Source organism: Agromyces arachidis (assembly GCF_052805135.1).
Genome location: NZ_JBRBDK010000001.1, coordinates 393,314 through 450,215, shown reverse-complemented (window position 1 = coordinate 450,215; position 56,902 = coordinate 393,314). Strand labels below are relative to the sequence as shown.

The window sequence follows — 56,902 nt, the reverse complement described above, 5'->3', positions numbered from 1 at the left end:
GCCACCTGGTGACGGGCGAGGTTCTCGCGCGCGATCACGTCGATGCCGACGCCGCCGAGCTTCGAGGTGGTGCCGGTGAAGTACTCGGCGACGAACTCCTCCGAGAGCCCGACCGCCTCGAACGCCTGCGCGCCCGCGTACGACGAGATGGTCGAGATGCCCATCTTGGACATGATCTTCAGCACGCCCTTGCCGAGCGCGGTGATCACGTTCTTCACCGCCTGCTCGGGGGTCACCCCGGAGAGCACGCCGGACCGCACGAGGTCCTCGCAGGACTCCATCGCGAGGTACGGGTTCACGGCCGACGCGCCGTAGCCCACGAGGAGCGCCACGTGGTGCACCTCGCGGACGTCGCCGGCCTCGACCACGAGGCCCACCTTCATGCGCGTCTCGGAGCGGATCAGGTGGTGGTGCACCGCCGAGAGCATGAGCAGCGACGGGATCGGCGCGAGGTCGGCCGTCGAGTCGCGGTCGCTCAGGACGATGAACGACGCGCCCTCGTCGATCGCCTCGTCGACCTCCCGGTAGAGCTCGTCGAGCCGGGCGCGCAGCCCGTCGGGTCCTTCGTCGACGCGGTAGAGCCCGCGGAGCGTCCGCGTCGCCCGCGCGCCGGACGGCGCGGTCATGTGGACGATCTTGGCGAGCTGGTCGTTGTCGATCACCGGGAAGTCGAGCGAGACCTGCCGCGCGTGCTCGGCGCCGGCGGCGAGGAGGTTCCGCTCCGGTCCGAGGGAGGTCGCGAGCGAGGTGACGACCTGCTCGCGGATCGAGTCGAGCGGCGGGTTCGTGACCTGCGCGAACTGCTGCGTGAAGTAGTCGAAGAGCAGGCGCGGGCGCTCGGACAGGACCGCGATCGGGGTGTCCGACCCCATGGCGCCGAGCGGCTCCTGGCCGGTCCGCGCCATCGGGGCGAGCAGGATCTTCACCTCCTCCTCGGTGTACCCGAAGGTGCGCTGGCGACGGTTGACGGAGGCGGGCGGGTGCACGATGTGCTCGCGCTCGGGCAGGTCGGCCAGGCGGATCCGGCCCTCGTCGAGCCACTCGCCCCACGGTGCGGATGCCGCGAGCTCGGACTTGATCTCGTCGTCCTCGATCAGGCGCCCGGCCTCGGTGTCGACGAGGAACATGCGGCCGGGCTGCAGGCGGCCCTTGCGCACGACCCGCTTCTGCGGGAGGTCGAGCACGCCGATCTCGCTCGCCAGGACGACCAGGCCGTCGTCGGTCACGAGGTACCGACCCGGGCGGAGGCCGTTGCGGTCGAGGGTGGCGCCCACGAGGGTGCCGTCGGTGAACACGATCGCGGCGGGTCCGTCCCACGGCTCCATGAGCATCGAGTGGTACTCGTAGAACGCGCGTCGGGCCGGGTCGATCTCGGCCTGCTTCTCCCACGCCTCGGGCACCATCATCATCACGGCGTGCGGCAGGCTCCGGCCGGCGAGCGTGAGCAGCTCGACGACCTCGTCGAAGGAGGCGGAGTCGCTCGCCCCGGGGGTGACGATCGGCAGCAGCGGGTCGAGCTCGCCGAGCGCCTCCGACTCGAGCTGCGACTGCCGCGCCCGCATCCAGTTGCGGTTGCCCTGGATGGTGTTGATCTCGCCGTTGTGGGCGATCATGCGGAACGGCTGCGCGAGCGGCCACGACGGGAACGTGTTCGTCGAGTACCGGGAGTGCACGAGCGCCAGCTTCGAGGCGAACCGCTCGTCGGACAGGTCGGGGTAGAACGGCTCGAGCTGGAGCGTCGTGACCATGCCCTTGTAGACGAGGGTGCGGCTCGACAGCGAGGCGAAGTACAGCTCGAGCTCGCGCTCGGCGCGCTTGCGCAGGCGGAACGTGAGCCGGTCGAGCGCGATGCCGCCCAGGTGCTCGCCGTCGGACGTGTTCGCCGCGCTGCGCACGTAGAGCTGCTGCACGACGGGCATCGCGGCGCGTGCCAGCGTGCCGAGCTCGTCGGGCCGCACGGGCACCTCGCGCCATCCGAGCACCTCGAGGCCCTCGGATGCCGCGATGCGCTGGAGGCGCTGCTTCACGCTCGAGCGCGCGGTCGGGTCCACGGGCAGGAACGCGTTGCCGACCGCGTAGGCGCCGGCGGGCGGAAGCGGGAACTCGACGACCTCGCGCAGGAACGCGTCGGGCACCTGCGTGATGATGCCCGCCCCGTCGCCGGTGCCGGCGTCGGATCCGACCGCGCCCCGGTGCTCGAGGTTGCGGAGGCTGTCGAGCGCCGCCTGGATGATGTCGTGCCCGGCGGTGCCGCGGAGGGTCGCGACCATGGCGAGCCCGCAGGCGTCCTTCTCGTCGGCGGGGTCGTACATCCCCTGGGCGGGGGGCGTCAGGCCGAACCGTGAGTGGGGAGGGGGAAGCGACACGTTGGACCGTCCTCGGTATCTCGTCGGGCAGCGGGACGTCGTCGGCCCACGGGAGGGAGGTTCACGGCGCGAGGTGCGGCGCCGAGTCGGAGAACGCGTCGGGCGGCGTGGCCTACGCGGAGGCTGAGCGGCTGGAGCTTGTGGCTGCCGGCTCGCCGGGTGCGTTCTCACCCTCGACACCAGCGTCGAGAGAGTCGGAGTCGGACTCGGTGTCGTCCGAGTCTACCTCAGCATCCGCGGGCGCCCATTCACGGCCGGGCCGGTAGACGCTCGGCTCGTTGCCGGGGTGGCGGCGGCGCTGCACGAGGATGATGACCAGGCCGATCAGGATGGCGGCGAACGACGCCCAGACGTTGGAGCGGATGCCGAGGAACATCTCGCTCGGGTCGACGCGGATGGTCTCGAAGACCGCCCGGCCCGCCCCGTACCAGATCAGGTACGCGCCGAACATCATGCCCCAGCGGAGGCGGAAGAACCGCTCGAGGCCGAGGAGGACGACGACGCCCGTCAGGTTCCAGACGATCTCGTACAGGAAGGTCGGGTGGAACAGGGTGCCCTCGGCGAGGCCGGCCGGCCAGGCGGCGTTGTCGAACGGGATCTCGAGGCCCCACGGCAGGTCGGTCGGCCAACCGTACAGCTCGGCGTTGAACCAGTTGCCGAGGCGCCCGACGGCCTGCGCGACGAGGAGGCCCGGTGCGAGCGCGTCGGCGAACGACCAGAACCGGAGCCCGGTCAGGCGGCAGGCGATGATGACGCCGATCGCGCCGCCGATGAGCGAGCCGTAGATGGCGTTGCCGCCCTCCCAGATCGCGAAGACCTTCCACCACTCCTGCCCGGCGAAGTAGTCGTCGGGGTGGGTGAGCACGTGGTAGATGCGCGCGCCGATGATGCCGAGCGGCACCGCCCAGAGCACGACGTCGAGCACGATGCCCGGCTCGGCCCCGCGCTTGGTGAGGCGGCGCGACGTCATGATGGTCGCGATGACGATGCCCGTCAGGATGAACAGGGCGTACATCTGGATGGTCAGCGTTCCCCACGGGACCGGGATCTCGAGGGCTCGCCACTCCGGGTCGGGAGTCGGGATGCTGAGCGGTGCGAACACGCCGGCGTCTGCCTTTCGTCGATGGTGCGGGACCGTCGCGAGCGGCGGCCCCGTCGAGACTACTTCACTTGCGGACGGTGCCGCGCGCGAGGTCGGCCGCGAGGGCGCCGGCCGCGCCGACGCCGCCGTCGGCCAGGGCCTTCACGAGTGCGGAGCCCACGATCGCGCCCTCGGCGTACTCGAGCACCTCGGCCACCTGCTCGGGCGTCGAGATGCCGAGGCCGACGCAGCTCGCCTCGGCGCCGGCGTCGCGCAGCCGGCCGACGAGCGCGCGCGCCGCCTGGTCGACGTCGCTCCGGGCACCGGTGATGCCCATCGTGGAGACCGCGTAGACGAACCCGCGGCTCGAATCGACGGCCTGCCGGATCCGCGCGTCGGTAGACGACGGCGCGGCGAGGAACACCCGGTCGAGCCCGGTCCGCTCGGATGCGGCGAGCCAGTCGGCGGCCTCGTCGGGGATCAGGTCGGGGGTGATGAGGCCCGCGCCCCCGGCCGCGGCCAGGTCGTCGGCGAACCGGTCGACCCCGTACTGCACGACCGGGTTCCAGTAGGTCATCACGAGCACGGGCGCGTCGACCCGCTCGGTGACGCGGCGGACGGCCTCGAAGCCGTCGGCGAGGCGGAACCCGTTCGCGAGCGCCTGCACGGTCGCCGCCTGGATCACCGCACCGTCCATGACCGGATCGGAGTAGGGCAGTCCGAGCTCGAGCACGTCGACGCCGTTCTCGACCAGCGCGACCGCGGCCTCGACGCTCTCGTCGAGCGTGGGGAATCCGACGGGGAGGTAGCCGATGAGCGCGCCCGCGGCCTCCTCGTTGCGTCGGCGGATGACGGCGCCGACGTTCCTCATTCGCCGCTCCCGCCGTCGAGCAACTCGAAGTACCGCGCCGCGGTCTCCATGTCCTTGTCGCCGCGGCCGGAGAGGTTCACGAGGATGGTCGCGGTGGGGCCGAGCTCCCGGCCGAGGTCGAGCGCGCCGGCGAGCGCGTGCGCCGACTCGATCGCCGGGATGATGCCCTCGGTGCGCGACAGCAGTCGCAGCGCCTGCATGGCAGCGTCGTCGGTGATCGGCAGGTAGGTGGCGCGCCCGAGCGCGGCGAGCCACGAGTGCTCCGGACCGACGCCCGGGTAGTCGAGCCCTGCGGAGATCGAGTGCGACTCGATCGTCTGGCCGTCGTCGTCCTGCAGGAGGAAGCTGCGCGCTCCGTGCAGCACGCCCGGGCGTCCCTTCGAGATCGTGGCCGCGTGGCGCGGCGTCTCGACCCCCTCGCCGCCGGCCTCGTAGCCGTAGAGCGCCACGTCGGCGTCGTCGAGGAACGCGTGGAAGATGCCGATCGCGTTCGATCCGCCGCCGACGCACGCCGCGACCGCGGTGGGCAGCCCGCCGGTCAGGTCGATGACCTGCTGGCGCGCCTCCTCGCCGACGATCTTCTGGAAGTCGCGCACCATCTCGGGGAAAGGGTGCGGGCCCGCGACCGTGCCGAAGATGTAGTTGGTGGTCTCGACGTTCGTGACCCAGTCGCGCATCGCGTCGTTGATCGCGTCCTTCAGGGTGCGCGACCCGGTCTTGACCGCGATCACCTCCGCGCCGAGCAGGCGCATGCGCGCGACGTTGAGCGCCTGGCGCTCGGTGTCGACCTCGCCCATGTAGATGGTGCAGTCGAGGCCGAACAGCGCGGCCGCGGTCGCCGTCGCGACGCCGTGCTGGCCGGCGCCCGTCTCGGCGATGACGCGCTTCTTGCCGATCCGGCGCGTCAGCAGCGCCTGGCCGAGCACGTTGTTGATCTTGTGCGACCCGGTGTGGTTCAGGTCCTCCCGCTTCAGGATGATGCGGGCGCCGCCGGCGTGCTCGGCGAAGCGGGGCACCTCGGTGATGATCGAGGGCCGCCCGGTGTAGCTGCGGCCGAGCTCGGCGAGCTCCTCGCCGAACGCGGGGTCGAGCTTGGCGAGCGTGTACGCCTCGGAGAGCTCGTCGAGCGCCGCGATCAGCGATTCGGGGACGAAGCGTCCGCCGAACTCGCCGAAGTAGGGACCGGTCTGGGCACGAAGGGCCATGTCACACCGCCAGGAATGCAGAGAGGTTCGAGAGTGGGTCGCCCGTCACGAGCGCCTCGCCGACGAGCACCGCGTCGGCGCCCGCCGCGCGGTAGTGCGCGACGTCGTCCGCCGACAGGACGGCGGACTCCGCCACGCGGATGGCCCCCTCGGGGAACCGGTCGGCGATCCTGCCGAACAGGTCGCGATCGAGTTCGAAGGTGGTCAGGTCGCGTGCGTTGACGCCGATCAGCCGGGCGCCGAGCTCGGCCGCCCGGTCGAGCTCGTCGGCGGAGTGCGTCTCGACCAGGGCCGTCATGCCGAGCTGGCCGACGAGGTCGTAGAGCTCCGCCAGGGTGTCGTCGTCGAGGGCCGCGACGATGAGCAGCACGAGGTCGGCGCCCGCCGCGCGGGCCTCGAACACCTGGTAGGGCGTCGCGATGAAGTCCTTCCGGAGCACCGGGAGCGAGACGGCCTGTCGCACGGATTCGAGGTCCTCGAGCGATCCGCCGAACTTCCGGCCCTCGGTCAGCACGCTGATGGCGCTCGCACCGCCCAGCTCGTAGGTGCGGGCCAGGGCGGCCGGGTCGTCGATCGCCGCGAGCGAGCCGCGCGAGGGGCTCGACCGCTTGATCTCGGCGATGACCTTGACGCGCTCGGAGGGACGGAGCGCGGAGATCGCGTCGAGCGCCGCCGGCCGGGCGAGGGCTGCGGCCTCGACCTCGGAGAGGGGTCGCTCGGCGCGACGTGCCTCGGCGTCGGCGACGGCGTTGGCGGTGAGCTCGGCGAGCACGCGTCAGTGCGCCTTGGGCGCGACCTTGGCGCCGTCGACGCCGTACCCGGCCTTCGCCAGGGCCCAGCCGACGAGCGCACCGACGACCAGCAGGACGGCCGACGCCCACACGAGCCACTGCACGTCGAGGAAGAAGGCGACCGTGCCGATCGCGAACGCGATGAGCATGATGGTCACGGCGGTCCACGCCGCGGGCGAGTGTCCGTGGCCGGGATCAGCGTGCTCAGTGCTCATGGTGCTCCTTCTGTGCGTGGGGGTCGTGGAGAGTCTACCGGGTGCGGCGGGGCTGTCTTGCGGCCGTCGCCGTCGGCCTCGCCGGACGCCCGTTCGGTCGGATCGTCGCCGCGGCTGAGGCCGTCCCAGTCGTCGACGGCGCGGTCGGATGCCGCGGTCGGCACGCTCGCCTCGTCGTCGGCGAACCGGGCTCCCGCGCCGTACCTGCGCGAGGTGGCCCACGCTCGCCCGGTGACGACGACGACGACCCCCGCGGCCGCCACGAGCACGCCGCCGGCGATCGCCGCGACCGCCCAGCCCGTCGGCGTCGCCGCGGCGACGAGCTCCGCCGTCGGCTGGGCTCCCGCCACCCCGGTCGCCTCCGCGATCGCGGCCGACGACGCAGCGGCCGGGTCCGCGAGCGACATCCCGGCGGCGAGCACGACGCTCCCGCCGAGGACGAACGCGAGCGCGCCGAGCACGATGCGGATGACCGGTCCGGCGATCGCGAGTGCGCCGGCGAGCGCCAGGCCCGCGAGCGCGAGCGCCGCCAGGGCCGGCGACGCGACCGCTCCCCCGACCTCGAGCGACGTGGCGCCGCCGGCGGCGGCCTGCCCGTCGACGAGCCGCACGGTGAACCACGTCCGGCTCCACGCCAGCAGCGCGAGGCCCGACCCCGCCAGCAGGGCGAGGATCGCGGGGAGCTTCATCCGGTCGGGGCGCATCCGATCAGCCCACCTGCCGCATCGCATTGGCCACCGCGACCGCGCGCAGCGGCGCGGCCGCCTTGTTGACCGACTCCTGGTACTCGGACTCGGGGTCGGAGTCGGCGACGAGACCGCCTCCGGCCTGCACTCGCGCGATGCCGCCGGAGATCGTCGCGGTGCGGATGGCGATCGCGAGGTCGGCGTCGCCGCCGAACCCGAAGTAGCCGACGACCCCGCCGTAGAGGCCGCGCTGGGCGGGCTCGAGCTCGTCGATGATCTCGAGGGCGCGCGGCTTGGGCGCACCCGACAGCGTGCCGGCCGGGAAGGTGGCGCGGAACACGTCGATCGCGTTGGCGTCGCCGCGGAGGTCGCCCTCGACGGAGGAGACGAGGTGCATGATGTGGCTGAACCGCTCCACGCGCATGAACTCGGTCACCTCCACGCTCCCTGCGTGGCACACCTTCGCGAGGTCGTTCCTGGCGAGGTCGACGAGCATGAGGTGCTCGGCCTGCTCCTTCGGGTCGGCGATGAGCTCGGCCTCGAGGTCGGCGTCGTCCTCCGGCGTGGCGCCGCGCGGCTTCGACCCGGCGATGGGGTGCGTGAAGACGCGGCCGTCCTCGACCTTCACGAGCGCCTCGGGCGACGAGCCGACGATCCAGTACGGAGCGCCCGCCGGGTCCTCGAGGTGCAGGAGGTACATGTAGGGGCTCGGGTTGAGGCTTCGCAGCACGCGGTACACGTCGATGGGGTGCGCCGTGGCCTCCTGCTCGAACCGCTGCGAGATCACGACCTGGAAGATGTCGCCCTCGTGGATGTAGTGCTTCGAGCGCTCGACGGCGGCGAGGAAGTCCGCCTTCTCGGTCCGGTACCGCGGTTCGGGCGCCCGCTCGAGGTCGATCTGCGAGAGGTGCGCCTCGGACGGCTCGGCCAGCGCGGCCTGCATGCGATCCAGTCGCGCCTGGGCGTCGGACCAGAGCGCGTCGGCCGGCTCGTCGCGGTCGTTGAGCACGGATGCCACGAGCTGGACGGTTCCCGTGCGGTGGTCGATGACGACGAGCTCGGAGACGAACGCGAACGCCTGGCCGGGCATGGCGTAGTCGGCGGGCGGGCGGTTCGGCAGGTGCTCGATCTGCCGGATCGCCTCCCAGCCGATGAAGCCCACGAGGCCGCCGGTGAGCGGCGGCGCCCCCGGCACGTCGTCGGTGGCCCAGCGCGCGTAGACCGCCTCGAGCGCGGCGAGCGGAGCGAGGTCGTCGGATGAGGCGCCCAGCGCACGCTCGCGCGGCAGTCCGTAGTCGAGCCACGCGACGGCACCGTCGCGCTCGGTGAGCACGCCGTACGATCCGGCGCCGACGAACGAGTACCGGGACCAGATGCCGCCCTGCTCGGCCGACTCCAGCAGGAACGTGCCGGGGCGTCCGCCGGCGAGCTTGCGGTAGATGCCGACCGGCGTCTCGCCGTCGGCGAAGAGCTCGCGCACCACGGGGACGACCCGCCGGCCGGGCAGCAGGTCGGCGAAGTCCTCGCGGCGGGTGGTGGCGGTGCGGGCGGCCGTCATGGGGTTCCTCCGTCGGGAGCGGTCTCGTCCGGGCTCCCGACGGCGACGGCGACGGGATCGCCGTCCCAGCAGGTCCGGGTGCCGGTGTGGCAGGCGACGCCGACCTGGTCGACGCGGACGAGCAGCACGTCGGCGTCGCAGTCGAGCGCGGCGGACTTCACGTACTGGGCGTGGCCCGACGTGTCGCCCTTGCGCCAGTACTCCTGCCTGGAGCGGGACCAGAACGTCACGCGGCCCTCGGTGATCGTGCGACGCATCGCCTCGCGGTCCATCCAGCCGAGCATGAGCACCTCGCCGGTGTCCCATTGCTGGATCACCGCGGGGATGAGCCCGTCCGCGTCGAACGACGCGCGGTCGACGGCCGTGGCATCCGGCGCCCAGCGCTCGGTGTCGGACTCGAGCTCCTCGTCTCCTGCGTGGGTCATCGCACGGTCCTCCCGTCGGCCTCGAGGGCGCGCTTGACCTCCGAGACGGTCAGCTCGCCGTTGTGGAACACGGATGCCGCGAGCACCGCGTCGGCGCCCGCGGCGACCGCCGGCGCGAAGTGCTCGAGGGCGCCGGCGCCGCCGGACGCGATCACGGGGACCGACGACAGCCCGTGCATGAGCGACACGAGCTCCAGGTCGAAGCCCGCCTTGGTGCCGTCGGCGTCGATCGAGTTGACGAGCAGTTCGCCCGCGCCGAGCTCGATCGCACGGCGCGCCCAGTCGACGGCGTCGAGGTCGGTCTCGGTGCGGCCGCCGTGCGTGGTCACGACGAAGCCGCTCGGGGTGCGGTCCGAGCGCTTGACGTCGAGGGAGAGCACGCACACCTGCGCCCCGAACCGGTCGGCGATCTCGGCGACGAGCCCGGGTCGGGCGATGGCGGCGCTGTTGACGCCGATCTTGTCGGCGCCGTGGCCGAGCAGCCGCGCCACGTCATCGGTCGACCGGACGCCGCCGCCGACGGTCAGCGGGATGAAAACCTGCTCGGCGACGCGCTGCACCATGTCGTACGTCGTCGACCGGTCGTCGACGGTCGCGGTCACGTCGAGGAACGTGAGCTCGTCGGCACCCTGGGCGGCGTACTCCGCGGCGAGTTCGACGGGGTCGCCCGCATCGCGCAGGTCGAGGAAGTTGACGCCCTTGACGACGCGACCGGCGGCGACGTCGAGGCACGGGATCACCCGGACGGCCAGCGACATCCGCTCACCTCACAACCGCGCCGCGTGGATCGCGCTGACGAGGATCGCGCGCGCGCCGAGGGCGTAGAGCTCGTCCATCACGTGGTTCACGTCGGTGCGCGGGATCATCACCCGGACCGCGACCCACTCGGGGTCGTGCAGCGGTGACACCGTCGGCGACTCGAAGCCCGGCGCGACGGCGGTCGCCGCCTCGAGGTGGGTGACCGGCACGTCGTAGTCGAGGAGCACGTACTGCCGCGCCACGAGGACGCCCTGCAGCCGGCGGACGAGGGTCTGCGTGCCGGCGCGCTCGACGCCGGAGCCGATCAGCACCGCCTCGGACTCGAGGATCACCGGGCCGAAGATGTCGAGGCCCGCCTTGCGCAGCGTGGACCCGGTCGAGACGACGTCGGCGACCGCGTCGGCGACGCCCAACCGCACGGCCGACTCGACGGCGCCGTCGAGCTTCACGAGCTTCGCCGTCACCCCGTGGCGGGCGAGGAAGTCGCCGACCAGGCCCGGGTAGCTCGTGGCGACGCGCACGCCCTCAAGGTCGGCCAGGGTGTCGAACGCCCCGGGCGGACCGGCGAACCGGAAGGTCGAGTCGCCGAAGCCGAGCGAGGCGATCTCCCCCGCCTCCGATCCGGAGTCGAGGAGCAGGTCGCGCCCGGTGATGCCGACGTCGAGGGCGCCGGAACCCACGTAGGTGGCGATGTCGCGGGGGCGGAGGTAGAAGAACTCGACCCCGTTGCGGGGGTCGGCGACGATGAGCTCGCGCGAGTCGCGTCGGCCGGTGTACCCGGCCTCGTAGAGCATCTGCGCGGCGGTTTCGGAGAGCGAGCCCTTGTTGGGCACGGCGATTCGGAGCATTCCCTGGCTTTCGTGTCGACGGAACCGATCTGCGGTCATGGCGTGATCAGAGATGTCGGTACACGTCGGCGGGCGTGAGCCCCTTCGCCAGCATCAGCACCTGCAGGTGGTAGAGCAACTGCGAGATCTCCTCGGCCGTCTCGGCGTCGGACTGGTACTCGGCGGCCATCCACACCTCGGCCGCCTCCTCCACGATCTTCTTGCCGATGGCGTGCACGCCGGCGTCGAGCTGGCGCACGGTGCCGGAACCCTCGGGGCGGGTGCGGGCCTTGTCGCTGAGCTCGACGAAGAGGTCGTCGAAGGTCTTCACCCGTCTAGGCTACCCGTGACGATGGGGGTGCGCCGACGCCGCCGCCCGCAGCGCCGCGATCCGCTCGGCGGGCACGTCGCCGTTGAAGACGTGCGACCCGGCGACGAAGGTGTCCGCCCCCGCCTCGGCGGCGATGCCGATCGTCTCCTCGGTGATCCCGCCGTCGACCTGCAGCCACACGTCCAGGCCGGCGTCGCGCACGGCGTCGGCGACGCGCGCGAGCTTCGGCATCGTCTCGGGGATGAACGACTGGCCGCCGAACCCGGGCTCGACCGTCATCACCAGCACCTGGTCGAACTCGGGCAGCAGGTCGAGGTAGGCGGCCTCGTCGGTGCCGGGCTTCAGGGCGATGCCGGCCCGCGCGCCGATCGCGCGCAGCCGTCGCGCGAGGGCGACCGGCTCGCCCGCCGCCTCGGCGTGGAACGTGACCGAGAAGGCCCCCGCCTCGGCGTAGGCCGGCGCCCAGCGATCCGGATCCTCGATCATGAGGTGCACGTCGAGCGGGATGGGCGAGACCTGCTGGAGGCGGGTCACCATCTGCAGGCCGAACGTGAGGTTCGGGACGAAGTGGTTGTCCATGACGTCGACGTGCACGAGGTCGGCCGCGGCGATGCGCCCGAGCTCGTGCTCGAGGTTCGCGAAATCGGCCGCGAGGATGCTCGGATTGATCCGCGTCGTCATGCCTGCAGCCTATCGAGGAGCGGCGTCCGCCGTCCCGTCGGCCGGAGCGGCGCGGCGGATGAGCGCGATGAACATCGCGTCCGTCCCGTGCCGGTGGGGCCACAGCTGCACGGAACGTCCGTCGCCGGCGAGGTCGAGCGGATGCCGCGAGACCGACCGGAGCACCTCCGCGGCGTCGAGCAGCTGCGCGTCGGCGCCCCACCGCGCGAGCGCCCGCCCCAGGCTCCCGTGCGTCTCGGAGGTGTGCGGCGAGCACGTGACGTAGGCGAGCACGCCGCCGGGCGCGAGCGCTCGGAAGGCCGCGTCGGCGAGCTCGCCCTGCAGCGCCGTGAGCTCCGCGACATCCGTCGGGGACTTGCGCCAGCGCGCCTCGGGACGGCGTCGCAGCGCGCCAAGGCCCGTGCACGGGGCGTCGAGCAGGATCCGGTCGAACCCGCCGGGCGCGCCGGACGCGGCCGGGTCGAGTTCCCGGCCGTCGGCCACGCGCACGGGGACCTCCGCGGGCACCGCGGCGACCGCTCGACGGACCAGTTCGGCGCGGGCGGGCACGACCTCGTTCGCGGCGAGTGAGGCGCCGCCGGCGAGCGCTTCCGCGGCGAGCAGGGCCGTCTTGCCCCCGGGACCGGCGCACAGGTCGAGCCAGCGCTCACCCGGCCGGACCGGGGCGACGCGGCTGAGCGCCAGCGCGGCGAGCTGGGAGCCCTCGTCCTGGACCCGGACCCGGCCGTCGTGGGCCTCCACGACGCCGAGCGGGTCCGCTGCCGTGAACCCGACCGGCGAGAACCGGTCGGGCTCGCCGAGCTCGCCCGGCGCCCCGTCGAGTCCGGGCAGCGAGACCAGGTTCACGCGGGGCGCGGCGTTGTCGGCCTCGAGCAGCGCCTCGAGCTCGTCCGCGCGACCCTCGCGCTCGAGCGCCGTGCGCAGCGCGCGGACGACCCACAGCGGATGCGAGTGCACGGCGGCCAGTCGCTCCTCCGGCGAGGCGGCCTCCTCCGCGACGAGGCCGCGCCAGTCGTCGGCCTCGCGCCGCGACACGGTGCGCAGCACGGCGTTCACGAAGCCGGCCGCGGCCGGGGCCACGCGGCGGGCGAGGGCGACGGATTCGTTCACGGCGGCGTGGGTGGCCACGCGGGTCGCCAGCAGCTGGTGCACGCCGAGCCGCAGGATGTCGAGCACCGGCGGATCGACCCGGTCCACCGGCCGCCCCGCCGCGAGGGCGATGACCGCGTCGTAGTAGCCCTGCATGCGCAGGGTGCCGTAGGTCAGCTCGGTGGCGAAGGCGGCGTCCGCCTCGTCGAGGCCGGCACGCGAGATCCGCGTGGGCAGCAGCAGGTTCGCATACGCGTCGGAGTCGCGCACCGCCTCGAGCACCTCGTACGCGACCACGCGGGACCGCGCGACGCGATCGGCTCGCGATCTGCGAGGCTGCGGCCGCCCGCCGGCGCCCCCGCGCCGTGCGCCCCCTCCCCCGCCGGCGCCGCTCATCGCGCGACCGCCTGCTCGGCGCCGAGCCCGCGCCACCAGTCGGCGGCGGCCATCGCGGTCCGCCCCGCGGGCTGCACGCGTCGCAGCTCCAGCGCGCCGTCGGCCGTACCGACGAGCACGCGTCGGCGATCGCCGCGCACCTCCCCCGGTCGGAGCGGCGCCGCGTCGGACGGGGCCGGCCCGGCGTCCAGCACCTTCACCCTCACCCCGTCGACCTCGGTGTGCGCACCGGGCTCCGGCGTCACGCCCCGGAAGCGCGCGTCGACCTCGGCGGTGGGACGGGTCCAGTCCAGGCGCCCGTCGTCGATGGTGAGCTTCGGGGCGAAAGTCGGCTCGCCCGCCTGCGGCGTCGCGACCGCCGAGCCGTCGGCGATCGCGTCCACGACCTCCGCGACCACGCCGGCACCGGATGCCGCGAGCGAATCGAGCGCCGCACCGGCCGTCTCCCCCGGCTCGACCGCGCGCTTCCGCACCGCGTAGAGCTCGCCCGCGTCGAGTTCGGGCACGAGCCGGAACACCGAGACGCCCAGTTCGGCGTCGCCGGCCATGAGGGCGCGCTGCACCGGCGCCGCACCGCGCCATGCCGGCAGCGCGGAGAAGTGGAGGTTGATCCAGCCGTGCGTCGGCGCCGACAGGAGCGGCTCGCGCACCAGTCCGCCGTACGCCACGATCACGCCGAGGTCCGGGCGCAGCGCGGAGATCCGCGCGTCGGCGTCGTCATCGAGCCGGCGGGCCTCGATGACGGGGATCCCGAGGCGCTCCGCCGCTGCGGCCACGGGCGACGGCGTCAGCACGCGCTTGCGTCCGAGCGGCGCCGGGGGCCGGGTCACGACCGCCATGACCTCGTGCGGCGACGCCGCGAGGGTTTCGAGGGCGGGCACGGCGGCGGCGGGCGTTCCCGCGAAGACGATCCGGAGGTGGGGCACACTCCATCATCCCAGCCCCGCCGCGCCGCGCGGCCCGGAACTCGGCGGGGCGGCGCGAGGTCAGGGGAGGTCGGGGTCGTCCATCCGCACGCGCAGGATCGGAGGCCGTCCGGGTCGGCGGCCGGTGACGGGCCGGCGACGCTCGGTGGCGGCGCGGATCGCCTCGGCCTTGAGCGCCGACGCCACCTCCGTACCGGCCGCGTAGCCGAACCTCACGATCGCGCGCTCCAGCCCGTCATCGACCGGGACGGGTCCGAGGACGTCGACGCCGGCGATGGCGCGGACCCGTTCGAGCGCCGTCGCGAGCCGCTCCGGCGAGGAGGTCATCGACGCCATCCGGACCGCGGGCGGGAAGCGCAGCACCCGGCGGGCCTCCAGCTCGCCGGCAGCCCAGTGCGCCTGGCTCCACGAGGCGAGTGCCGTGCCGAGCGCCCCGCCGACGCCCACGAGGTGGACCGGCGCACCGGGTGCGGCGAGGGCCGCGGCGTCGGACCACCAGCGCAGGCAGTCCTCCGCGACCCGCAGCGACTCCCGGAGCAGCATCCGCTCGCCGTCGAGCAGCAGCACCGCGCGGTAGCCGCCGTCGGCGACGGGCTCGGCGCCGCGCGTGGCGACGACGAGCTGGGGCTCCGACCCGACGCGGACGAGCGGCCGCTCGCCGTCGGAGACGATCACGCGCGAACGGGGGAAGGCGCGCCCGAGCTCGTCGGCCGTCCGGCTCGCGCCGACCACGGCGGCGCGCAGGCCGGTCGACTCGCAGACGGGGCAGCTCCATCCCCGGGCCGTCGTGCCGCAGAGCGTGCACGCCGGCGCACCGCCCGAACGCGGCACGCCGATCGCGCCGCTGCAGGTCGTGCACCGAGCCGGCTCACGGCACCGGTCGCAGACGAGCATCGGCGCATGACCGGGGCGGGCGACCTGCACGAGCACCGGGCCGACGGCGACCGCCTCCTGCGCATCGCGCCAGGCCGTGGACGGGATGCGGGCTCCGCCGCCCTGCGCCTGCTGCTCGGTGAGGACCACCCTGGGACGCGTGCCGCGGCGCAGCGGCACCTCGTCGACCCAGCCGAGCGCGACAAGCCGCTGGAGTTCGACGCTCCGGCTGTGGGCGAGGAACAGCAGGGCCGCCCCCGACTGCTCCTGCCGGATCAGCGCGGCGTCGCGGGCGTGCACCCCCGGCGCGAGCGGCTCGGCCTGCAGCGGATCGCCGTCGTCGTGGACCGCGATCAGCCCGAGCCGGGCGGCGGGGGCGTAGACGGTCGACCGGTTGCCGATCACGATGCGCGCCGCGTCGCCGGTCGACTCCAGGAACGCGCGGTAGCGGTCCGGCCCGGACTGGCGTGCGTCGGTGCGGAGGACCCGGCGCGGATCGACCTCGTCGGCGAGGGCCGCCGCGAGCTGGTCCTGGTCGCGATAGTCCGGCACCGCGATCACGGTGGAGCGATCCTCGGCGAGGGCGTGCGCCGCCGCGCGCGCGAGGGTCTGCGCCCACGCGCCCACCCAGACGCCCGACGCCAGCCGCACCGGCCGTGCGTCGGCGGCGAGCGCCATCCGCTCGCCCGCTCGGATGCCGCGTTCCACGCGCTCGGGCTCGTACCCCTCGAGCGCGGCCGGCGTCGACGCCAGCGGCCCCGGATCGCCCGGGTCGGCACGCCACGCCTTCTCGGCGCGGACGTAGCGCTGCGGGATCGCCAGGCGCAGCACGTCGCTCGCATTGCCGGCGGCTCGGTCCGCTGCGGCCCGGGCGAGGTTCCAGACCTCCCGGGTCAGCAGCGGCACGCCGCCCACGACCTCGTCGACGTCGCTGAGCTCACCCCGGTACTCGCTCCGGTCGGCGAGCTCGACGACCCAGGCCTGCGCGACGCGCCCGCCGGAGCGGAGCGGCACCCGAACCCGGACGCCGGGGACGACCGCGTCGCGCAGCCGATCCGGCACGCGGTAGTCGAGCAGCTGGTCGAGTTGCGGCAGGGGCGAGTCGACGAGGACCCTCGCCACCGGCCCTGCGGTCACGTCAGAGCCTTGCGGCGGCGCGGAGGTCGTCGACGCGGTCGAGCCGCTCCCACGTGAACGCCGGCAGCTCGCGGCCGAAGTGGCCGTACGTCGCCGTGTCGGCGTAGATCGGCCGGAGCAGGTCGAGGTCGCGGATGATGGCCGCCGGGCGCAGGTCGAAGACCTCGCGGATCGCGTCGATGATGCGATCCTCGGGAAGGTGGCCGGTGCCGAAGGTCTCGACGTAGAGCCCCACGGGGGCCGCCGCCCCGATCGCGTACGCCACCTGGAGCTCGAGCCGGTCGGCCAGCCCGGCGGCCACGGCGTTCTTCGCCACCCACCGCATGGCGTAGGCGGCGGAACGGTCGACCTTCGACGGGTCCTTGCCGCTGAACGCGCCGCCGCCGTGGCGGCTGGCACCGCCGTACGTGTCGATGATGATCTTCCGGCCCGTCAGGCCGGCGTCGCCCTGCGGTCCGCCGATCTCGAAGCGACCCGTCGGGTTGATGAGCACCTTGAGGTCGGGGCGGGAGAGCTCGACCGTGTCGAGGACGGGACGGATGACCAGTTCCTCGACCTCGGCGCGCAACCGCTCGGTCTCCACCGCCGGGGAGTGCTGGGTGGACAGCACGACCGTCTCGATGGTCTTCGCCGTCTGCCCGTCGTAGCCGATCGTCACCTGCGTCTTGCCGTCGGGTCGGAGGTAGTCGAGCTCGCCCTCCTTGCGCACCCGCGCGAGTCGCTCCGCCAGCCGGTGCGCGAGCCAGACCGGCACGGGCATCAGCTCGGGCGTCTCGCGGACCGCGTAGCCGAACATGATGCCCTGGTCACCCGCGCCCTGGCGGTCGAGCTCGTCGATGCTCGCGCCCTCGCGCGACTCGTAGGCGTGGTCGACGCCTTGGGCGATATCGGGCGACTGGCCCCCGATCGACACGGAGACGCCGCAGGAGCGCCCGTCGAACCAGACGTCGGACGAGTCGTAGCCGATGGAGGTGATCCTGTCGCGCACGATCGCGGGGATCTCGACGTACCCGGACGTCGATACCTCGCCCGCCACGTGGACGAGCCCCGTGGTCACGAGCGTCTCGACCGCCACGCGCGCGTGCGGGTCGACCGAGAGCAGTGCGTCGAGGATCGCGTCGGACACCTGGTCGCAGATCTTGTCGGGGTGCCCCTCGGTGACGGACTCGGACGTGAACTGGCGCAGTGCGCTCATGCGGGGTGGGATTCCTTCGTGCTTGCGGCGCCGGTCGGGAGTCGACCGGCGATGACGTCGAGGATGCCGTTCGCCACCGACATCTTGCTGCCGGAGACCTCGGCGACGACCGCGTCGTCCGGGCCGATCACCGAGACGGCGTTCTCGTCGGCGGCGAAGCCCTCGGTCCAGCCCACGCGATTCACGACGAGCAGGTCGGCGCCCTTCGCCCGCCGCTTCGATCGGGCGAGCTCGAGCAGCCGCGCGGGATCGGCCTCGGTCTCGGCGGCGAAGCCGACGAGCATCGTGCCGTCGTGGTCGCTCGCGCCGAGCTCGGCGAGGATGTCCGGGTTGCGGACGAGCTCGACGCTCATCCGCTCCTGGCCGTCGACCTTCTTGATCTTGCCGTCGCTGACCGTCGCCGGGCGGAAGTCGGCGACGGCCGCGGCCATCACGACGGCGTCGGCTCCGCGGGACGCCTCCTGGACCGCCTCGCGCAGCTCGAGCGCCGTCGACACGGCACGCACCCGGCATCCGACCGGCGCGGCGACCTCGAGGTTGGCCGCGACGAGCGTGACCTCGGCGCCGCGAGCGGCCGCGGCCTCGGCGATCGCGACGCCCTGCTTCCCGCTGGACCGGTTCCCGAGGAATCGCACGGGGTCGAGTGGCTCGCGCGTGCCGCCGGCCGAGACGACGATGCGGCGCCCGTCGAGGTCGCGCGCGGCGGCCGCCGCCGCGCCGGCAGCGTGCCGCTCGGCGACCTCGAGCGCCGCGCGGACGATGACGTCGGGCTCCTCGAGTCGCCCGGGCCCGCGGTCGGAGCCGGTGAGCTGGCCGACCGCCGGTCCGACGACCGTCACGCCGCGATCGCGCAGCACGGCGATGTTCGCCTGCGTGGCGGGGTGGAGCCACATCTCGGTGTGCATCGCCGGGGCGATCACCACCGGCGCCTCGCTGGCGAGCACCGTGTTGCCGAGCAGGTCGTCCGCGAGGCCAGACGCGAGCTTCGCGATGCTGTTCGCGGTCGCCGGCGCGATGACGATGAGGTCGGCGGCCTGGCCGATCGCGACGTGGCGGACCTCGGCGACGCCCTCGAACAGGTCGGTGTGCACGGGGTTGCGCGAGATCGCCTCGAGCGTGGGCCGACCGACGAACCGCAGCGCCGACTCCGTGGGGACGACGTGCACGTCGTGGCCGGCGAGCACGAGCGACCGCACGACCGAGACGGCCTTGTACGCCGCGATCCCGCCGGTGATGCCGACGACGATGTTCAGCGCCATGCGCGCCTGCCGGCTACTCGCCGACGGGACGGAGGCGCAGCTTGTCCTCGTTGATCTCGTGGAGCGCGACCGAGAGCGGCTTGTCGTCGATCGACGAGTCGACGAGCGGCCCGACGTTGTCGAACAGGCTGCCCTCGTGCAGGTCGGCGTAGTAGTCGTTGATCTGGCGCGCCCGCTTGGACGCGAAGATGACCAGCTGGTACTTGGAGTCGACCTTCGACAGCAGGTCGTCGATGGGCGGGTCGATGATGCCGGACTGCTTCTCGGCCATGGAGGCTCCTTACGGGTGAGGCGCACCTTCGGTGCGCGGAAGATCTTGGCGAAGGGCAGCACGACGCCGACCCTTGCGAGGCCGCATCAAGTCTACGACCTTTTGCGCGGCCTCGCGGACCTCGTGGTTCACGACGCGGTGGTCGAACTCCTCGACCGCGGCCAATTCCACCTTCGCGGTCTCGAGCCGTCGCTGCTGCTCGGCGGGGCTCTCGGTCCCCCGGCCGACCAGGCGTCGCACGAGCTCCTCCCACGACGGAGGCAGGAGGAAGACCAGGGTCGCCTCCGGCATCGCGCGGCGCACCGAGCGCGCGCCCTGGATGTCGATCTCCAGCAGTACGCCGTGCCCTGCCGCGATCGCCTCCTCGACCGGCCGGCGCGGCGTTCCGTAGCGGTAGGCGTTGTGGACCGTCGCCCATTCCAGCAGCTCGCCGCCCTCGACCATCCGGTCGAACTCGTCGTCGGAGACGAAGAAGTAGTGCTCGCCCTCGACCTCGCCGGGGCGCGGAGCACGCGTCGTCGCCGACACGGAGAGCTTCACCTCGGGATGGTGCTCGCGGATGTACGCGGCGACCGTGCCCTTCCCGACCGCGGTTGGTCCGGCGAGCACCACCAGGCGGTCGCCCACCCCGCCGTGGTCGGCGATCCACTCCGCGGTGAACTCGCGGAGCCGTCGGCGCTGCAGCCGGCCCAGCCCGCCGAGGCGCTTGGACGCCGCGATCTGCAGGCGATCCATGATGCGGAGGCACTTGGTCTGCCCGATGGCCGGGATCGACGTGAGGAACTCGGTCACCCGGAGCCGTCCCTCGACGCTCTCCGGGTCCTCGAACGCGACGCGCAGCACGTCGAGCGGACTCCGCGTCCCCGCGGCGACGGCGTGCTTGACGGCTGCCCGGGAGCGGCGCGCGGCCACGGCGGCGCGGGATGCCGCGACGCGGTCGACCTCGGGCGGCGCGGATGACGCGGGACGATCAGGCACGCGCGCCCCCGATCTCGTCGACCCGCCGCACGATCGCCTCGGCGATCCCGTCGGGCCCGGCGCCCAGCAGCGACCTGGATTCGCTGACGATCACGCCGGCGGCGAGCGACCCGTAGATCGCCTCGAGGTCGCGCACGTCGGCGCCCTGGTGCCCGAACCCGGGTGCCAGGACGGGCAGCGCGGGCACGGCCGGGTCCGCCGAGGTGTCGATCCCGGACGCCGGGAGGTCGACGGTCGCGCCGAGCACCACGCCGATCGAGCCCATGGGCCGCTCGTCCGCGTCCTCGCGGGTCGCGTTCCACGCGGCCACCCCGGAGCAGATGGCGGCGGCCACGGTCGACCCCTCGCGACTGGACTGCTGCAGCACCGCGCGCTGGATCGCCGCGGCCTCGGGGTTCGAGGTGGCCGAGAGCACGAACAGGCCCTTGCCCGCGGCATCCGCCCGGCGCATCACCGATTCGATCGAGCCGAGGCCCTGGTACGCGCTGATGGTCATCGCGTCGGCCTCGAGCCCCGAACCGGGACGCAGCCACGCCTCGCCGTACGCGTCGACGCTCGACCCGATGTCGCCGCGCTTCACGTCGGCGATCACGAGCAGACCGGCGTCCCGCGCCTCGACGAGCACCCGCTCCAGCGCGACGTAGCCCGCGGCGCCGTGCCGTTCGTAGAAGGCGACCTGCGGCTTCACGATGCCGGCCCGGCCGGCGGCCGCGCCGACGACCCGCAGCCCGAACTCCCGGGCACCTGCGGCGGTGTCGTCGAGGCCCCACTGGTCGAGCAGGCCGGCGTGCGGATCGATGCCGACGCACAGCCGGCCGACCCCCCCGAGCACGCCGTGGAGGCGCTCCCCGAACGATGGACGCCCGTTCACGCGACCACCTCGCGCGAGCGGCGAGCGGCGTACTCCTGCAGGCTGGTCACGTCGAAGCCGCCGCTGACGGCGTCGAGCGACGCGACCGCCGCCGACAGCTCGGCGATGGTCGTGAACAGCGGGAGGTCGGCGGCGACCGCCGCGGCGCGGATCTCGTAGCCGTCGGCCCGCGCCGAGCGTCCGCTCGGCGTGTTGACGACCACGTCGATCTCGCCGCGGTGGATGAGCTCGACGACCGACGGGGCGGATTCGTCGTGCTTCTCGCTGAACTTCAGCACGGTCGCGGTGCCGATCCCGTTCCGGCGCAGCACCTCCGCCGTCCCCTCGGTCGCGACGATGTCGTAGCCGAGCTGCTGCAGGCGCAGCACCGGGAGGATGATCGCCCGCTTGTCCCGATCCGACACCGACACGAAGACCCGGCCGGATGCGGGCATGCCGCCGTAGGCGGCGAGCTGGCTCTTCGCGAACGCCCTCGGGAAGTCGGTGTCGATGCCCATGACCTCGCCCGTGGATCGCATCTCGGGCCCGAGCACCGAGTCGACCATCGACCCCTCGGCGGTGCGGAACCGGTGGAACGGCAGGACGGCCTCCTTGACCGCGACGGGGGCGTCGAGCGGCACGCGCGATCCGTCGACCTCGGGCAGCATGCCCTCGGCGACGAGCTCGCGAACGGTCGCGCCGACCATGATGCGCGACGCGGCCTTCGCGAGCGGGATGCCGAGCGCCTTCGAGACGAACGGCACGGTGCGGCTGGCGCGCGGGTTCGCCTCGAGCACGTAGAGCACGCCCGCGCCGATCGCGAACTGCACGTTGAGCAGGCCGCGCACGCCGATGCCCTCGGCGATCGCGCGCGTCGCCTCGCGGACGCGGTCGACCTCCGCGCGTCCGAGCGTGACCGGGGGCAGTGTGCAGCTCGAGTCGCCGGAGTGGATGCCGGCCTCCTCGATGTGCTCCATGACCCCGCCGACGTAGAGCTCCGTGCCGTCGTAGAGGGCGTCGACGTCGATCTCGATCGCGTCGTCGAGGAAGCGGTCCACGAGCAGCGGGTGGGTCGGGCCGACGATGCCCTGGTCCTCGATGCGCGCGAAGTAGTCGACGAGCGACGGGGTGTCGTAGACGATCTCCATGCCGCGGCCGCCGAGCACGAAGCTCGGGCGCACGAGCACCGGGTAGCCGATCTGCTCGGCCACCTTCACGGCGCCCGCGAGCTCGGTCGCGGTGCCGTTGCGCGGCGCGAGCAGGCCCGCCCGCTCGAGGATGCCGGCGAACTGCCCGCGCTCCTCCGCGAGGTCGATGGCGTCGGGGCTCGTGCCGAGGATCGGCACGCCCGCGGCCTCGAGGCCCTTGGCGAGGCCGAGCGCCGTCTGGCCGCCGAGCTGGACGACCACGCCGACGAGCTCACCGGACTGCGACTCGGCGTGGATCACCTCGAGCACGTCCTCGAGCGTGAGCGGCTCGAAGTAGAGCCGGTCGCTCGTGTCGTAGTCGGTCGACACCGTCTCGGGGTTGCAGTTGATCATGATCGTCTCGAACCCGGCGTCCGAGAGCGCGAAGGACGCGTGCACGCACGAGTAGTCGAACTCGACGCCCTGGCCGATGCGGTTCGGGCCCGAGCCGAGGATGACGACCTTGCGACGGTCGCTCGGGGCGACCTCGGTCTCGAGGTCGTAGCTGGAGTAGTGGTACGGCGTGAGCGCGGGGAACTCGCCGGCGCAGGTGTCGACGGTCTTGAACACCGGGCGGATGCCGAGGATGTGACGCACCTCGCGCGCGTCGGCCTCGCCGAAACCGCGGAGCTGGCCGATCTGCGCGTCGGAGAAGCCGTGGTCCTTCGCGAGCAGCAGCGTGTCGGTGTCGAGCGCCTCGGCGCCGGAGATCTGCGCGGCGACCTCGTTGATCAGCGCGATCTGGTCGAGGAACCACGGATCGATCTTGGTGGCCTCGAACGCCTGCTCGATCGAGGCGCCCTTCCGGAGCGCCTGCTGCACGAGCACGATGCGGCCGTCGGTCGGCACGGTCGACGCCCGGAGCAACTCGTCGACCGATCGGGGCTCGTCGCCCCAGTGGAAGCTCGAGCCGCGCTTCTCGAGCGAGCGCAGCGCCTTCTGCAGCGCGGTCGTGAAGTTGCGGCCGATCGCCATGGCCTCGCCGACCGACTTCATGGTCGTCGTGAGGGTCGGGTCCGCCGCGGGGAACTTCTCGAACGCGAAGCGCGGGACCTTCACGACGATGTAGTCGAGCGTCGGCTCGAAGCTCGCGGGCGTCACCTTCGTGATGTCGTTCGGGATCTCGTCGAGGCGGTATCCGATGGCGAGCTTCGCGGCGATCTTCGCGATGGGGAAGCCCGTGGCCTTCGATGCGAGCGCGGAGGACCGCGAGACGCGCGGGTTCATCTCGATGACGATGATCCGACCGTCGGCGGGGTCGACCGCGAACTGGATGTTGCAGCCTCCCGTGTCGACGCCGACGGCGCGGATGATGTCGATGCCGATGTCGCGGAGCTTCTGGTACTCGCGGTCGGTGAGGGTCAGCGCGGGCGCGACCGTGATCGAGTCGCCCGTGTGCACGCCGACCGGGTCGACGTTCTCGATCGAGCAGACGACGACGGTGTTGTCGGCCGTGTCGCGCATGAGCTCGAGCTCGTACTCCTTCCAGCCGAGGATCGACTCCTCGAGGAGCACCTCGGTGGTGGGCGAGTCGTGCAGGCCCTGCGTCACGATGCGGACGAGGTCCTCCTCCGTGTACGCGAAGCCCGAGCCGAGGCCGCCCATGGTGAACGACGGGCGCACGACGAGCGGGTAGCCGAGGTCGAGGGCGTACTCCTTCGCCTGCTCGAGCGTCGTGGCCACGTGCGAGCGGGCGACGTCGGCACCGGCCTCGATCACGAGGTCCTTGAAGAGCTGCCGGTCCTCGCCCTTGCGGATGGCGTCGACCTTCGCGCCGATGAGCTCGACACCGTGCTTGTCGAGGATGCCGGCGTCGTGCAGGGCGATCGCGGCGTTGAGCGCCGTCTGGCCGCCGAGCGTGGGCAGCACGGCGTCGGGCTTCTCCTTCACGATGATCGACTCGATCACCTCGGGGGTGATCGGCTCCACGTACGTCGCGTCCGCGAAGTCGGGGTCGGTCATGATCGTCGCCGGATTCGGGTTCACGAGGATGACCCTCACGCCCTCGGCACGCAGCACGCGGCACGCCTGGGTGCCGGAGTAGTCGAACTCGGCGGCCTGTCCGATGACGATCGGCCCGGAGCCGATCACCAGGACGGAGTTGATGTCGTCGCGCTTGGGCATTACTCGCCGTGCTCCTTGGTCTGCTTGCTCGCGATCACCATGTCGCGGAAGCGGTCGAAGAGGTAGTTCGCGTCGTGCGGTCCCGCGGCCGACTCCGGGTGGTACTGCACCGAGAACGCGGGAATGTCGAGGCAGTTGAGGCCCTCGACGACGTCGTCGTTCAGGTCGACGTGGCTGACCTCGACCCGGCCGAAGCCCTCGGCCGAATCACTGATCCGGTCGATCGGAGCCGCCACGGCGAAGCCGTGGTTGTGCGCGGTGATCTCGACGCGACCGGTCTCGCGGTCCAGGACGGGCTGGTTGATGCCGCGGTGCCCGAACGGGAGCTTGTAGGTCTCGAACCCGAGCGCCCGGCCGAGCAGCTGGTTGCCGAAGCAGATGCCGAAGTACGGCAGGCCGGCGCGCAGGGTCGTGCGGAGCAGTTCGACGTGCCGGTCCGATGCACCGGGGTCGCCGGGCCCGTTCGAGAAGAAGAGCGCGTCGGGCTCGAGTGCGAGGATCTCCTCGGCGGTGGCGGTCTGCGGCAGGACGTGCACGTCGAAGCCCCGCTCGGCCAGGTACCGGAGCGTCGACGTCTTCACGCCGAGGTCGAGCACGGCGACCGAGCCGACCCGGTCGCCGACCGCGTCGAGCGCGTACCGCTCGCTCGTCGAGACCGAGCCGGACAGGTTGCGCCCGGTCATCTGCTCGCCGCCCTGGACGAGCTCGAGCTGCTCGGCCGGCGTCAGGTGGGCGTCCTCGCCGGAGAACACGCCCGCGCGCATCGCCCCGAGGGAGCGGATGTGGCGCGTCACCGCGCGCGTGTCGATGCGGCTGATGCCGACGATGCCCGCCTCGGCGAGGTCGCCGTCGAGGCTGCGCTGCGACCGGAAGTTCGACACCACCCGCGAGGGGTCGCGCACGACGAACCCGGCTACCCAGATCCGGGCCGACTCCATGTCGTCGTCGTTCATGCCGGTGTTGCCGATGTGCGGCGCGGTCATGAGCACGATCTGGCCGGCGTACGAGGGGTCCGTGAGGGTCTCCTGGTACCCGGTCATCCCGGTCGCGAAGACCGCCTCGCCGAGGGTGCGGCCGCGCGCGCCGTAGGCGCGTCCCTCGTAGCGGCTGCCGTCCTCGAGGACCAGCACGGCACGGTCGAGGTCGACGCCGGCGTCCGCCGGCTTCCGGTCGACCGGGGTCGGGGTCTCAGTCATCCGAGGCCTCGCTCTCTGCGTTGTCTGCGTCGGGCCGCGACGCGACGGGCGCGGCGGCGATGTCGTTGACGGCGATGACGAGCCGGGCGCTGTCGCCCGGGTACCTGCACCGCACGTAGCTGTCCACGCGGGTCGGGAGCTCCGGCTCCGACCGGTCGTCGACGATCCAGGTGAGGGCGACGAGACCCTCGGGCTCGACCCCGCGATCGATCGCGTAGGTCGCGGTGCCGGCGCCCGCGATGCGGTCGGCCGGCACCCAGCTGGGCAGCTCGCCGGCGATGCGCAGCAGCACGCCGGACGGGTGCACCTCGACGTGCGCCGAGCCGCGGAACGCCAGGCCCTCGACCGCGAGCCGCTCGAGCGGCTCGGCCTCGGGGGTCGTCGCGACGTACAGCGCCTCGACCTCGAGGTCGGGCATGCCGAGGGCGGTCGGCGGGGCGTACGCCGCGAGACTCTCGTCCCGGATGGTGCGCCGTCGCCAGGAGCGGACCATGAGGAACGCGATGACGCCGACGACCGCGACGGCGACCAGGACGCCGACCACCCACTCAGCCACGTGCACCGCCCCGGGCTGCGGCGGCGCGAGCGGTCGCCGCGGCCACCTCGTCGGCGGGCCGGACCGCGCCGTCGAGCACGGTCGGCACGCCGCGGTGGAACGTCGCGACGACCCGACCGGGAAGCGTCCGGCCGAGGTAGGGCGAGTTCACACTGCGGCCCGCGAGCCGGTCGGCGCCGAACTCGCCGCTCGCGGACGGGTCGACCAGCGTCAGCTCGGCGGCCGATCCCGCCGCCACCGGCTCGCCGTGACCGGCCAGCCGGCCGATGCGGGCGGGGGCGTCCGAGAGCACGCGCGCGACATCCGCCCAGCCCATGAGGCCCGTGTCGACCATCGTATGCTGCACGACCGAGAGCGCCGACTCGAGTCCGACCATGCCGTTCGCGGCGGCGTCCCACTCGCACTCCTTCGCCTCGACCGGGTGCGGTGCGTGGTCGGTGGCGACGATGTCGATGGTGCCGTCGGCCAGGGCGCCGCGGAGCGCCTCGACGTCCTCGCGGCGGCGGAGCGGCGGATTCACCTTGAACCGGGGGTCGTAGCCGGCGACGAGCTCCTCGGTGAGCAGCAGGTGGTGCGGCGTGACCTCGGCAGTGACGTCGATGCCGCGGGCCTTCGCCCAGCGGATCACCTCGACCGAGCCGGCCGTGGAGACGTGGCACACGTGCAGCCGAGAGCCGACGTGCTCGGCGAGGAGGACATCGCGCGCGATGATCGACTCCTCGGCGACGGCGGGCCACCCGGCGAGGCCGAGCTCGCCGGAGAGCGCGCCCTCGTTCATCTGCGCGCCCTGCGTGAGTCGCGGCTCCTGCGCGTGCTGCGCGATGACGCCGTCGAACGCCTTGACGTACTCGAGGGCGCGGCGCATGAGCAGCGGGTCGAAGACGCAGAACCCGTCGTCGCTGAAGACGCGGACGCGGGCGCGGGAGGCGGCCATCGCGCCGAGCTCGGCGAGCTGCTCGCCCTTCAGCCCGACGGTGACGGCGCCGATGGGCTGCACGGTGGCGTAGCCGGCGGCCTCGCCGAGCGAGAGCTCCTGCTCGACGACGCCCGCGGTGTCGGCCACCGGCGAGGTGTTCGCCATGGCGAAGACGGCCGTGAACCCGCCCGCCGCGGCGGCCTGCGTGCCGGTGAGCACCGTCTCGCTCTGCTCGTATCCGGGCTCCCGGAGGTGGGTGTGCAGGTCGACGAGGCCGGGAAGGGCGACCAGCCCGTCGGCGTCGACGACCGTCGCGCCTGCGGCGTCCGTCACCGAACCCGCCCGGGCGATGCGGCCGTCCTGCAGCAGGAGGTCGGCTCGTTCGCCGGTGGGCAGGGCGGCGCCGCGGACGAGGAAGGACTCGCTCACCGGGCCTCACCCCGCTCGCCGGACAGCAGCAGATAGAGGGCGGCCATTCTCACAGATACTCCGTTCGCAACCTGCTCGCGCACCGTGGACCGGGGGGAATCGGCGACGCGGGCGGCGATCTCGAACCCGCGGTTCATCGGGCCGGGATGCATCACCATCGTAGTCGGGGGCAACTGGGCGAACCTCCGGTCGTCGAGGCCCCACGTGCGCGCGTACTCGCGGCTGTTCGGGAAGAACGCGCCGTGCATCCGCTCGGCCTGGACCCGGAGCATCATCACGACGTCGGGCGACGACGCGAGCGCCCGGTCCAGGTCGAACTCGACGGATGCCGGCCAGCCGGACACGTCGACCGGCACGAGCGTCGGGGGCGCGACGAGCGTCACGTCCGCCCCGAGCGTCGCGAGCAGCCACACGTTCGAGCGTGCGACGCGCGAGTGCAGGATGTCGCCGACGATCACGACGCGCACGCCGTCGAGGCCGCGCCCGCGGGAGGCCGCGCCGTGCAGCCGACGCCGGATCGTGAACGCGTCGAGCAGCGCCTGCGTGGGGTGCTCGTGCGTGCCGTCGCCGGCGTTGACGACGCCCGCGTCGATCCATCCGCTGGTCGCGAGGGTCTGGGGGGCTCCCGACGCCGGGTGGCGGATCACGACGCCGTCGGCGCCCATCGCCTGCAGGGTCTGCGCGGTGTCCTTCAGGGACTCGCCCTTCGAGACGCTCGAGCCCTTGGCGCTGAAGTTGATGACGTCGGCGCTCAGCCGCTTCGCCGCGGCCTCGAACGAGATGCGCGTGCGGGTCGAGTCCTCGAAGAAGAGGTTCACGACCGTGCGACCGCGCAGCGTCGGGAGCTTCTTGACCTCGCGCTCCTGCACGGCCGCCATGTCCTCCGCGACGTCGAGCAGGGCGACGGCGTCCTCGCGGGCGAGGTCGCGGGTGGAGAGCAGGTGCCTCACGCGTCGCGCCCCTCGATCGTGACGGCGTCCTCGCCGTCGACCTCGGCGAGCCGCACGTTGATGCGCTCGCGCGTCGAGCTCGGGAGGTTCTTGCCGACGTAGTCGGCGCGGATCGGGAACTCGCGGTGCCCGCGGTCGACGAGCACGGCCAGGCGCACCGCTCGGGCGCGGCCGAGGTCGGCGAGCGCATCCAGGGCGGCGCGGATGGTGCGGCCGGAGTAGAGCACGTCGTCGACCAGCACCACCACGCGGCCGTCGATGCCGTCGCCCGGGACGTCGGTGGGATGGGTGGCGCGGACCGGGTTCCGCCCGAGGTCGTCGCGGTACATGGTGACGTCGAGGGCCCCGGCGGGCACGTCGACGCCCGCGATCCGCGAGACGGTTCGCGCGAGGCGCTCGGCCAGCGCCACGCCGCGCGTGGGGATGCCGAGGAGGACGAGATCGTCGGGACCCTTGTTGGCTTCGAGGATCTCGTGTGCGATGCGGGTCAGCGCCCGCTCGAGGTCAGCCTGCTGCAGCACGGTGCGCACAGCCATGCGGACTCCCTTCTCCGCCTCACGGGACGGACTTCAAGGTTGTCGGTCGCTCGATCCTACCAGCGCGGACCCGACCGGGTCCGCTGCCGATCCGCCCCGCCCGGCACGAGACGGGGCGGGGCGGATGCACTCGCATCCGCCCCGCCCCCGGGGCGACCCGGCTCATCGGGAGCGTGCCGGACCGTGCAGCGCGCGCGAGGCCACGACGAGCGCCGCGGCGATGAGGACGATGTTCTTCGCCATGTACTGGCCGAGGAGCGTGGGCCCGGCGGCGGTGACGAGCTCGCCGGTGAAGAACACGATCGGCGACAGGATCCCGACGAAGGCGACGGCGAGCAGCACCAGGCCGGTCCGGGTGAACCGGCCGGAGATCAGCGCGAGGCCGGCGATCGTCTCGATCAGGGCGGTGAGGACCATCGCGACCTGACCGCCGACGAGGCCGAACGTCAGCACGCCCCACGTCGCCTGGACGAGCGGCTCGAGCGGGCTCGCACCCGGGATGAACTTGAGCGCGCCGAACGCGACGAAGACGAGGCCGATCGCGACGCGCAGGGCGGGGATGCTCCAGCGCTCGAGGAAGGCCTTCAGCGAGGCCTCGGCGGCGCGTGCGCGGACGAGCGAGGCGGTGGCGAGGCGGCGGACGCCGTGCCGCGCGGCGTCCGGGTGCAGGCCGGACGGTGCGGAGATCGTGGACATCGTGGTGCTCCCTTCAGAGCGGTTCGTGGAGGTGCGGGATGCCCGCATCGGGCATGCCTCCGAGTGAACCGGTCGCCGCGCCGGGCCGGATCCGGGACGGCGCGGATTCCGGCCGAGGGCCCGCACTGCCGTCGCCGACGGGCGGATCCGGACGTCGTCTCAGTGCCGGCACCTGACTTCCCCCTCTTCGGGGGCCGCACCTCGCCACCCCTCCGTGGTGGCATCGGACATGGCCGACATCCTCGTGGTCGCGATGCCGTTCCACGGACATGCGCTGCCCATGTCGACCGTGGCCGCCCGCCTCGTCGCCGACGGCCATCGGGTCCGCGCCTATTCCGGCGGCGCGTACGCTCGCACCTTCTCCGATGCGGGTGCCGCCTTCGTCCCGTGGCGACGCGCGCGGGACTTCGACGAGCACGACCTCGCCGCCTCGTATCCGGAGCTGCGCGGGCGCAAGGGGCCGCTGCAGATGCTTGCCAACATCGAGCACCTGTTCGTCCGCACGGGTGCGGCGCAGGCGGACGACCTCCTGGATTCGTGGTCGGCGAGGCGCTGGGACGCCGTCGTCGCCGATGCGCTGTCGCTCGGTGCGGCGTTCGCCGCAGAACGGACGGGCGCGCCCTGGCTCACCGTGAGCACGACGCCGCTCTCCCTGCCCTCGACCGACCTGCCTCCCCCGGGCCTCGGGCTGCATCCGGCGCGCGGCCCCGCCGGAAGCGCCCGCGACGCCGTCCTGCGCGCGGCCGGTCGAGCGGCCCTCGGCGGCGTCCAGCGAGCCTACGAGGCCGAGCGCCGAGCGGCCGGTCTCGGTGCCGACGGCCTGCGCTTCGACGAGGCCGCCCATTCGCCGCGCCTCGTCTGCGCGACCGGCGTCGGCGAGCTCGAGTACCCGCGCCGCGACCCGGATGGCCGGGTGGCGTTCGTCGGGCGGCTCGCCGAGCGGCCGCCAGACCGCGGCGGTCCGGAGCGTCCCGCCGTCGGCGCGAACCGCCTGCCGAGCTGGTGGCCCGAGGTCCGCGACGCGCGGGTCCCGGTCGTGCACGTCACGCAGGGGACGCAGAACCTCGATCCCGACGACCTGATCCGGCCGGCGCTCGCGGCGCTCGGACGGCAGCAGGTGCTCGTCGTGGTCACGACCGGCCGCGAGGGCGGCCGACTGCCGTTCCCGGTGCCGCCCAATGCGCGCGTCGCGGGATTCGTCCCGCACGACGACCTGCTGCCCCACGTCGACGTGATGATCACGAACGGCGGCTGGGGCGGCGTCCTCGCGGCGCTGGCGCACGGGATCCCGCTCGTCGTCGCGGCCGGCGACCTCGACAAGCCCGAGGTCGCGGCGAGGGTCGCCTGGTCGGGCGCCGGCGTCGACCTCCGCACGGGTCGCCCGCGCCCGCGCGCGATCCTCGAGGCCTGGCGGCGCGCGTCGTCGGACGGCGCCATCCGCTCGGCCGCCGCGCGCATCGCCGCCTCGCTGGCGGAGCACGACGGCCCCGCCGAGGTCGCCGCGCACACCCTCGCGCTCATCGGCGAACGGCCGCGAACGACCGGGTGATCAGCCCTTCGAGTGCGAGATCGCCGCGAGCAGGCCGTTCACGAACCCGGCCGAGTCGTCGGTCGAGAGCACCGTGGCCGCCTCGACCGCCTCGGCGATCGCGACGGCGTCGGGGACCTCGTCGTTGTACAGGATCTCCCAGACCCCGATGCGCAGCAGCGCGCGGTCGACGGCGGGCATGCGCTCGAGGGTCCAGCCTCGCGAATTGGTCGTGATGGCCTCGTCGATCTCGTCGCGGTGGTCGACGACCCCGTCGACGATCTCGCGGGCGTAGAGCCACGACGCCTGGCGCTCCGGCTCGTTCACCGCGCGCTCCGCCTCGGCGACGAGCAACTGCTCGACCGGCACCTGGCGCATGTCGGCCGCGTACAGCAGGTCGAGGGCGCGCTTGCGCGCCTTCGTACGGGCGCTCACTAGTCGTTCACGCGGCCGAGGTAGTCGCCCGACCGGGTGTCGACCTTGACCTTGGTGCCGGTCTCGAGGAACAGCGGCACCTGGATCTCGTAGCCGGTCTCGACGGTGGCCGCCTTGGTGCCACCGGTCGAGCGGTCGCCCTGCAGGCCCGGCTCGGTGTACGTGATCTCGAGCACGACCGACGCGGGCAGCTCGATGTACAGCGGGTTGCCGTTGTTCAGCGCGATCGTGACGGCCTGGTTCTCGAGCATGAAGTTCTTGGCGTCGCCGACCACCGTGGCGGGGACCGTGAGCTGGTCGTAGTCGGTCTGGTCCATGAAGACGAAGCCGTCGCCGTCGTTGTACAGGTAGGTGAAGTCGCGACGGTCGACGTTCTCGATGTCGACCTTGGCACCGGCGTTGTACGTCTTGTCGACGACCTTGCCGGTGACGACGTTCTTCAGCTTGGTGCGCACGAACGCACCGCCCTTGCCGGGCTTGACGTGCTGGAACTCGACGACGCTCCAGAGCTGGCCGTCGATGTTCAGGACGACGCCGTTCTTGATGTCAGCGGTGCTTGCCATGGGTGTTCCGTTCGGTGGAGTGAGGGGAAGTCGTGGGTGCACGTCGAGGCGTGCGACCGATCGAGTCTAGTCGAGAGCTACGGATGACGCAGGAGCCAGTCGATCGCCAGCCGGTACGACTCCGCACCGAACCCCGCGATGACCCCGCTGGCCACGCCCGAGACGACGCTCGTGTGGCGGAACGACTCGCGCGCGTGCGGGTTCGACAGGTGCACCTCGACGAGGGGCACGCCCGCGGTCTTCAGCTGCGCCGCCGCATCCCGGAGAGCGTAGCTGTAGTGGGTGAACGCCGCGGGGTTCAGCACGACGGGGGTGCGCCGGTCGACGGCCTCGTGGAGCCAGCCCACGAGCTCGGCCTCGTCGTCGGTCTGGCGCAGGTCGATCTCGACGTCGGCGGGCACGGATGACGCGAGCCGCTCGCCGATGTCGGCGAGCGTCTCCGACCCGTAGACCTCGGGCTCGCGCGACCCGAGGCGGCCGAGGTTGGGCCCGTTGAGCACGAGGATCGTCGTCATGCCCGAAGCCTACCGGCGCGGCCTTCCCCGTCTCCGCGACCGGCCGGCCCGGCGGGCGGGCGGGTGCCTAGGACGCGATCTCCTGGTAGGCCGCGAAGAGGAGCGACTGGTCGGGCGCGAGCATCACCGTCGGCTTGGCGAGGTCGTCGAGCACGATGAACCGGAGCTGGCCCGCGCGCGCCTTCTTGTCGCGCTGCATCGTCGCTAGCAGGGTGTTCCACCGCCCCGCCGGATACGACGTCGGCAGGCTCAGCAGGTCGAGCACGCGCCGGTGACGGTCGGCGACCTCGTCGGAGAGTCGGCCGGAGAGGCGGCCGAGTTCGGCGGCGAACGCGAGCCCGACCGCGACGGCGGCACCGTGCCGCCACTGGTACCGCTCCGCGTGCTCGACGGCGTGCCCGAGCGTGTGGCCGTAGTTGAGGATCTCGCGCAGTCCCGCTTCCCGGAAGTCCTCCGTCACGACCTCCGCCTTCATCCGGATCGCGAGCTCGACGACTCGGCGGAACTCCGCCGTGGCCGGATCGGTCGCGACGTCCGGGTCGGCCTCGATGAGGTCGAGGATCTCGGGGTAGCGGATGAAGCCGGCCTTCACGACCTCGGCGAACCCGGCGAGGATCTCGTTGCGCGGCAGCGTGTCGAGCAGGCCCAGGTCGCACAGCACGGCGGCCGGTGCGTGGAAGACGCCGACGAGGTTCTTGCCCTCGTTGGTGTTGATGCCGGTCTTGCCGCCGATGGCGGCGTCGACCATGCCGAGCACCGTCGTCGGGACCTGGACGATGCGCACGCCGCGGAGCCAGGTGGCCGCGACGAAGCCGGCGAGGTCGGTGATCGCTCCGCCGCCGAACCCGACGATCGCGTCGGTGCGGGTGAAGTCGGCCTGCCCCAGGATCTGCCAGCAGAAGGCCGCCACCTCGACCCGCTTGGCCTGCTCGGCGTCCGGCACCTCGGCCAGGAGCACCTCGTACCGTCCGATGAGCGCCTCGCGCAGCTCGGCGGCGCGTGCCCCGAGCGTCGGCGGGTGCACGATGAGCACCTTCGCCGCCGACGGTCCGATCGCGTCGGCGAGTCCGCCCAGCACGTCACGGCCGACCACGACGTCGTACCCGTCGTCGCCGCCGACCCGGATGGTCGTCGCCTCGCTCGCCGTCATGCTCGTCTCCTCGCCCACTCGGTGATCTGGTCGACGATCCTCGCGACCGAGCGACGCGAGGTGTCGATGGTGAGCCCGGCGACCTGCTCGTACAGCGGGCGCCGTTCATCGCGGATGCGGATCCACCGCTCGATGCCGCCCTCGGCCAGGAGGGGCCGGTTGCCGCCGGACAGTCGCGGCGCGACCGCCTCGGCCGAGACCTGCAGCCACACCACCGGGAGTGCGGCGAGTGCGGCGCGGGTGTCCGGGTCGAGCACGGCGCCGCCGCCGAGGGAGATCACGGCGTCCTCGCCGAGGGCCTCGGCCACGACCTCGCGCTCGATGGCGCGGAAGCCCGCCTCGCCGTCGCGGGCGAAGATCTCGTCGATCGGGCCGTGCCGCCGGACGATCCGCTGGTCCGTGTCGACGAACGGCGCTCCGACGGATGCCGCCAGCCGGGCGCCCACCCGCGACTTGCCGGCGCCCATCGGGCCCACGAGCACGATCGGCAGGGCGACCCCGCGCGCCGCGTCGGACGGCCGCTCAGGCACGGACGGCGTCGGAGGCGGCGACCTCGCTCGCGAGCGAGTCGGGGATCGCCGCGAGGTAGGCCTCGAGGTTCCGCCGGGTCTCGGCGACCGAGTCGCCGCCGAACTTCTCGAGCACCGCGTCGGCGAGCGTGAGCGCCACCATGGCCTCGGCGACGACGCCGGCCGCGGGGACCGCGCAGACGTCCGACCGCTGGTGGTGGGCCGGGGCCGGTTCGCCCGTCGCGACGTCGACCGTCGGCAGTGCGTGCGGAACCGTCGCGATCGGCTTCATCCCGGCGCTGACGCGCAGCACGGTGCCGGTCGACATGCCGCCCTCGGTGCCGCCCGCGCGGTCGCTCCCCCGGACGATGCGCCCGTCGGCGAGGTGGAGCTCGTCGTGCGCGGCCGAACCTCGGCGCGTCGTGGTCAGGAACCCGTCGCCGACCTCGACACCCTTGATGGCCTGGATGCCCATCAGCGCCGCCGCGAGCTTCGCGTCGAGCCGGCGGTCCCAGTGCACGTGCGATCCGAGGCCGGGCGGCAGGCCGTAGGCGAGCACCTCGACGACGCCGCCGAGCGTGTCGCCGTCCTTGTGCGCGGCGTCGACCTCGGCGACCATGCGCTCGCTCGTGGCCGCATCGAAGCAGCGGAGCGGGTCGGCGTCGAGCGCCGCGACGTCGCCCGGCATGGGCAGCGCGCTGCCCTCGGGGACGCGGACCGGGCCGATGGCGACGGTGTGCGAGACGAGCCGGATGCCGAGCTCGGCGAGGAACGCGCGGGCGACCGCGCCGAGCGCCACGCGCGCGGCGGTCTCCCTGGCGCTCGCGCGCTCGAGCACCGGCCTGGCCTCGTCGAAGCCGTACTTCTGCATGCCCACGAGGTCGGCGTGCCCGGGGCGCGGCCGGGTCAGGGGCGCGCCCCGGCCCTTGCCCAGCGTCTCGGGGTCGACCGGGTCGGCGCTCATGACCTGCTGCCACTTCGGCCACTCGGTGTTGCCGATGCGCAGGGCGAGCGGGCTGCCGAGGGTCGCCCCGTGGCGGACGCCGCCGGAGATCGCCAGGTCGTCCTGCTCGAACTTCATGCGCGCGCCGCGCCCGTAGCCGAGCCTGCGGCGCGCGAGGTCGGCGCGGATGTCGTCGAGGGTGACGGGGATGCCGGCGGGAAGGCCTTCGAGGATCGCGACCAGCTCGGGGCCGTGCGATTCACCGGCGGTGAGCCAACGGAGCATGCCCACCATCCTCCCACAGCCCGGTCAGGCCGCCTGCCGCATGACGTCCAGCAGCCCCGGCTCGTCGGGCAGTTCCGCGAAGGGGTCGCCGGTGCGGAAGATCCGCACCTGCAGGAGCGCCTGGTGGACGAGCATGCCGAGCCCGTGGACCGCCGTCCCGCCGCGTTCCGCCCAGGCGGAGGCGAGTGCGGTGGGCCACGGCGCGTACGCGACGTCGAGGAGGGGCGCCGCAACCAGCTCCGCGGACGGCCCGACGCCGAGGTCCGTCCCGCCCGGGACCGTGCTGACCACGAGGTCCGCGGCGACGGGCTCGGACAGGCGCGAGACCGATCGCGTCTCGACGACCAGCCCGAGGGCGCGGCCGAGGTCGACGACGGATGCCGCGCGGCCGGCGTCGCGCACGCACACCTCGACCGCCGCCGCGCCGAGCTCGGCCATCGCCACGAGCGCGGAGGCGGCCGTCGCTCCCCCGCCGACGATCACGCCGTGCCGGATGGTGCGGACCCCCGCGTCCGCTAGGGCCCCCACGATGCCGCCGATGTCGGTGTTGAACGCGTGACGGCGACCGTCCGGTGTCAGGAGCAGGGTGTTCGCCGCGCCGGCGCGCTCGGCGAGCCGCTCCGCGTCGTCGGCGAGGGCGAGGGCCTCGGCCTTCAGCGGCATCGTGATCGACAGGCCGCGCCACTCCGGTCCGAGCCCGTCGACGAAACCGGCGAGCCCGCCCTCGCCGACCTCGAACCGGTCGTACGTCCAGTCGAGGCCGAGCCGGCGATATGCGGCCAGGTGCAGCGCGGGGCTCCGCGAGTGCGCGATCGGCGAGCCGAGCACGGCGAGGCGGCGACGTGCGCCGGCATCCGCGGCCGGGTCGGCCGACGCGGCATCCGTCGACGCCCCGCCCACCTAGCCGTTCTCCTCGAGGTACTGGTAGAAGCGCTGGACGGCCTGCTCGTGCTCGGCGAACGTCGCCGAGAACACCGTCTCGCCGGTCTCGAGGTTCACCGTGACGAAGTACAGCCACGGGCCGTCGGCGGGGTTCCGGGCCGCGTCGATGGCCACGTCGCCGGGGTTGCCGATCGGTCCGGGCGTCAGCCCCGGGTGCACGTAGGTGTTGTACGGGTTCGACGCGTCGGCGCGCTCGGCGTCCGTCGTCGTCACGACCGTGTCGTCCCCGGTCCCGTAGTGCACCGTCGAGTCGAACTGCAGCAGGCCGCTGTCGAACAGCGCGGGGTCGAGGCGGTTCCGGATGACGCGCGACACCTTGTACGAGTCGGCCTCGGAACCGGACTCGCGCTCGATCAGCGACGCGATGATGATCGTCTCCCAGCGGTCCTCCGGCGCCACGCCCGCCGCGTCGAGCGACTGGAACGTGCGGTCGACCATCGTCCGGATGACCTCGTCGGCCGTCACGTCGGGACCGAACGTGTACGTCGCAGGGAACAGGAAGCCCTCGATGGAGGTCGCCTCGGCCGGGAGTCCGAGCGCCTGCGGGTCGGCCGCGGCCGCCTGCAGCTCCTCCACGGGGATGCCCGTGGCCGCCGAGGCCGCCGCCAGGGCGTCGCGCGCCCAGAGCCCCTCCTGGACGACGAACGTGTTCTCCATCTTGGAGGCCGGGTCGAGCAGCGCATCGAGCGCCGCTTCCGAGCTCATCTGGTTCGCGAGGCCATACGCGCCGGGATAGAACGTGGGCGACTCCGGCCGGGACCGCATCTCGTCGATGAACGCCTCGGCCGAGGCGACGATGTCCTGCGACTCGAGGTTCGCGGCGATGGCCTCCCCGCCGTCGCCCTCGTTGATCATGAAGACCACTTCGCCCGTTCCGGCGCCCGTGTAGTCCTCCGGCGGCTGGAAGCGGTCGAGCACGGCGTTGATCGGGCCCTGCAGGAAGAAGAACGCCGCGGCGGCCAGGCCCGCGAGCACGAGCAGCGCCACGAGGCAGCCGATCGCACCGCGACCGCGCCGGCGCTGCTCGACCTCGTGCTCGTCGAGGTCGAGGTCGGCCGCGGATCGCCGCGCGGGGCGCGAGGAGCGCGGAGCGGGGTCGTCGTCCCACGGGTTCAGCAGGTCGGGCTCGCGACGATCGGCGTCCTCCGCGGGACGCGGGCCGCGGGCCGGACGCTCGTCCCGGCGGTCCGGGTACCGGGGCGGCCAGGCCTCGTCCTCCGGCGGCCGGCCGGTCCGCCCCCGGGACCCGCCGTCGCGGATCGGCCCGGTGCCCTCGCCCCGGGCGTGCGGTGCGGGGTACGAGGACGGAGCCTCACGCGGGTCGCGGCGGTCGCGCTCGGAGGCGCTCGGATGGCGCTCGCCCTCGCGTTCCGCGCCCGCGCGCCGCTGCTCGGCGTCGCGCAGCTCGCGCCGGCTGCGGGGCGGGGGCCCCTGGGGCGCGGGCCCCTGGGGCGCGGGCCCCTGGGGCGCGGGCCGCGGCGGCCGTTCGGGTCCTCGAGGGGCGTCACCGGAGAGGATGGCGTCCCAGTCGGAGGCGGGTCGCGGATCGGAGCCGCGTCGCTGCTCTGGGGGGAGCTGGGTCACGGGGTCAGAGCCCTTCGTCGGCGGAGATCGTTCGTCCGGGAGCGGTGCCGGATGCCCGCTCGGCATCGATGGCGTGTTGCAGAATGATAACGGCTGCCGCTTGGTCGATGATGGGACGCTGCTTCCGGGTTGACTTGCCCGCGGATCGCAGGTGCTGCTGCGCGCTGACCGTCGACATCCGCTCGTCGACGAGCCGCACCGTCGCCCCGGCCTCCGCGAGGCGGCCGGCGAAGCCGACCGCGTCGTCGGTCGACGCCGTGGCGGCGCCCGACAGCGAGAGCGGATTGCCGACCACGAGCTCGATCGCCTCGTACTCGGCCGCGAGCTCGAGCACGCGGCGCACGTCGGCGTCGCCGTCCGTGCTGCGGGCGACGGTCTCGACCGGCACGGCGAGGATGCCCGAGGGATCGCACCGGGCGACGCCGATGCGGGCCCGGCCCACGTCGATGCCGAGTCGTGCGCCGGGCCGCAGCGTCATCGCGCGATCGCCGACCCGGCCGCCTCGAGCGCCGACGGGATGGCCGCGAGGTCGGTTCCGCCTCCCTGCGCGAGGTCGGGCTTGCCGCCGCCTCCGCCGCCGAGCGCCGACGCCATGGCCTTGGCGATCGCACCGGCGTTGGCGCCGGCATCGCGGGCCGCCTCGGTCGTCGCGGCGATGGCGAGCGGCTTGCCGCCGACCTCGGCCGCGAGGGCCACCACGGCCGCGGCGTCGCCGAGGCGGGCGCGGACGGAGGTCGCGAGCGAGCGGAGTTCGTCGCCCGAGCCGAGCCGGCCGACCGCCTGGATCACGACGAGCAGGTCGCCCCGCCGCTCCGCCTTCGCGGCGAGTTCGGGCACGCGGTCGTTCAGGGCCTTTGCCTCGAACTGCTGGATGCGCTTCTCCGCGGCCTTGAGGCTCGAGACGAGCTCGCCGACGCGGTCCACGAGCAGCTCGGGACGCGTCTTCAGCGTCGAGGTGAGCTCGTTCACGAGCGCACGCTCGGCGGCGAACCGGCGGAACGCGTCCTGGCCGACGAGTGACTCGACGCGGCGGTTCGACGCGCCGACGGACGACTCGCCGACGATGTTGATCATGCCGATCTCGGCGCTCGTGGCCACGTGGGTTCCGGCGCAGAGCTCGCGCGACCAGGGACCGCCGATGTCGACCACGCGCACGACGTCGCCGTACTTCTCGCCGAACAGCGCCATGGCGCCGATCGCCTTCGCCTCGTCGATCGGCATCTCCCGGGTGACGACCTCGAGGTTCTCGCGCACTGCGTTGTTCGCGACCTCCTCGATCTCGCTCCGCGTCGACGCGGACAGCGCCTGGTTCCAGCCGTAGTCGAGCCGGAGGTACCCGGCCTTGTTGAACGAGCCGGACTGGTGCGCGTGGGGGCCGAGGACCTCACGCAGCGCGGCGTGCACGAGGTGGGTGCCCGAGTGGGCCTGCGTCGCGCCGCGGCGGTACGCCTCGTCGACGACCGTGGTCGCCGGCACGCCGACGCCGACCTCGCCCGAGGTCACCTTCACCGTGTGGCTGATGAGGCCCTTGACGGGCTTCTGCACGTCGAGCACCTCGAGCTCGAAGCCGTCGCCGACGATCCGGCCCTGGTCGGGGGCCTGTCCGCCGGACTCCGCGTACAGCGACGTCTCGGCCAGCACGACCTCGGCGGTCTGCCCCTGGCCCGCTCGGGTCGCGGGCCGGCCGTCGACGAGGATGCCGAGCACCGTCGAGTCGGTCGTCAGGTCGGTGTAGCCCGTGAACACGGTCTCGCCCCTGGCTCGCAGGTCGGCGTACACCGAGAGGTCGGCGAGGACCTTCTTCTTCGACTTCGCATCGGCCTTCGCGCGCGAGCGCTGGTCGGCCATGAGCGTGTCGAACGCATGGCGATCGACCGAGAGCCCGGCCTCCTCGGCCATCTCGAGGGTGAGCTCGATCGGGAAGCCGTAGGTGTCGTGGAGCAGGAACGCGGTGTCGCCGGCCAGCCGGTCGGACCCGGAGCCCTTGGTGCTCGTCACCGCCTGGTCGAGGATGGCGGTTCCCGCGCTCAGGGTGCGCAGGAAGGTCTCCTCCTCGCCGAGCGCGAGCTGCTCGATCTGGCGGTAGTTCGACTCGACCTCGGGGTAGGCGGCCTTCATCGCGTCGCGGGACGCCGCGAACAGCTGCCGGAAGGTCGGGCCCTCCACGCCGAGCAGCCGCATGGCGCGGATGCTGCGTCGCAGGAGGCGGCGCAGGATGTACCCCCGGCCCTCGTTCGAGGGCGTCACGCCGTCGCTCATGAGCATGAGCGCGGAGCGGACGTGGTCAGCGATGACGCGCATGCGCACGTCGTCCTCGTGGTCGGCGCCGTACCGACGACCCGAGAGCTCGGATGCCGCGTCGAGGACCGGACGGACCTGGTCGATCTCGTACATGTTGTCGACGCCCTGCTTGATGAAGGCGACGCGCTCGAGCCCCATGCCGGTGTCGATGTTCTTCTTCGGCAGCTCGCGGACGATGCGGAAGTCCGTCTTCGACTTCACGTCGTCGATCAGGTACTGCATGAAGACGAGGTTCCAGATCTCGACGTACCGGTCGTCGTCGGTGGCCGGACCGCCGTCGATGCCGTAGGCGGGGCCGCGGTCGAAGAAGATCTCGGAGCACGGTCCGGCGGGCCCGGGCTGGCCGGTGTGCCAGTAGTTCGTGTCCTTGCCGAGTCCCTGGATCCGGTCGTCCGGGAGACCCGCGACCCGGCGCCAGATCTCACGTGCCTCGTCGTCGTCCTCGTAGACGGTCACCCAGAGGTCGGCCGGGTCGAATCCGTACCCGCCGTCCGCCTCGGCGCCGGTCAGGAGCTCCCACGCGAACGCGATCGCCCCCTCCTTGAAGTAGTCGCCGAACGAGAAGTTCCCGTTCATCTGGAAGAACGTGCCGTGACGCGGCGTCTTCCCGACCTCTTCGATGTCGTTCGTGCGGATGCACTTCTGCACGCTCGTAGCCCGGTCGTACGGAGCGGGGACGACGCCCGTGAGGTACGGCACGAACGGCACCATGCCCGCCACCGTGAACAGCAGCGAGGGATCGTCGGAGACGAGCGAAGCCGACGGCACGACCGTGTGGCCTCGCGCGGCGAAGAAGTCCAGCCAGCGCTGGCGGATCTCGGCAGTCTGCATGGTTCCGTTCTGGTTCAGGGGGATGGTGGAGCGGCCCGCCGTCCGGCGGGCGAGGAGCGACGCGGGCCGGTCAGGCCTGCTCGGCGGCGCGAAGCTCGGCTTCGCGGGCGTGGTACCCCTCGGCGACCGCGCGACCGAAGGCGCGCGCCTTGGCGTCGAGGCCGGCGAAGAACTCGCGACCCTGCGCGGTGCGGTTGACCTGGTGCGCGACGGCGAAGCCCGTCACGACGCCGACGGCGAACCACAGGATGCTCTTCACGTCTCACTCCTCGATCGGGTCGGGCCCTTGCCGTGCGGTCTGCACGCATCACCCCAGTCTAGGGCGTGCGACGGCGGTCCCGCCGGGTACGACGAACGGGGCCGCGGCGAACCGCGACCCCGTTCGATGCACTGCCGACTAGCGGGCGGCGTAGTACTCGACGACGAGCTGGACGTCACAGGTAACGGGGACCTCGACGCGCTTCGGGCGACGCACGAGCTTCGCCTGGAGCTTGTCGAGCTCGACCTCGAGGTAGCCCGGGACCTTCGGGAGCACGTCGACGTGACCGCCGGCGGCCGCGACCTGGAAGGGCTCGGTGCCCTCGGAGCGCTGCTTGACGCCGATGACCTGGCCGGGCTTCACGCGGAACGACGGGCGGTCGACGATCTTGCCGTCGACGGTGATGTGACGGTGCACGACGAACTGGCGGGCCTGCGAGATGGTGCGGGCGAAGCCGGCGCGGAGCACGAGCGCGTCGAGGCGCATCTCGAGGAGCTCGACCAGGTTCTCACCGGTCAGGCCGTCGGTGCGGCGGGCCTCGTTGAAGGCGATGCGGAGCTGCTTCTCGCGGATGCCGTACTGGGCGCGGAGGCGCTGCTTCTCGCGGAGGCGGACCGCGTAGTCGGAGTCCTGCTTGCGCTTGGTGCGGCCGTGCTCGCCGGGGGCGTACGGGCGCTTCTCCATGTACTTGGCGGCCTTCGGGGTGAGGGCGACGCCGAGCGCGCGGGAGAGGCGGGTCTTGCTTCGGGACTGGCTGGTCACGATGTCCTTTCGGAGGATTCTCGAACGGTGTGGTTCCGGGCGCGCGGAGCGCCGGAAAGACTTGTCAGAGGGGTTCGCCACGGGCGGACCGGCTACAGGTCGCGCCCTTCGCCGTGGAAACCGCGCAGCCGCACGCGAGAATCTGGCTTCAGGCCAACGGAAATGCTACCACGCCCGGCGCATCAGCGCTCGCCGCGCACGATGCGCCGGAGCTTCGCCAGGCGCGCCGAGACGTCGCGCTCGTTGCCGTGCTCGGTCGGCGTGTAGTAGGTGGCACCGCGGAGCGGGTCGGGCAGGTACTGCTGCGGGACCACGCCGATCGGGTCGTCGTGCGGGTAGGCGTACCCCTTGCCGTGGCCGAGTCGCTTCGCCCCCGGGTAGTGGGCGTCTCGAAGGTGCTTGGGCACGCGGCCGGCCTTGCCGGAGCGGACGTCGGCGATCGCCCGGTCGATGCCGACGTACGCCGCGTTCGACTTCGGCGCCGTCGCCAGGTGCACCACGGCCTGCGCGAGCGGGATGCGACCCTCGGGCATGCCGATGTACTGCACCGCGTCGGCGGCGGCGACGGCGACCCCGAGGGCCGTCGGATCGGCCATGCCGATGTCCTCCGACGCCAGCACGATGATGCGCCGGGCGATGAACCGGGGGTCCTCCCCCGCCTCGATCATCCGAGCGAGGTAGTGGAGGGCGGCGTCCACGTCGCTGCCCCGCACCGACTTGATGAAGGCGCTGATGACGTCGTAGTGCTCGTCGCCGTCGCGGTCGTAGCGCAGCAGCGCCCGGTCGACGGCGCGCGCCACGGTCTCGGCCGTGATCACGGCGCGGGACGCGCCCTCCGGCCGCTCCGCCGCGTCGTCGCGGGCCGGGCCGTCCTCGGCCTCGGCCGGGTCGCTCGTCGACCCGGTCTCGGCGGCGGCGGACAGCGACGCGGCCTCCAGCGCGGTGAGCGCGCGCCGGGCGTCACCCGAGGCGAGCCGGACGATCGCGGCCCGGGCCTCGGGTTCGAGCACGACCCGCCCGCCGAGCCCGCGCGGGTCCTCGACGGCGCGGTCGACGAGCATTGCGAGGTCGTCGTCTGCCAGCGTCTCGAGCGTGAGCAGGAGCGATCGGGACAGCAGCGGCGAGATCACCGAGAACGAGGGGTTCTCGGTCGTCGCGGCCACCAGGATGACCCACCCGTTCTCGACCCCGGGCAGCAGCGCGTCCTGCTGCGCCTTGGTGAACCGATGGATCTCGTCGAGGAACAGGACCGTCGAGACCCCGTAGAGATCGCGGTTCGCCCGCGCCTCCTCCATCACCTGCCGGACGTCGCGCACACCCGCGGTGACCGCGGACAGCTCGACGAACTTGCGCCCGGACGAACGCGCGATCGCCTGGGCGAGGGTGGTCTTCCCCGTTCCGGGCGGCCCCCAGAGGATCACCGACACGGCGCCCGACTCGCCCGTGCGATCGGCGGCGAGGGCGACCAGGGGCGATCCGGGCGTCAGGAGGTGCCGCTGCCCCGCGACTTCGTCGAGGCTCCGGGGGCGCATGCGCACCGCGAGCGGCGTCGCGCCCGATCGCAGGCCCGTGGCCGTCTCCACCATGACCTCCAGCGTAGCCGCGGCATCCGACAGCCCCTCCGGCACCGTCGCCAGGCGCGGATTCGCACCGCCGCGCCGGCGTTGCGTAGAGTTCCGTCGCAGGATCCCCCGAAGGAGCAGCGTGGCAACGAACGACCGTCAGGCGCGCGAGGCGCGCTCTCGACTGCGCACCTACCAGGCCCGGCAGGAGGTGCACGCGCGTTCCGTCCGCCGTCGCCGGCGCGACAACGTGATCGCGGTCGTCGCCCTCGTGGTCGTGCTCGCCCTGGCCGTCACCGCCCAGCTGCTCTACTTCAGCGGCGGTCCCGGGGCCCCGGCGGCGGACGCCGAGCCGACGCCGACGCCGTCATCGGCCCCCGTGCCGTCGGCCGACCTCGCCGGCGACCGCACCTGGGTCGGCGCACTGACCCTGAACGACGTGGAGCTCTCGATCGAGCTCGATGGGGCCGCCGCACCGCAGGCGGTCTCGAGCACGGTCAGCCTCGTCGAGTCCGGCTTCTACGACGGCCTCACCTGTCATCGCCTCACGACCGAGGGCATCTTCGTCCTGCAGTGCGGCGACCCGAACGGCGATGGCACCGGCGGCCCCGGGTACAGCTACGGTCCCATCGAGAACGCCCCGGAGGACGGCGTGTACCCGGCGGGCACCATCGCGATGGCGCGTCAGTCGGGCGACGCCGAGAGCCAGGGCAGCCAGTTCTTCATCGTCTACGAGGACACGACGCTTCCGGCGGATGCCGCGGGCGGCTACACCGTGATCGGCGAGGTGACCGCCGGGCTCGATGCGCTGCGCGCCGGCATCACCGACTTCGGCGCGGTGGACGAGGCGCCCGACGGGGCACCCGTCCGGCCCGTGAGCATCACGTCGTTCGACGTGGAGTGACCGGCGCCATCGGGCCGACGGCGACCGACCACGATTCCGACGGTGCAATAGGCTTGATGCCGTCATCCGCCGCGCACGCGGCATCCGACCGACGACAGGGTGAGTCCGTGACCGATTCAGCACAGCAACCGTGGGGCCGCGTCGACGAGACGGGCACCGTCTTCGTGCGGACCAGCGAGGGCGAGCGCGAGGTCGGGCAGTACCCCGACGCGACGCCCGAGGAGGCGCTGGCGTACTTCGAGCGCAAGTACGCCGACCTCGCGGGCGCGGTGACGCTGCTCGAACAGCGCGTGCGCCGCGGCGCCCCGGCCGCCGACGTGGCCAAGGCCGTCGCGACCCTGCAGTCGAACGTCGCCGACGCCCACGCGGTCGGCGACCTCGAGTCGTTGCAGCGTCGGCTCGAGGCGCTCTCCGGCACGACGCAGGAGCTGACCGCTCAGCAGCAGGCCGAGGCGAAGGCGGCGGTCGAGTCGGCCATCGCCGAGCGCACCCGGATCGTGGAGCAGGCCGAGGCCCTGGCCGCGCAGGACCCCGCCAAGACGCAGTGGAAGCAGACGAGCGCCGAGCTCGACTCGCTGTTCGCGGCATGGCAGAAGCACCAGCATGAGGGTCCGCGGCTCCCGAAGGGCGAGGCCAACGAGCTGTGGAAGCGATTCCGCGCGGCCCGCTCGACCATCGAGCAGCACCGCAAGGCGTTCTTCGCCGAGCTCGACGCCGCGCACCGCGACGTGCGGCAGCGCAAGCAGCGTCTCATCGAGCGCGCCGAGGCGCTGGCCCCGCGCGGGGCCGACGCCGTCGGCGACTACCGTGCGCTGCTCGACGAGTGGAAGCAGGCCGGCCGCGCTGGCAAGAAGGTCGACGACGCGCTCTGGGCGAAGTTCAAGGCCGCTGGCGACGTGCTCTTCCAGGCCAAGGCCGAGGTGGACGCGAAGGACGACGAGGAGTACCGCGCGAACCTGGAGCAGAAGCTGGCGCTGCTCGACGAGGCCGACGCGCTGCTCTCATCCAAGGACCCGAGGGCGGCACGGACCACCCTGAACGGCATCCAGCGCCGCTGGGACGAGATCGGTCGCGTGCCCCGCGACCAGGTGCGGACCGTCGAGGACCGCCTGCGCAAGGTCGAGAACCACGTGCGCGCCCTGGAGGACGAGCGCTGGGAGCGCGAGGACCCGGAGAAAAAGGCGCGGTCCGAGGGGATGCTCGGCCAGCTCAACGACGCGATCGCGAAGCTCGAGTCGGAGCTCGCCGACGCCGAGGCCTCCGGCGACCGGAAAGCCGCTGCGGCCGCCCGCGAGGCGCTCGACGCCCGCCGCGCCTGGCTCAAGGCCGTCGGGGGCTGACCGACCGGTCCACGCTCCGCGCGAACGACGCCCGGTTCTCCACAGCGGAGGCCGGGCGCCGGCGCGTCGACCGCGGACCCGGCAGCATGGGCGACATGGCTCGACTGCCCGCGGTCCTCGGCGTCCGCGACCTCCCACTCGCCGAACTGTGCGCCGCCCGCCTCGACGGCGAGGTCGTGGCCGTCGGCCGGGGCTGGTGCCCGGTCGACGAGCCGGACCTTCCCGAGCTCCGCGCGGCCGCGATCGCTCCGCGGTCGTCGCCGCTGCTCATCGTGGAGCGCCGCTCCGCAGCATGGGTGCACGGGGTGCTGCCCGCGCCGCCGCTCGTCTCGGAGTACTGCGTGCCGTACGCCGCACGGAGCACGACACGGCTCGACCCCGCGTCACGGGTCCGCGAGGTCGCGATCGACGACGACGACGTGACGCTCATCGGCGGGGTCCGGTGCACGACCCGGCTGCGGACGGCCTACGACCTGCTCCGCGACGCGATGATCGACGACGACGCGGTGGTCGCGATCGTGCACGCCCTGCTCGAGGCGGAGGTCGCGCTCGAGCCCCGCCTGCGTCAGCGCATCCACGACGCCCACCGGCTCCCGCACAAGGCGCGTGCTCTCGACCGGCTCGAGGCGGCGTCGCGTCAGCCGTCGTTGACGCGGTACACGTCGTAGACCGCGTCGATACGGCGGACCGCATTGAGCACGCGGTCGAGGTGCGTGGTGTCCCCCATCTCGAACACGAACCGGCTGATCGCGAGGCGATCGGTGGAGGTCGAGACGTTCGCCGAGAGGATGTTGACGTGGTGCTCAGAGAGCACGCGGGTCACGTCGGAGAGGAGACCGGCCCGATCGAGCGCCTCGATCTGGATCTGCACGAGGAACACGCTCTTCGAGCTGGGCGCCCACTCGACGTCGATCATGCGCTCGGGCTCGCGCAGGAGCGACTGCACGTTGTGGCACGCGGCCTGGTGCACGGACACCCCCGCTCCGCGCGTGATGAACCCGACGATCTGGTCGCCCGGGACCGGCGTGCAGCAGCGTGCGAGCTTGACGAGGATGTCGGGCGCGCCGCGCACCAGCACGCCGGAGTCGCTGTTGCGCGGGAGCGTGCGCGACCGCGTCGGAAGCGGGAGGGCGGGCTCCTCGACGTCGTCCTCGTCCTGGACGAGGGCCAGGACCTTCTCGATCACCGACTGCGTCGAGACGTGGCCCTCGCCCACGGCCGCGTACAGCGCCGAGACGTCCTCGTAGCGGAGCTGCGCGGCGACCTCGGCGAAGGAGTCCTGGCTCATCAGCTTCTGCAGCGGGAGGTTCTGCTTCCGCATCGCTCGCGCGATCGCATCGCGGCCCTGCTCGATCGCCTCGTCGCGACGCTCCTTCGTGAACCACTGGCGGATCTTGCTGCGTGCACGGGGGCTCTTGACGAAGTTGAGCCAGTCCTTGCTCGGGCCGGAGTCGGGGTTCTTGGACGTGAAGACCTCGACCACGTCGCCGCTGGAGAGCTCGCTCTCGAGCGGCACGAGTCGCCCGTTCACCTTGGCGCCCATGGTCCGGTGCCCGACCTCGGTGTGGACGGCGTACGCGAAGTCGACCGGGGTCGCGCCGGCCGGCAGGCCGATCACCCGTCCCTTCGGGGTGAAGACGTAGACCTCCTTGGCGCCGATCTCGAAACGCAGGGAGTCGAGGAACTCGCCGGGGTCGGCCGTGTCGGCCTGCCAGTCGGAGATGTGGGCGAGCCACGCCATGTCGGCGTCGTCGCGCCCGGAAGCGGCCCCGGCGCCGCCCGCGGCCATCCGTTCCTTGTACTTCCAGTGGGCCGCCACGCCGTACTCGGCCCGCTGGTGCATGTCGTGCGTACGGATCTGGATCTCGACCGGCCGGCCCTTCGGCCCGATCACGGTCGTGTGCAGCGACTGGTAGAGGTTGAACTTCGGCGTGGCGATGTAGTCCTTGAACCGTCCGGGAACCGGAGTCCAGCGCGCGTGGATGGAACCCAGGATCGCGTAGCAGTCGCGCACCGAGTTGACCAGCACCCTGATCCCGACGAGGTCGTGGATGTCGTCGAAGTCGCGGCCCCGCACGATCATCTTCTGGTAGATCGAGTAGTACTGCTTCGGGCGGCCGACGACCTTGCCGCGGATCCGGGCGGACTTGAGGTCGTCCGAGACGAGGTCGATGACCGACTGCACGTACTCCTCGCGCTGCGGCGTCCGCTGCTTCACGAGGCTCTCGATCTCGGCGTAGAGCTTCGGGTAGAGCACGGCGAACGACAGGTCCTCGAGCTCCCACTTGATCGTCTGGATGCCCAGGCGGTGCGCGAGGGGCGCGTAGATCTCCAGCGTCTCGGTGGCCTTGCGCGACGCCGAGGCCGCAGGGACGAAGCCCCACGTCCGTGCGTTGTGCAGCCGGTCGGCGAGCTTGATGATGAGCACGCGGATGTCCTTGGACATCGCGACGATCATCTTGCGGACCGTCTCCGCCTGCGTCGAATCGCCGTACTTGACCTTGTCGAGCTTGGTGACCCCGTCGACGAGCATCGCGATCTCGTCGCCGAAGTCGGCGCGCAGCTGGTCGAGCGTGTACGAGGTGTCCTCGACGGTGTCGTGCAGCAGGGCCGCCGCGACCGCCTTCGACCCGATGCCGAGATCCGCCAGGATCTGCGCGACCGCGATGGGATGCGTGATGTACGGCTCGCCGCTGCGGCGCTTCTGCCCTTCGTGGGCCCGTTCGGCGACGGTGTACGCACGCTCGATGAGGGCGACGTCGGCCTTCGGATGGTGCATCCGCACCGTCCGGAGGACCGAATCGATCGCGCCGGACGGGACGGCCTTGGAGAAGATCCGAGGCACGAGACGGCGCAGCGACGCCGTCGAGTTGGTCCCCGCCTCAGTCATGCCGCCCCCACCTCCAGACTGCAATTATCACCGCTCCAGCGGGGTACTTGCGCACTCGGTGCGCTTCGACCCGGTCTAGGTGGCGGCGACGACCTCCGTCGAGCCCGTGAGACCGGCGCGCTCGCGCTCCTTCAGGACGCGCTGCTCGTGCCGCTTGATCGCCGGCTCGCCCTCGCGCAGCTGCGAGTAGAGCGGTGCGGCGATGAAGACCGTCGACCAGGTGCCGACGATGATGCCGATCAGCAGTGCGAGCGAGATGTCCCGCAGCGTGTCGGCTCCGAGCGCACCGGCGCCGATGAAGAGGATCGCCGCGACCGGCAGCGCCGCCACGACGCTGGTGTTGATGGAACGGACGAGCGTCTGGTTCACCGCGAGGTTGACCGACTCCGCGAAGGTCCGACGGGACTCCTCGCCGTCCTCCGCCGTGTTCTCGCGGATCTTGTCGAAGACCACGACGGTGTCGTAGAGCGAGTAGCTGAGGATGGTCAGGATGCCGATCATGGCCGCAGGCGTGACCTCGAATCCGACCGCCGCGTACACGCCGGCGGTGAGCAGGAGGTCGCCGAGCAGCGAGAGGATCGCCGCGACGGACATCTTCCAGGTCCTGAAGTACAGCGCCATGACGATCCCCGCGAGGAGGAGGAACGCGAGCAGGCCGAGGATGGCCTGGCGTGTGACGTCGGCGCCCCAGCTCGCGCCGATGAACGACGAGGTCACCTCGGCGCGATCGACGGAGTAGGCGTCGGCCAGCGCCACGACGAGCTGCTCGGACTCGGCCTTCTCGAGCTGCTCGGTCTGCACGCGAACGCCCTCGTCGCCCACGATGGTGACGCGCGCGACGGTTCCCGGCGCGATCTCCTCGACGGCGGCGATCGCCGGATCCTGGGTCGCCTCGGCGACGCCCGCGATCTGGAACTGCGACCCGCCACGGAACTCGATGCCGAAGTTGAAGCCGCGGAACACCATCACCAAGACGGAGAGGATGAGCAGCACGGCCGCGATGGTGTACCACTTGCGCCGGCCGCCGACGAAGTTGAACGAGCGCTTGCCCGTGTAGAGGTCGTTGCCGAACGTGGTCAGGCGGTTGGCCATCAGGACTCCTTGCTCTCGCCGGCGCCCACGGTGGCGTCGACCTGGGCCGCCTTGCGCTCGGCGATGGTCTGGCGCCGCTGCGCCTCGCGCGAGCTGGACGCGACCTTGCTCGCCGGGACGGCGACGGGCTTGCGGAACTGCGCGCGACCGCGGTACACGGCGCCGAGCGCCTTCGGGTCGAGACCCGACCACGGGTGACCGCTCGAGAAGAACCGGGTCTGCGCGAGCAGTTGCAGCATCGGGTGGGTGAACAGGATCACGACGATGACGTCGATCACGGTGGTCAGACCGAGCGTGAAGGCGAAGCCGCGGACGCTGCCGACCGCGAGGATGAACAGCACGATCGCCGCGAGCAGGTTCATGCCCTTCGAGGACAGCACGGTGCGCAGCGCGCGCTTCCAGCCCGCCTCGACGGCGCCGACGAGCGGACGGCCGTCGCGGAGCTCGTCGCGGACTCGCTCGAAGTACACGATGAAGGAGTCGGCCGTGAAGCCGATCGCCACGATGAGGCCGGCGATGCCGGCGAGCGACAGTCGGTACCCCTCCCGCCAGGACAGGATCGTGATCGTGAGGTAGGTGACGATGCCCGCGATGATGAGCGACGCGATCGTGACCGATCCGAGCAGTCGGTACTGGAACAGGGTGTAGATCACGACCAGTACGAGGCCGATGAGGCCCGCGACCAGGCCGGCCTGCAGCTGGGCCGTTCCGAGGGTGGCCGAGATCGTGTCGGAGGACTGGACCTCGAAGCTGATCGGCAACGCGCCGAACTTCAGCTGGTCGGCCAGCGCCTTCGAGGACTCCTGCGTGAAGCTGCCGGTCACCTGCGGGCGACCGTCGGTGATCACGCCGTTCATCTGCGGCGCAGAGAGCACGGCGCCGTCGAGCACGAACGCGAACTGGTCGCGCGGAGTCTGGCCGTTCAGGGCGAAGAGGCGCTGGCTGACGTCGGCGAACTGCTCCGCACCGCGCTCGTTGAAGACGATGTTCACGGCCCACTGGCCGGTCGTCGCGCCGGTCTGGGTCTGCACGGTGCCGTTGGTCGCGTCGACGATGTCCTCGCCGCTGACCTCGACGGGCCCGAGGATGTACTTCACGGTCCGACTCGCGTCGCAGGTGACGAGCGGCTCGTCGGCCGGGGCGACGTTGGCGCCGCTCTCGTCGATCGTGGCGCAGTCGAAGGTGTCGAACTCGTCCTGCAGCGCGGGCGTGATCCAGGCCGGGTCGCTCGCGTCGGTCGGCTCCGCGGTCGGGGTCGCCTCGGGCTCCTCTGCGGCGTCCTCCGTCGGCTCCGGCGACTCGGTCGGGTCGATCGACTGGTTCGTCGCGGCGTCGGCGAGCAGCACCGGCCGGAGCTCGAGCTTGGCCGAGGACTCGATGCGGGCCCTCGTCTGCTCGTCGAGCTCGCCCGGGATCGCGACGACCACGTTCTGGCCGCCCTGGGTGTTGATCTCCGCCTCGGAGACGCCCGACGCGTCGACGCGCTGGCGGATGATCGCCACCGCCTGGTCGAGCTGCTCCTGGGAGACGGACTCGCCGTCGGCCACCGACGGCTCGAGGATGATCTGGGTGCCGCCCTCGAGGTCGAGCGCGAGCTTCGGGGTCCACGACCCTCCGCCCCAGATCACGCCCGCGGCGTTGATGCCGAAGAGCGCGACGATGAGGACGCCGAGCCAGGTGAGGGAGCGCCAGGCCTTGCGGACGGGCGTGGGTCGCGAGGACCGCTTCGATGGTGCAGCCACGTGTTCTGCTTTCTGTGCAGGAGCCCGCGCAGCATCGCGCGGGCCGAGCGTAGGGTTCTGAGACGCTTAGTCGTCCGACTTGCGGGTGTCGGGAGCCTCGTCCAGGGAAGTGTCGTCGGTGCGCTCACCGAACTCGGGCTCGCCCTCGACGACCGGGATCGAGTCGGCGACCGGCGCCTCGACCGGGTCGATCACGCGGGCGATGGTCTGACGGTGCACGGTGAGCACGGTGCCGGGACCCGACTCGAGCTCCACGCGGTTCTCCTCGTCGTCGATCGAGAGGATCGTGCCGAACACCCCGAAGTTCGTCATCACGTTCGCCCCGGGCACGACCTTGGCCTGGAGGTCGCGCATGTCCTGCTGCCGCTTGCGCGAGTTGCGGAACATGAAGAAGATCAGGACCGCCAGGACGGCGAGCATGATGATGGTGAACGGATCGAAGACCATGGGGTGGGAACCTTCCGGAGTGCGCCGAGCGCACAGTCTGGGGCGGGGAGGCCGAAGCCTTCAAGGATTATAGGTCATCGATCGGAAGGGTGGACGAGGCGCCGTCGCCCTCCCGGACCATCCCGAAGTGCCGCCAGGCCGCCGATGTCGCCACCCTCCCCCGCGGAGTCCGCGTGATCAGGCCGATGCGCACGAGGAAGGGTTCCACGACGGCCTCGATCGTCTCGGACTCCTCGCCGACCGAGACGGCGAGCGTGTTGAGCCCGACGGGGCCGCCGCCGAAGCGGGTGAGGATCGTGAGCATGACCGCCCGGTCGAGGCGGTCGAGTCCCAGCGGGTCGACGTCGTACAGCTCGAGTGCGGCCCGCACCGCCTCCACGTCGGCGCTGCCGCCGTGGACGAGCGCGTAGTCGCGCACGCGACGCAGCAGTCGGTTCGCGATGCGGGGCGTCCCCCGGCAGCGACCTGCGATCTCGGCGATCGCGTCGCCTCCGATGGGCAGGCCGAGCATCGTCGCCGCCCGGGCGAGCACGCGCTCGAGCTCGGATTCGTCGTAGAACTCGAGGTGCGCGGTGAATCCGAAGCGATCGCGGAGCGGATTGGGGAGCAGGCCGGCGCGCGTGGTCGCGCCGACGAGCGTGAACGGCGCGAGGTCGAGCGGCACCGACGTGGCCCCCGCTCCCTTGCCGACCATGATGTCGATCCGGAAGTCCTCCATCGCGAGGTACAGCATCTCCTCCGCCGACCTCGCCATCCGGTGGATCTCGTCGATGAAGAGGACCTCGCCGGGCACGAGCGACGAGAGGATGGCGGCGAGGTCTCCGGCGTGCTGGATCGCCGGCCCGCTCGACATGCGGAGGGGCCGGCCTCCTTCGTGGGCGACGATCATGGCGAGCGTGGTCTTGCCGAGGCCCGGCGGGCCGGCCAGGAGGATGTGGTCGGGCGTGCGCTGCTGCATCGCGGCCGCCGACAGGAGAAGCTGGAGCTGGCCCCGCACGCGCGTCTGCCCGACGAACTCCTCGAGGCTCCGCGGGCGGAGGGCGCCCTCGAATGCGAGCTCGGCTTCGGACGCGAGCTCCGGGTCGGTGAGATCGAGGTCGGGATCGCTCATCGCGCCCTCGTCGCGTGCTGCGCCGGGCCGAGCCGGGCCAGCGTGAGCCGGAGCAGCGCCGGAACGGACGCCGCGTCCGCCGGGTCGGCGGAGTCGAGCGCCTCGGCGATCGCCTCGCCGGCGAGCTTCTCGGACCAGCCGAGCCCGGTGAGCGCCGCGAGCACGTCGTCGGCCACGCCGCCGTGCACGACGGGAGCGCCGGAGGCGGCCGCAGCGGGAGCGGCGAGCTTGCCCGCGAGCGAGACCGTGATCAGCTTGGCCGTCTTCGGCCCGATCCCGCTCACGCGCCGGAACGCGGCGTCGTCGTCGTCCTGGACGGCGCGGGCGACCTCGGCGGGCGACATGGACGACAGCACGCCGAGCGCCGACTTCGGCCCCACCCCGGTGACGCCGATGAGCAGCTCGAACACGTCGAGCTCGTCGCGCGTGGCGAACCCGAAGAGGACCATCGCGTCCTCGCGGACGATGAGGGAGGTGTGCACGAACACGTCGTGGCCCTCGCGGCTCGACAGCACGAACGCGGGCGTCGCATTCACGAGGTAGCCGACCCCGGACACGTCGACGACGAGCGTTCCGCCGGATGCCGAGGCGACGCGGCCGCGCAGGGAGGAGATCACTCCTTCAGCCTACGGGCGGCCCCCGACACCGACGCGGCACGCTCGGCGGCGCGCCACGCGAGCTGCGCCGGCGTGAGCGCGCCGGCACCCGTCGTGCCACGGGTGGCCGCGGCATCCGTCACCGCCGCTCCCGCCGCCCCGCCGGTGCGCCAGGCGTGGCAGATCGCGAGGGCGAGCGCGTCCGCGGCATCCGCGGGCTTGGGCACGGCGTCGAGCCCGAGGATGCGCGCGACCATGGCGCCCACCTGCTTCTTGTCGGCACGGCCGTAGCCGGTGATCGCGGCCTTGACCTCGCTCGGCGTGTGCAGCGCCACCGGCAGGGCGCGCCGTTCCGCGATGAGCATCGCGACGCCCGAGATTTGGGCCGTGCCCATGATGGTCGACACGTCGCTGCGCGCGAACACGCGCTCGAGCGCGACCGCGTTCGGCCGGTGCTCCTCGACGATCGCCTCGAGGCCGTCGGCGATGCGGACGAGCCGGGCGGGCGTCGCCAGCTCGGCCGGCGAGCGCAGCACGACGACGTCGACGAGGGTCGCGGTGCGGTCGGGCGCGATGTCGACGACGCCCACGCCGCAGCGGGTCAGCCCGGGGTCGATGCCGAGCACCCGCACGCGACTACTCCGACTCGTTCTCGAGCTCGGCCTGCACCTCGGGCGTGAGGTCGAAGTTGCTGTAGACGTTCTGCACGTCGTCGCTGTCCTCGAGGGCGTCGATCAGGCGGAAGACCTTCCTGGCGGTCTCGGCGTCGATCTCGACCTTGAGGTTCGGCACGAACTCGATGTCGGCCGACTCGTAGTCGAGCCCGGCCTCCTGCAGCGCCTTGCGGACCTCGACCATGTCGGACGGATCGGTGACGACCTCGAACCCCTGCGCGTGCGGCTCGATCTCCTCGGCGCCGGCCTCGAGCGCCGCCATCATGACGTCGTCCTCGGTCGTACCCTCGCCGCTGACGACGATGACGCCCTTCCGCGTGAAGTTGTACGCGACGGAGCCGGGGTCGGCCAGGGTGCCGCCGTTGCGGCTGAGGCCGGTCCGGACCTCGGCGGCCGCGCGGTTCTTGTTGTCGGTGAGCACCTCGATCATCATCGCGACGCCGTTCGGCCCGTACGCCTCGTACGTGATGTTCTGGTACTCGACCGCCTCGCCGCCGATGCCGGCGCCGCGCTTGATCGCGCGGTCGATGTTGTCGTTCGGGACCGAGGTCTTCTTGGCCTTCTGGACCGCGTCGTAGAGGGTCGGGTTGCCCCCGAGGTCGGCGCCGCCGAGCTTGGCCGCGACCTCGATGTTCTTGATGAGCTTGGCGAACGACTTGGCGCGGCGCGCGTCGATGACGGCCTTCTTGTGCTTGGTCGTCGCCCACTTGGAATGCCCGGACATGCGTCTCCCGTGATCGTGGTCGGTACCCCGACATTCTAGGCGGTCCCGCGTTCGACCCCCGGATCGACGCCCGCATGCGCGCTGCAGGCGGACGCGGGCGCGTGGGGCGACCGGCGTCCGATCCGGCGCGGAACCGGGGCCGCTCCGGCCCCGCTCACACCAGCGACGGCATGCCCTCGGGGAAGAGCTCCCGCTTCCACGCGGTGTACCGGCGCCTGAGCAGGATCGTCCAGAGCACGCGGATGGGCAGGGGAAGGTGCGATCGCGACCAGTCGGCACGGTCGTCGGTCGGGACGGCGTCGATCATGAGCCCGAGCTGGATCGGCAGCCCCTCCTTGGGCAGGCGGTCCTGCCCGTGCTCTCCGAGTTCGTTCCACTCGCGCTGGCTGAACTCCTCGGCCGCCACCGGCACGACGTCGTCCTCCTCCTTGCGGAGGTGCACGCCGAGCGCGGTGCCGATGTCGTCGAGCGCGGCGGCGAGCCGTTCGGCCGACGTCCCGTCGGGATCGGCGCGCCAGCCGGCCGAGAGCGGCTCGGCCCGCCCGAGCAGCTCGGCCACGTGCCGATGCTGTTCCCGCATCAGCTCGATGGTCGCCGCGCAGGCGGGCCGGCGCGCTTCGACCTTCCCGAACAGCAGTTCGTCCTCGGCCTCGTGATGCAGGTGGAGTGCGAGCAGCACGAGGTCGACGCTATCGGCGACGGTCCCGGCGCGCGCTCGGTCGCCCGGCGGCGCGGCCCGCACGAGGCGGGGCATCTCACGGTAGCTCCAGCGGAAGATCCGGTGGACGATGAGGATGTCGGAGGTGTCGCATCCGGCCGTCTCGCCCTCCGGCAACGGATCGGACGTGCTGGGCAGTCGCTCGGTCATGGCGTCATCGAACTCCTCCGCGCCGTCGGCCGCCAGACCGGACCACGTGGACCCCGCCCCCCACTTCGGGGGCGGGACGCCCGCGGCACACGCAGCTGGGGCCTGCCTGCGGCTAGCCGGACGGCGGCGCGTCGGCCAGGCGCACGCCGACCGCGCGCGCCTCCAGCGCCGCCAGCCTGCGGATCGCAACGGGGTCGCCGCGCCGCCATCCCGCGACCGCCTCCGGGTCGGCGGCGAGCACGGCGAGGAGATCCCGATCGGCCAGGGCTCGCAGGGCGAGCAGGTCGGCGCCACCCGGGCGCGCCAGCGCCGCCGCGGTGCGACCGGCGCGGACCGCCCGCACCAGGCGCGGCACGATCCACAGCAGCAGGACCACCGTGATGGGAAGCGCCGCGATGCCGATCGCGGCGAATGCCGCGATCCACCCGACGACCTCCTGCTGTCCGCGACCCACCGACTCGAGCGTCGCCCCTGCGGCGCTGGCCCCGTCGAACGGCTCGGCGATACCGGGCCCGATGAGCGGGACGTCGCCGAGCGTGGTCCCGATGTCGGTCATGCTGCCGCGGAACCCGGTGCCGGCCTCCTCGAGCTGCCGGCCCAGCGCGGCGAACTCGATGACGACCGCGTGGAAGGTGGCAGCCGCCCACACGGCCACGGCGATGAGCGCGATGGCGACGAGGTCCCCGACCACCTGCACCGCACGACGGCCGCCGAAATCCGAGTACAGTCTCATCCCCCCACTCTGGCGTGGGCGGGGCTCCGGCGCTATGCGGGGTTCGGCGACGCCTCCAGCACGGCGCTCGCGCGTGCCGCCACCTTGGCGAGGAAGTACTCGTGGAACCGGTGGTCGCCCTCGATCTCCGGGTGGAAGCTCGTGCCGATCAGGTCGCCCTGCTCGACCGCGACCACCCGCCCGTCGGACAGCGTGGCGAGCGCGGTCGCCCGCTCCCCCACGGACTCGACGACCGGCCCCCGGATGAAGACG

Annotated in this window: 55 protein-coding genes and 1 pseudogene (2 of these 56 cut by a window edge); 4 read left to right on the top strand and 52 right to left on the bottom strand. The window is 72.6% G+C overall.

What is annotated here, in order from left to right; genetic code table 11:
* From gltB to ACUY4T_RS02050, 28 genes and pseudogenes are all read right to left on the bottom strand, one after another.
* Positions 1–2,312: the 5' portion of a glutamate synthase large subunit gene (gene gltB / locus ACUY4T_RS02185; RefSeq protein WP_446017411.1), read on the bottom strand. It extends 2,212 nt beyond the left edge of the window; only the first 2,312 of its 4,524 coding nucleotides appear in the window; it begins with the start codon at positions 2,310–2,312; its stop codon lies off the left edge, out of view.
* A 166-nt stretch (positions 2,313–2,478) separates the two neighbouring features.
* Entirely contained in the window at positions 2,479–3,468 is a 990-nt protein-coding gene (lgt, locus tag ACUY4T_RS02180) for a prolipoprotein diacylglyceryl transferase (RefSeq protein ID WP_446017248.1), read from the bottom strand.
* Between the two features lie 64 nt (positions 3,469–3,532).
* Positions 3,533–4,318: a tryptophan synthase subunit alpha gene (gene trpA / locus ACUY4T_RS02175; RefSeq protein ID WP_446017247.1), complete on the bottom strand. Its 786-nt coding sequence runs from the start codon at positions 4,316–4,318 to the stop codon at positions 3,533–3,535.
* On the bottom strand, positions 4,315–5,523 hold the full coding sequence (gene trpB / locus ACUY4T_RS02170) for a tryptophan synthase subunit beta (RefSeq protein ID WP_446017246.1): 1,209 nt from the start codon (positions 5,521–5,523) through the stop codon (positions 4,315–4,317). Before trpB ends, trpA begins: the two co-directional genes overlap by 4 nt.
* A 1-nt stretch (position 5,524) precedes the next feature.
* Positions 5,525–6,295: an indole-3-glycerol phosphate synthase TrpC gene (gene trpC / locus ACUY4T_RS02165; RefSeq protein ID WP_446017245.1), complete on the bottom strand. Its 771-nt coding sequence runs from the start codon at positions 6,293–6,295 to the stop codon at positions 5,525–5,527.
* Between the two features lie 3 nt (positions 6,296–6,298).
* The gene (locus tag ACUY4T_RS02160) at positions 6,299–6,529 is read right to left on the bottom strand and encodes a DUF6704 family protein (RefSeq protein WP_446017244.1); all 231 of its coding nucleotides are present in this window, start codon (positions 6,527–6,529) and stop codon (positions 6,299–6,301) included.
* Entirely contained in the window at positions 6,526–7,218 is a 693-nt protein-coding gene (locus ACUY4T_RS02155) for a Trp biosynthesis-associated membrane protein (RefSeq protein WP_446017243.1), read from the bottom strand. The genes ACUY4T_RS02160 and ACUY4T_RS02155 overlap by 4 nt, the downstream gene beginning before the upstream one ends.
* A gap of 19 nt (positions 7,219–7,237) precedes the next feature.
* Positions 7,238–8,773, bottom strand: coding sequence for an anthranilate synthase component I (locus tag ACUY4T_RS02150; protein ID WP_446017242.1), 1,536 nt, complete (start codon positions 8,771–8,773; stop codon positions 7,238–7,240).
* Positions 8,770–9,198, bottom strand: coding sequence for a phosphoribosyl-AMP cyclohydrolase (gene hisI / locus ACUY4T_RS02145; protein WP_446017241.1), 429 nt, complete (start codon positions 9,196–9,198; stop codon positions 8,770–8,772). The genes ACUY4T_RS02150 and hisI overlap by 4 nt, the downstream gene beginning before the upstream one ends.
* Positions 9,195–9,956: an imidazole glycerol phosphate synthase subunit HisF gene (gene hisF, locus ACUY4T_RS02140; protein WP_446017240.1), complete on the bottom strand. Its 762-nt coding sequence runs from the start codon at positions 9,954–9,956 to the stop codon at positions 9,195–9,197. The genes hisI and hisF overlap by 4 nt, the downstream gene beginning before the upstream one ends.
* A 9-nt stretch (positions 9,957–9,965) precedes the next feature.
* Positions 9,966–10,805 (bottom strand): ATP phosphoribosyltransferase, encoded by an 840-nt coding sequence (gene hisG / locus ACUY4T_RS02135; protein ID WP_446017239.1) that lies wholly within the window; start codon positions 10,803–10,805, stop codon positions 9,966–9,968.
* 46 nt (positions 10,806–10,851) lie between these two features.
* Positions 10,852–11,115, bottom strand: a complete 264-nt coding sequence (locus ACUY4T_RS02130) for a phosphoribosyl-ATP diphosphatase (RefSeq protein WP_446017238.1) — start codon at positions 11,113–11,115, stop codon at positions 10,852–10,854.
* Between the two features lie 9 nt (positions 11,116–11,124).
* Positions 11,125–11,796, bottom strand: coding sequence for a ribulose-phosphate 3-epimerase (rpe, locus tag ACUY4T_RS02125; protein WP_446017237.1), 672 nt, complete (start codon positions 11,794–11,796; stop codon positions 11,125–11,127).
* Between the two features lie 9 nt (positions 11,797–11,805).
* On the bottom strand, positions 11,806–13,281 hold the full coding sequence (locus tag ACUY4T_RS02120; protein WP_446017236.1) for an RsmB/NOP family class I SAM-dependent RNA methyltransferase: 1,476 nt from the start codon (positions 13,279–13,281) through the stop codon (positions 11,806–11,808).
* Complete coding sequence (gene fmt / locus ACUY4T_RS02115) at positions 13,278–14,207, bottom strand: methionyl-tRNA formyltransferase (RefSeq protein WP_446017235.1); 930 nt, start codon at positions 14,205–14,207, stop codon at positions 13,278–13,280. The genes ACUY4T_RS02120 and fmt overlap by 4 nt, the downstream gene beginning before the upstream one ends.
* Positions 14,208–14,267: 60 nt before the next feature.
* Positions 14,268–16,217, bottom strand: a complete 1,950-nt coding sequence (locus ACUY4T_RS02110; RefSeq protein WP_446017234.1) for a primosomal protein N' family DNA-binding protein — start codon at positions 16,215–16,217, stop codon at positions 14,268–14,270.
* 1 nt (position 16,218) lies between these two features.
* Positions 16,219–17,412: a methionine adenosyltransferase gene (metK, locus tag ACUY4T_RS02105; RefSeq protein WP_446017233.1), complete on the bottom strand. Its 1,194-nt coding sequence runs from the start codon at positions 17,410–17,412 to the stop codon at positions 16,219–16,221.
* A pseudogene (gene coaBC, locus ACUY4T_RS02100) lies at positions 17,409–18,677 on the bottom strand (bifunctional phosphopantothenoylcysteine decarboxylase/phosphopantothenate--cysteine ligase CoaBC); the annotation flags it as partial. The gene metK and the pseudogene coaBC, both read right to left, overlap by 4 nt.
* A gap of 7 nt (positions 18,678–18,684) precedes the next feature.
* Positions 18,685–18,942: a DNA-directed RNA polymerase subunit omega gene (gene rpoZ, locus ACUY4T_RS02095; protein ID WP_446017231.1), complete on the bottom strand. Its 258-nt coding sequence runs from the start codon at positions 18,940–18,942 to the stop codon at positions 18,685–18,687.
* Positions 18,943–18,951: 9 nt separating this feature from the next.
* Complete coding sequence (gmk, locus tag ACUY4T_RS02090) at positions 18,952–19,920, bottom strand: guanylate kinase (protein ID WP_446017230.1); 969 nt, start codon at positions 19,918–19,920, stop codon at positions 18,952–18,954.
* Positions 19,913–20,791, bottom strand: coding sequence for an orotidine-5'-phosphate decarboxylase (pyrF, locus tag ACUY4T_RS02085; protein WP_446017229.1), 879 nt, complete (start codon positions 20,789–20,791; stop codon positions 19,913–19,915). Before pyrF ends, gmk begins: the two co-directional genes overlap by 8 nt.
* Positions 20,788–24,081 carry a carbamoyl-phosphate synthase large subunit gene (carB, locus tag ACUY4T_RS02080; RefSeq protein WP_446017228.1) on the bottom strand — a complete coding sequence of 1,098 codons (3,294 nt, stop codon included), beginning with the start codon at positions 24,079–24,081 and terminating at the stop codon, positions 20,788–20,790. The genes pyrF and carB overlap by 4 nt, the downstream gene beginning before the upstream one ends.
* Positions 24,081–25,277 carry a glutamine-hydrolyzing carbamoyl-phosphate synthase small subunit gene (carA, locus tag ACUY4T_RS02075; RefSeq protein WP_446017227.1) on the bottom strand — a complete coding sequence of 399 codons (1,197 nt, stop codon included), beginning with the start codon at positions 25,275–25,277 and terminating at the stop codon, positions 24,081–24,083. The genes carB and carA overlap by 1 nt, the downstream gene beginning before the upstream one ends.
* Entirely contained in the window at positions 25,270–25,833 is a 564-nt protein-coding gene (locus tag ACUY4T_RS02070) for a PH-like domain-containing protein (RefSeq protein WP_446017226.1), read from the bottom strand. Before ACUY4T_RS02070 ends, carA begins: the two co-directional genes overlap by 8 nt.
* The gene (locus ACUY4T_RS02065; RefSeq protein ID WP_446017225.1) at positions 25,826–27,178 is read right to left on the bottom strand and encodes a dihydroorotase; all 1,353 of its coding nucleotides are present in this window, start codon (positions 27,176–27,178) and stop codon (positions 25,826–25,828) included. The genes ACUY4T_RS02070 and ACUY4T_RS02065 overlap by 8 nt, the downstream gene beginning before the upstream one ends.
* Entirely contained in the window at positions 27,175–28,128 is a 954-nt protein-coding gene (locus ACUY4T_RS02060; RefSeq protein WP_446017224.1) for an aspartate carbamoyltransferase catalytic subunit, read from the bottom strand. Before ACUY4T_RS02060 ends, ACUY4T_RS02065 begins: the two co-directional genes overlap by 4 nt.
* Positions 28,125–28,664 (bottom strand): bifunctional pyr operon transcriptional regulator/uracil phosphoribosyltransferase PyrR, encoded by a 540-nt coding sequence (pyrR, locus tag ACUY4T_RS02055; protein WP_446017223.1) that lies wholly within the window; start codon positions 28,662–28,664, stop codon positions 28,125–28,127. Before pyrR ends, ACUY4T_RS02060 begins: the two co-directional genes overlap by 4 nt.
* A 162-nt stretch (positions 28,665–28,826) precedes the next feature.
* On the bottom strand, positions 28,827–29,360 hold the full coding sequence (locus ACUY4T_RS02050) for a DoxX family membrane protein (RefSeq protein WP_446017222.1): 534 nt from the start codon (positions 29,358–29,360) through the stop codon (positions 28,827–28,829).
* A 229-nt stretch (positions 29,361–29,589) separates the two neighbouring features.
* Between ACUY4T_RS02050 and ACUY4T_RS02045 the strand changes: the two genes are divergently transcribed.
* Positions 29,590–30,909, top strand: a complete 1,320-nt coding sequence (locus tag ACUY4T_RS02045; RefSeq protein WP_446017221.1) for a glycosyltransferase — start codon at positions 29,590–29,592, stop codon at positions 30,907–30,909.
* Here ACUY4T_RS02045 and nusB read toward each other — a convergent pair whose 3' ends face one another.
* The 13 genes from nusB to ACUY4T_RS01980 all read right to left on the bottom strand — a co-directional run bounded on the left by nusB (position 30,910) and on the right by ACUY4T_RS01980 (position 43,553).
* Entirely contained in the window at positions 30,910–31,323 is a 414-nt protein-coding gene (nusB, locus tag ACUY4T_RS02040) for a transcription antitermination factor NusB (protein WP_446017220.1), read from the bottom strand. It abuts the gene before it with no gap.
* Positions 31,323–31,886 carry an elongation factor P gene (gene efp, locus ACUY4T_RS02035; RefSeq protein WP_155843253.1) on the bottom strand — a complete coding sequence of 188 codons (564 nt, stop codon included), beginning with the start codon at positions 31,884–31,886 and terminating at the stop codon, positions 31,323–31,325. The genes nusB and efp overlap by 1 nt, the downstream gene beginning before the upstream one ends.
* Positions 31,887–31,963: 77 nt before the next feature.
* Positions 31,964–32,401, bottom strand: coding sequence for a type II 3-dehydroquinate dehydratase (locus tag ACUY4T_RS02030; protein ID WP_446017219.1), 438 nt, complete (start codon positions 32,399–32,401; stop codon positions 31,964–31,966).
* Between the two features lie 67 nt (positions 32,402–32,468).
* Positions 32,469–33,551, bottom strand: a complete 1,083-nt coding sequence (gene aroB, locus ACUY4T_RS02025) for a 3-dehydroquinate synthase (RefSeq protein WP_446017218.1) — start codon at positions 33,549–33,551, stop codon at positions 32,469–32,471.
* Positions 33,548–34,081: a shikimate kinase gene (locus tag ACUY4T_RS02020; protein ID WP_446017217.1), complete on the bottom strand. Its 534-nt coding sequence runs from the start codon at positions 34,079–34,081 to the stop codon at positions 33,548–33,550. Before ACUY4T_RS02020 ends, aroB begins: the two co-directional genes overlap by 4 nt.
* Positions 34,074–35,288: a chorismate synthase gene (gene aroC / locus ACUY4T_RS02015; RefSeq protein ID WP_446017216.1), complete on the bottom strand. Its 1,215-nt coding sequence runs from the start codon at positions 35,286–35,288 to the stop codon at positions 34,074–34,076. Before aroC ends, ACUY4T_RS02020 begins: the two co-directional genes overlap by 8 nt.
* 24 nt (positions 35,289–35,312) lie before the next feature.
* The gene (locus tag ACUY4T_RS02010; protein ID WP_446017215.1) at positions 35,313–36,188 is read right to left on the bottom strand and encodes a shikimate dehydrogenase; all 876 of its coding nucleotides are present in this window, start codon (positions 36,186–36,188) and stop codon (positions 35,313–35,315) included.
* Positions 36,189–37,814 carry an endolytic transglycosylase MltG gene (gene mltG, locus ACUY4T_RS02005; RefSeq protein WP_446017214.1) on the bottom strand — a complete coding sequence of 542 codons (1,626 nt, stop codon included), beginning with the start codon at positions 37,812–37,814 and terminating at the stop codon, positions 36,189–36,191.
* Positions 37,815–37,818: 4 nt separating this feature from the next.
* A complete protein-coding gene (gene ruvX / locus ACUY4T_RS02000) occupies positions 37,819–38,292 on the bottom strand; it encodes a Holliday junction resolvase RuvX (RefSeq protein ID WP_446017213.1) in 474 nt (157 codons plus the stop codon).
* Positions 38,289–40,946, bottom strand: a complete 2,658-nt coding sequence (gene alaS, locus ACUY4T_RS01995) for an alanine--tRNA ligase (protein ID WP_446017212.1) — start codon at positions 40,944–40,946, stop codon at positions 38,289–38,291. Before alaS ends, ruvX begins: the two co-directional genes overlap by 4 nt.
* A 70-nt stretch (positions 40,947–41,016) precedes the next feature.
* On the bottom strand, positions 41,017–41,205 hold the full coding sequence (locus ACUY4T_RS01990; RefSeq protein WP_446017211.1) for a hypothetical protein: 189 nt from the start codon (positions 41,203–41,205) through the stop codon (positions 41,017–41,019).
* A gap of 138 nt (positions 41,206–41,343) precedes the next feature.
* A complete protein-coding gene (gene rpsD, locus ACUY4T_RS01985; protein ID WP_446017210.1) occupies positions 41,344–41,967 on the bottom strand; it encodes a 30S ribosomal protein S4 in 624 nt (207 codons plus the stop codon).
* A 182-nt stretch (positions 41,968–42,149) separates the two neighbouring features.
* The gene (locus ACUY4T_RS01980) at positions 42,150–43,553 is read right to left on the bottom strand and encodes a replication-associated recombination protein A (protein ID WP_446017209.1); all 1,404 of its coding nucleotides are present in this window, start codon (positions 43,551–43,553) and stop codon (positions 42,150–42,152) included.
* Between the two features lie 118 nt (positions 43,554–43,671).
* Here ACUY4T_RS01980 and ACUY4T_RS01975 point away from each other — a divergent pair, with 118 nt between their 5' ends.
* The 3 genes from ACUY4T_RS01975 (at position 43,672) to ACUY4T_RS01965 (ending at position 46,441) form a co-directional block, all read left to right on the top strand.
* Positions 43,672–44,433, top strand: coding sequence for a peptidylprolyl isomerase (locus tag ACUY4T_RS01975; protein WP_446017208.1), 762 nt, complete (start codon positions 43,672–43,674; stop codon positions 44,431–44,433).
* A 107-nt stretch (positions 44,434–44,540) separates the two neighbouring features.
* Positions 44,541–45,773, top strand: a complete 1,233-nt coding sequence (locus tag ACUY4T_RS01970) for a DUF349 domain-containing protein (RefSeq protein WP_446017207.1) — start codon at positions 44,541–44,543, stop codon at positions 45,771–45,773.
* A gap of 95 nt (positions 45,774–45,868) precedes the next feature.
* On the top strand, positions 45,869–46,441 hold the full coding sequence (locus ACUY4T_RS01965) for a type IV toxin-antitoxin system AbiEi family antitoxin (RefSeq protein ID WP_446017206.1): 573 nt from the start codon (positions 45,869–45,871) through the stop codon (positions 46,439–46,441).
* Here the strand turns inward: ACUY4T_RS01965 and ACUY4T_RS01960 are convergent.
* From ACUY4T_RS01960 to pdxT, 11 genes are all read right to left on the bottom strand, one after another.
* Positions 46,411–48,663, bottom strand: a complete 2,253-nt coding sequence (locus tag ACUY4T_RS01960) for a RelA/SpoT family protein (protein ID WP_446017205.1) — start codon at positions 48,661–48,663, stop codon at positions 46,411–46,413. The two genes, ACUY4T_RS01965 and ACUY4T_RS01960, sit on opposite strands and share 31 nt — an antisense overlap.
* 75 nt (positions 48,664–48,738) lie before the next feature.
* Complete coding sequence (secF, locus tag ACUY4T_RS01955) at positions 48,739–49,755, bottom strand: protein translocase subunit SecF (protein WP_446017204.1); 1,017 nt, start codon at positions 49,753–49,755, stop codon at positions 48,739–48,741.
* A complete protein-coding gene (gene secD, locus ACUY4T_RS01950; protein ID WP_446017203.1) occupies positions 49,755–51,497 on the bottom strand; it encodes a protein translocase subunit SecD in 1,743 nt (580 codons plus the stop codon). Before secD ends, secF begins: the two co-directional genes overlap by 1 nt.
* A gap of 66 nt (positions 51,498–51,563) precedes the next feature.
* Positions 51,564–51,944 (bottom strand): preprotein translocase subunit YajC, encoded by a 381-nt coding sequence (yajC, locus tag ACUY4T_RS01945; RefSeq protein ID WP_446017202.1) that lies wholly within the window; start codon positions 51,942–51,944, stop codon positions 51,564–51,566.
* A 67-nt stretch (positions 51,945–52,011) separates the two neighbouring features.
* Entirely contained in the window at positions 52,012–53,055 is a 1,044-nt protein-coding gene (ruvB, locus tag ACUY4T_RS01940) for a Holliday junction branch migration DNA helicase RuvB (protein ID WP_446017201.1), read from the bottom strand.
* Positions 53,052–53,672 carry a Holliday junction branch migration protein RuvA gene (ruvA, locus tag ACUY4T_RS01935; RefSeq protein ID WP_446017200.1) on the bottom strand — a complete coding sequence of 207 codons (621 nt, stop codon included), beginning with the start codon at positions 53,670–53,672 and terminating at the stop codon, positions 53,052–53,054. The genes ruvB and ruvA overlap by 4 nt, the downstream gene beginning before the upstream one ends.
* On the bottom strand, positions 53,669–54,283 hold the full coding sequence (gene ruvC, locus ACUY4T_RS01930) for a crossover junction endodeoxyribonuclease RuvC (RefSeq protein WP_446017199.1): 615 nt from the start codon (positions 54,281–54,283) through the stop codon (positions 53,669–53,671). Before ruvC ends, ruvA begins: the two co-directional genes overlap by 4 nt.
* A gap of 4 nt (positions 54,284–54,287) precedes the next feature.
* The gene (locus ACUY4T_RS01925) at positions 54,288–55,049 is read right to left on the bottom strand and encodes a YebC/PmpR family DNA-binding transcriptional regulator (protein WP_446017198.1); all 762 of its coding nucleotides are present in this window, start codon (positions 55,047–55,049) and stop codon (positions 54,288–54,290) included.
* Between the two features lie 154 nt (positions 55,050–55,203).
* Entirely contained in the window at positions 55,204–55,917 is a 714-nt protein-coding gene (locus ACUY4T_RS01920) for a hemerythrin domain-containing protein (RefSeq protein WP_446017197.1), read from the bottom strand.
* 112 nt (positions 55,918–56,029) lie between these two features.
* Positions 56,030–56,650 (bottom strand): hypothetical protein, encoded by a 621-nt coding sequence (locus tag ACUY4T_RS01915; RefSeq protein WP_446017196.1) that lies wholly within the window; start codon positions 56,648–56,650, stop codon positions 56,030–56,032.
* Positions 56,651–56,682: 32 nt separating this feature from the next.
* Positions 56,683–56,902, bottom strand: the 3' end of a protein-coding gene (gene pdxT, locus ACUY4T_RS01910) for a pyridoxal 5'-phosphate synthase glutaminase subunit PdxT (protein ID WP_446017195.1). 446 nt of this gene lie beyond the right edge of the window; the window shows 220 of its 666 coding nt (coding positions 447–666); the start codon falls outside the window, past its right edge — the gene reads right to left on this strand; its stop codon occupies positions 56,683–56,685.

Coding starts and splice junctions, on each gene's coding strand:
- trpA (WP_446017247.1), bottom strand. CDS start 4,318: ATGAGGAACGTCGGCGCCGTCATCCGCCGACGCAACGAGGAGGCCGCG.
- trpB (WP_446017246.1), bottom strand. CDS start 5,523: ATGGCCCTTCGTGCCCAGACCGGTCCCTACTTCGGCGAGTTCGGCGGA.
- ACUY4T_RS02160 (WP_446017244.1), bottom strand. CDS start 6,529: ATGAGCACTGAGCACGCTGATCCCGGCCACGGACACTCGCCCGCGGCG.
- ACUY4T_RS02155 (WP_446017243.1), bottom strand. CDS start 7,218: ATGAAGCTCCCCGCGATCCTCGCCCTGCTGGCGGGGTCGGGCCTCGCG.
- ACUY4T_RS02150 (WP_446017242.1), bottom strand. CDS start 8,773: ATGACGGCCGCCCGCACCGCCACCACCCGCCGCGAGGACTTCGCCGAC.
- hisI (WP_446017241.1), bottom strand. CDS start 9,198: ATGACCCACGCAGGAGACGAGGAGCTCGAGTCCGACACCGAGCGCTGG.
- hisF (WP_446017240.1), bottom strand. CDS start 9,956: ATGTCGCTGGCCGTCCGGGTGATCCCGTGCCTCGACGTCGCCGCCGGT.
- hisG (WP_446017239.1), bottom strand. CDS start 10,805: ATGCTCCGAATCGCCGTGCCCAACAAGGGCTCGCTCTCCGAAACCGCC.
- rpe (WP_446017237.1), bottom strand. CDS start 11,796: ATGACGACGCGGATCAATCCGAGCATCCTCGCGGCCGATTTCGCGAAC.
- ACUY4T_RS02120 (WP_446017236.1), bottom strand. CDS start 13,281: ATGAGCGGCGCCGGCGGGGGAGGGGGCGCACGGCGCGGGGGCGCCGGC.
- metK (WP_446017233.1), bottom strand. CDS start 17,412: ATGAGCGCACTGCGCCAGTTCACGTCCGAGTCCGTCACCGAGGGGCAC.
- rpoZ (WP_446017231.1), bottom strand. CDS start 18,942: ATGGCCGAGAAGCAGTCCGGCATCATCGACCCGCCCATCGACGACCTG.
- carB (WP_446017228.1), bottom strand. CDS start 24,081: ATGCCCAAGCGCGACGACATCAACTCCGTCCTGGTGATCGGCTCCGGG.
- carA (WP_446017227.1), bottom strand. CDS start 25,277: ATGACTGAGACCCCGACCCCGGTCGACCGGAAGCCGGCGGACGCCGGC.
- pyrR (WP_446017223.1), bottom strand. CDS start 28,664: ATGGCTGTGCGCACCGTGCTGCAGCAGGCTGACCTCGAGCGGGCGCTG.
- ACUY4T_RS02050 (WP_446017222.1), bottom strand. CDS start 29,360: ATGTCCACGATCTCCGCACCGTCCGGCCTGCACCCGGACGCCGCGCGG.
- ACUY4T_RS02045 (WP_446017221.1), top strand. CDS start 29,590: ATGGCCGACATCCTCGTGGTCGCGATGCCGTTCCACGGACATGCGCTG.
- efp (WP_155843253.1), bottom strand. CDS start 31,886: ATGGCAAGCACCGCTGACATCAAGAACGGCGTCGTCCTGAACATCGAC.
- ACUY4T_RS02030 (WP_446017219.1), bottom strand. CDS start 32,401: ATGACGACGATCCTCGTGCTCAACGGGCCCAACCTCGGCCGCCTCGGG.
- aroB (WP_446017218.1), bottom strand. CDS start 33,551: ATGACGGCGAGCGAGGCGACGACCATCCGGGTCGGCGGCGACGACGGG.
- aroC (WP_446017216.1), bottom strand. CDS start 35,288: ATGCTCCGTTGGCTCACCGCCGGTGAATCGCACGGCCCCGAGCTGGTC.
- ruvX (WP_446017213.1), bottom strand. CDS start 38,292: ATGACGCTGCGGCCCGGCGCACGACTCGGCATCGACGTGGGCCGGGCC.
- alaS (WP_446017212.1), bottom strand. CDS start 40,946: ATGCAGACTGCCGAGATCCGCCAGCGCTGGCTGGACTTCTTCGCCGCG.
- ACUY4T_RS01980 (WP_446017209.1), bottom strand. CDS start 43,553: ATGGTGGAGACGGCCACGGGCCTGCGATCGGGCGCGACGCCGCTCGCG.
- ACUY4T_RS01965 (WP_446017206.1), top strand. CDS start 45,869: ATGGCTCGACTGCCCGCGGTCCTCGGCGTCCGCGACCTCCCACTCGCC.
- ACUY4T_RS01960 (WP_446017205.1), bottom strand. CDS start 48,663: ATGACTGAGGCGGGGACCAACTCGACGGCGTCGCTGCGCCGTCTCGTG.
- secF (WP_446017204.1), bottom strand. CDS start 49,755: ATGGCCAACCGCCTGACCACGTTCGGCAACGACCTCTACACGGGCAAG.
- yajC (WP_446017202.1), bottom strand. CDS start 51,944: ATGGTCTTCGATCCGTTCACCATCATCATGCTCGCCGTCCTGGCGGTC.
- ruvB (WP_446017201.1), bottom strand. CDS start 53,055: ATGAGCGATCCCGACCTCGATCTCACCGACCCGGAGCTCGCGTCCGAA.
- ACUY4T_RS01925 (WP_446017198.1), bottom strand. CDS start 55,049: ATGTCCGGGCATTCCAAGTGGGCGACGACCAAGCACAAGAAGGCCGTC.
- ACUY4T_RS01920 (WP_446017197.1), bottom strand. CDS start 55,917: ATGACCGAGCGACTGCCCAGCACGTCCGATCCGTTGCCGGAGGGCGAG.
- ACUY4T_RS01915 (WP_446017196.1), bottom strand. CDS start 56,650: ATGAGACTGTACTCGGATTTCGGCGGCCGTCGTGCGGTGCAGGTGGTC.